This is a genomic window from Stenotrophomonas sp. HMSC10F06, assembly GCF_001807865.1.
Classification (GTDB): Bacteria; Pseudomonadota; Gammaproteobacteria; order Xanthomonadales; family Xanthomonadaceae; genus Stenotrophomonas; species Stenotrophomonas bentonitica_A.
In genome coordinates, this window is sequence record NZ_KV791250.1 from 1 (window position 1) to 47,411 (window position 47,411).

At 66.5% G+C, this 47,411-nt stretch carries 50 protein-coding genes and 1 other RNA gene; 18 read left to right on the forward strand and 33 right to left on the reverse strand.

All coding sequences use genetic code 11. The annotated features are described in order from the left end of the window. Positions 1 to 140 precede the first annotated feature (140 nt). From dnaJ to hrcA, 4 genes are all read right to left on the reverse strand, one after another. On the reverse strand, positions 141 to 1,274 hold the full coding sequence (gene dnaJ / locus HMPREF3113_RS00935) for a molecular chaperone DnaJ (protein ID WP_019183155.1): 1,134 nt from the start codon (positions 1,272 to 1,274) through the stop codon (positions 141 to 143). A gap of 164 nt (positions 1,275 to 1,438) precedes the next feature. Then, positions 1,439 to 3,367, reverse strand: coding sequence for a molecular chaperone DnaK (gene dnaK / locus HMPREF3113_RS00940; protein WP_019183156.1), 1,929 nt, complete (start codon positions 3,365 to 3,367; stop codon positions 1,439 to 1,441). A gap of 175 nt (positions 3,368 to 3,542) precedes the next feature. After that, positions 3,543 to 4,058: a nucleotide exchange factor GrpE gene (gene grpE, locus HMPREF3113_RS00945; RefSeq protein WP_019183157.1), complete on the reverse strand. Its 516-nt coding sequence runs from the start codon at positions 4,056 to 4,058 to the stop codon at positions 3,543 to 3,545. 82 nt (positions 4,059 to 4,140) lie between these two features. Continuing rightward, positions 4,141 to 5,208, reverse strand: coding sequence for a heat-inducible transcriptional repressor HrcA (gene hrcA / locus HMPREF3113_RS00950; protein WP_019183158.1), 1,068 nt, complete (start codon positions 5,206 to 5,208; stop codon positions 4,141 to 4,143). A 125-nt stretch (positions 5,209 to 5,333) separates the two neighbouring features. Here hrcA and recN point away from each other — a divergent pair, with 125 nt between their 5' ends. Next, positions 5,334 to 6,995, forward strand: a complete 1,662-nt coding sequence (recN, locus tag HMPREF3113_RS00955; protein WP_070470224.1) for a DNA repair protein RecN — start codon at positions 5,334 to 5,336, stop codon at positions 6,993 to 6,995. 125 nt (positions 6,996 to 7,120) lie between these two features. Here recN and fur read toward each other — a convergent pair whose 3' ends face one another. Continuing rightward, complete coding sequence (gene fur / locus HMPREF3113_RS00960; RefSeq protein WP_070470227.1) at positions 7,121 to 7,528, reverse strand: ferric iron uptake transcriptional regulator; 408 nt, start codon at positions 7,526 to 7,528, stop codon at positions 7,121 to 7,123. 104 nt (positions 7,529 to 7,632) lie between these two features. On the opposite strand from fur, the gene bamE reads away from it, so the two are divergent. Next, positions 7,633 to 8,025 (forward strand): outer membrane protein assembly factor BamE, encoded by a 393-nt coding sequence (gene bamE, locus HMPREF3113_RS00965; protein ID WP_019183163.1) that lies wholly within the window; start codon positions 7,633 to 7,635, stop codon positions 8,023 to 8,025. A 16-nt stretch (positions 8,026 to 8,041) separates the two neighbouring features. On the opposite strand, the gene HMPREF3113_RS00970 is transcribed toward bamE, so the two are convergent. Together HMPREF3113_RS00970 and HMPREF3113_RS00975 are read right to left on the reverse strand one after the other, a co-directional pair. Then, positions 8,042 to 8,302, reverse strand: coding sequence for an RnfH family protein (locus tag HMPREF3113_RS00970; RefSeq protein WP_070470230.1), 261 nt, complete (start codon positions 8,300 to 8,302; stop codon positions 8,042 to 8,044). A 3-nt stretch (positions 8,303 to 8,305) separates the two neighbouring features. Next, the gene (locus tag HMPREF3113_RS00975) at positions 8,306 to 8,734 is read right to left on the reverse strand and encodes a type II toxin-antitoxin system RatA family toxin (RefSeq protein ID WP_026069778.1); all 429 of its coding nucleotides are present in this window, start codon (positions 8,732 to 8,734) and stop codon (positions 8,306 to 8,308) included. A 57-nt stretch (positions 8,735 to 8,791) separates the two neighbouring features. Between HMPREF3113_RS00975 and smpB the strand changes: the two genes are divergently transcribed. From smpB to ssrA, 4 genes are all read left to right on the forward strand, one after another. Further along, positions 8,792 to 9,295, forward strand: coding sequence for an SsrA-binding protein SmpB (gene smpB, locus HMPREF3113_RS00980; RefSeq protein WP_019183166.1), 504 nt, complete (start codon positions 8,792 to 8,794; stop codon positions 9,293 to 9,295). Next, positions 9,295 to 9,723, forward strand: coding sequence for a GNAT family N-acetyltransferase (locus tag HMPREF3113_RS00985; RefSeq protein ID WP_070470233.1), 429 nt, complete (start codon positions 9,295 to 9,297; stop codon positions 9,721 to 9,723). Before smpB ends, HMPREF3113_RS00985 begins: the two co-directional genes overlap by 1 nt. 137 nt (positions 9,724 to 9,860) lie before the next feature. Further along, positions 9,861 to 10,214, forward strand: a complete 354-nt coding sequence (locus HMPREF3113_RS00990) for a hypothetical protein (RefSeq protein WP_019183168.1) — start codon at positions 9,861 to 9,863, stop codon at positions 10,212 to 10,214. A 107-nt stretch (positions 10,215 to 10,321) separates the two neighbouring features. Then, positions 10,322 to 10,724, forward strand: a transfer-messenger RNA (tmRNA) gene (gene ssrA / locus HMPREF3113_RS00995). A gap of 277 nt (positions 10,725 to 11,001) precedes the next feature. Here ssrA and HMPREF3113_RS18520 read toward each other — a convergent pair. Genes HMPREF3113_RS18520 through HMPREF3113_RS01015 form a run of 4 tightly spaced genes read right to left on the reverse strand, consistent with a single transcriptional unit; the run spans position 11,002 to position 13,994 of the window. Continuing rightward, positions 11,002 to 11,541 (reverse strand): hypothetical protein, encoded by a 540-nt coding sequence (locus HMPREF3113_RS18520; protein ID WP_139146271.1) that lies wholly within the window; start codon positions 11,539 to 11,541, stop codon positions 11,002 to 11,004. Between the two features lie 24 nt (positions 11,542 to 11,565). Then, entirely contained in the window at positions 11,566 to 11,877 is a 312-nt protein-coding gene (locus HMPREF3113_RS01005; protein ID WP_046272942.1) for a hypothetical protein, read from the reverse strand. A gap of 55 nt (positions 11,878 to 11,932) precedes the next feature. Further along, complete coding sequence (locus HMPREF3113_RS01010; protein WP_019183212.1) at positions 11,933 to 12,484, reverse strand: TetR/AcrR family transcriptional regulator; 552 nt, start codon at positions 12,482 to 12,484, stop codon at positions 11,933 to 11,935. A 4-nt stretch (positions 12,485 to 12,488) separates the two neighbouring features. Beyond that, entirely contained in the window at positions 12,489 to 13,994 is a 1,506-nt protein-coding gene (locus HMPREF3113_RS01015) for an MFS transporter (protein ID WP_070470238.1), read from the reverse strand. 210 nt (positions 13,995 to 14,204) lie between these two features. On the opposite strand from HMPREF3113_RS01015, the gene HMPREF3113_RS01020 reads away from it, so the two are divergent. After that, entirely contained in the window at positions 14,205 to 14,474 is a 270-nt protein-coding gene (locus tag HMPREF3113_RS01020; protein ID WP_070470240.1) for a hypothetical protein, read from the forward strand. A 17-nt stretch (positions 14,475 to 14,491) separates the two neighbouring features. Here the strand turns inward: HMPREF3113_RS01020 and HMPREF3113_RS01025 are convergent, their stop codons facing one another. Both HMPREF3113_RS01025 and HMPREF3113_RS18715 read right to left on the reverse strand, forming a co-directional pair. After that, positions 14,492 to 14,827 (reverse strand): hypothetical protein, encoded by a 336-nt coding sequence (locus HMPREF3113_RS01025; protein ID WP_070470243.1) that lies wholly within the window; start codon positions 14,825 to 14,827, stop codon positions 14,492 to 14,494. Between the two features lie 129 nt (positions 14,828 to 14,956). Further along, complete coding sequence (locus tag HMPREF3113_RS18715) at positions 14,957 to 15,127, reverse strand: hypothetical protein (RefSeq protein ID WP_019183216.1); 171 nt, start codon at positions 15,125 to 15,127, stop codon at positions 14,957 to 14,959. Positions 15,128 to 15,399: 272 nt separating this feature from the next. Between HMPREF3113_RS18715 and HMPREF3113_RS01030 the strand changes: the two genes are divergently transcribed. The 3 genes from HMPREF3113_RS01030 to HMPREF3113_RS01040 all read left to right on the forward strand — a co-directional run bounded on the left by HMPREF3113_RS01030 (position 15,400) and on the right by HMPREF3113_RS01040 (position 17,507). Beyond that, the gene (locus HMPREF3113_RS01030; protein ID WP_019183217.1) at positions 15,400 to 15,810 is read left to right on the forward strand and encodes a hypothetical protein; all 411 of its coding nucleotides are present in this window, start codon (positions 15,400 to 15,402) and stop codon (positions 15,808 to 15,810) included. Positions 15,811 to 15,865: 55 nt separating this feature from the next. Next, positions 15,866 to 16,534 carry a hypothetical protein gene (locus tag HMPREF3113_RS01035; RefSeq protein ID WP_070470245.1) on the forward strand — a complete coding sequence of 223 codons (669 nt, stop codon included), beginning with the start codon at positions 15,866 to 15,868 and terminating at the stop codon, positions 16,532 to 16,534. Between the two features lie 100 nt (positions 16,535 to 16,634). Then, complete coding sequence (locus HMPREF3113_RS01040) at positions 16,635 to 17,507, forward strand: endonuclease/exonuclease/phosphatase family protein (protein WP_070470248.1); 873 nt, start codon at positions 16,635 to 16,637, stop codon at positions 17,505 to 17,507. 82 nt (positions 17,508 to 17,589) lie between these two features. Here HMPREF3113_RS01040 and HMPREF3113_RS01045 read toward each other — a convergent pair whose 3' ends face one another. The 6 genes from HMPREF3113_RS01045 to HMPREF3113_RS01070 all read right to left on the reverse strand — a co-directional run bounded on the left by HMPREF3113_RS01045 (position 17,590) and on the right by HMPREF3113_RS01070 (position 25,613). Next, entirely contained in the window at positions 17,590 to 17,811 is a 222-nt protein-coding gene (locus HMPREF3113_RS01045) for a hypothetical protein (protein WP_083298671.1), read from the reverse strand. 208 nt (positions 17,812 to 18,019) lie between these two features. After that, positions 18,020 to 19,450, reverse strand: a complete 1,431-nt coding sequence (locus tag HMPREF3113_RS01050; protein ID WP_070470253.1) for an efflux transporter outer membrane subunit — start codon at positions 19,448 to 19,450, stop codon at positions 18,020 to 18,022. Beyond that, entirely contained in the window at positions 19,444 to 20,181 is a 738-nt protein-coding gene (locus HMPREF3113_RS01055) for an SDR family oxidoreductase (protein ID WP_070470256.1), read from the reverse strand. Before HMPREF3113_RS01055 ends, HMPREF3113_RS01050 begins: the two co-directional genes overlap by 7 nt. A gap of 25 nt (positions 20,182 to 20,206) precedes the next feature. After that, positions 20,207 to 23,377 (reverse strand): efflux RND transporter permease subunit, encoded by a 3,171-nt coding sequence (locus HMPREF3113_RS01060; RefSeq protein ID WP_070470259.1) that lies wholly within the window; start codon positions 23,375 to 23,377, stop codon positions 20,207 to 20,209. A 160-nt stretch (positions 23,378 to 23,537) separates the two neighbouring features. Next, on the reverse strand, positions 23,538 to 24,749 hold the full coding sequence (locus HMPREF3113_RS01065; RefSeq protein WP_070427146.1) for an efflux RND transporter periplasmic adaptor subunit: 1,212 nt from the start codon (positions 24,747 to 24,749) through the stop codon (positions 23,538 to 23,540). 90 nt (positions 24,750 to 24,839) lie between these two features. Further along, positions 24,840 to 25,613 carry an SDR family NAD(P)-dependent oxidoreductase gene (locus HMPREF3113_RS01070; protein WP_019183225.1) on the reverse strand — a complete coding sequence of 258 codons (774 nt, stop codon included), beginning with the start codon at positions 25,611 to 25,613 and terminating at the stop codon, positions 24,840 to 24,842. 367 nt (positions 25,614 to 25,980) lie between these two features. Between HMPREF3113_RS01070 and HMPREF3113_RS01075 the strand changes: the two genes are divergently transcribed. The 3 genes from HMPREF3113_RS01075 to HMPREF3113_RS01080 all read left to right on the forward strand — a co-directional run bounded on the left by HMPREF3113_RS01075 (position 25,981) and on the right by HMPREF3113_RS01080 (position 28,002). Further along, the gene (locus tag HMPREF3113_RS01075) at positions 25,981 to 27,003 is read left to right on the forward strand and encodes a LysR family transcriptional regulator (protein ID WP_070470263.1); all 1,023 of its coding nucleotides are present in this window, start codon (positions 25,981 to 25,983) and stop codon (positions 27,001 to 27,003) included. 109 nt (positions 27,004 to 27,112) lie between these two features. Further along, positions 27,113 to 27,745 carry a hypothetical protein gene (locus HMPREF3113_RS18525; protein WP_139146272.1) on the forward strand — a complete coding sequence of 211 codons (633 nt, stop codon included), beginning with the start codon at positions 27,113 to 27,115 and terminating at the stop codon, positions 27,743 to 27,745. Beyond that, positions 27,742 to 28,002: a hypothetical protein gene (locus tag HMPREF3113_RS01080; protein WP_139146273.1), complete on the forward strand. Its 261-nt coding sequence runs from the start codon at positions 27,742 to 27,744 to the stop codon at positions 28,000 to 28,002. Before HMPREF3113_RS18525 ends, HMPREF3113_RS01080 begins: the two co-directional genes overlap by 4 nt. Positions 28,003 to 28,246: 244 nt before the next feature. Here HMPREF3113_RS01080 and HMPREF3113_RS01085 read toward each other — a convergent pair whose 3' ends face one another. Both HMPREF3113_RS01085 and HMPREF3113_RS01090 read right to left on the reverse strand, forming a co-directional pair. Further along, complete coding sequence (locus HMPREF3113_RS01085) at positions 28,247 to 28,942, reverse strand: YiaD family glycine zipper/OmpA-like lipoprotein (RefSeq protein WP_019183227.1); 696 nt, start codon at positions 28,940 to 28,942, stop codon at positions 28,247 to 28,249. 151 nt (positions 28,943 to 29,093) lie between these two features. After that, complete coding sequence (locus tag HMPREF3113_RS01090; RefSeq protein WP_070470269.1) at positions 29,094 to 30,509, reverse strand: cryptochrome/photolyase family protein; 1,416 nt, start codon at positions 30,507 to 30,509, stop codon at positions 29,094 to 29,096. A 219-nt stretch (positions 30,510 to 30,728) separates the two neighbouring features. Here HMPREF3113_RS01090 and HMPREF3113_RS01095 point away from each other — a divergent pair, with 219 nt between their 5' ends. Both HMPREF3113_RS01095 and HMPREF3113_RS01100 read left to right on the forward strand, forming a co-directional pair. Continuing rightward, entirely contained in the window at positions 30,729 to 31,358 is a 630-nt protein-coding gene (locus HMPREF3113_RS01095; RefSeq protein WP_070470273.1) for a superoxide dismutase, read from the forward strand. A 112-nt stretch (positions 31,359 to 31,470) separates the two neighbouring features. After that, on the forward strand, positions 31,471 to 31,797 hold the full coding sequence (locus tag HMPREF3113_RS01100; protein ID WP_070470274.1) for a tetratricopeptide repeat protein: 327 nt from the start codon (positions 31,471 to 31,473) through the stop codon (positions 31,795 to 31,797). A 13-nt stretch (positions 31,798 to 31,810) separates the two neighbouring features. On the opposite strand, the gene HMPREF3113_RS01105 is transcribed toward HMPREF3113_RS01100, so the two are convergent. The 5 genes from HMPREF3113_RS01105 to HMPREF3113_RS01125 form a co-directional block, all read right to left on the reverse strand. Continuing rightward, a complete protein-coding gene (locus HMPREF3113_RS01105) occupies positions 31,811 to 32,050 on the reverse strand; it encodes a hypothetical protein (protein ID WP_070470277.1) in 240 nt (79 codons plus the stop codon). Between the two features lie 138 nt (positions 32,051 to 32,188). Continuing rightward, complete coding sequence (locus HMPREF3113_RS01110) at positions 32,189 to 32,824, reverse strand: inorganic diphosphatase (RefSeq protein ID WP_070470279.1); 636 nt, start codon at positions 32,822 to 32,824, stop codon at positions 32,189 to 32,191. A gap of 49 nt (positions 32,825 to 32,873) precedes the next feature. Continuing rightward, positions 32,874 to 34,223 carry a purple acid phosphatase family protein gene (locus HMPREF3113_RS01115; protein WP_070470300.1) on the reverse strand — a complete coding sequence of 450 codons (1,350 nt, stop codon included), beginning with the start codon at positions 34,221 to 34,223 and terminating at the stop codon, positions 32,874 to 32,876. 32 nt (positions 34,224 to 34,255) lie between these two features. Continuing rightward, positions 34,256 to 35,389, reverse strand: a complete 1,134-nt coding sequence (locus HMPREF3113_RS01120; RefSeq protein ID WP_070470284.1) for an NHL repeat-containing protein — start codon at positions 35,387 to 35,389, stop codon at positions 34,256 to 34,258. After that, positions 35,389 to 37,959: a TonB-dependent receptor gene (locus tag HMPREF3113_RS01125; protein WP_070470287.1), complete on the reverse strand. Its 2,571-nt coding sequence runs from the start codon at positions 37,957 to 37,959 to the stop codon at positions 35,389 to 35,391. Before HMPREF3113_RS01125 ends, HMPREF3113_RS01120 begins: the two co-directional genes overlap by 1 nt. Positions 37,960 to 38,233: 274 nt before the next feature. Between HMPREF3113_RS01125 and upp the strand changes: the two genes are divergently transcribed. Continuing rightward, positions 38,234 to 38,869, forward strand: coding sequence for a uracil phosphoribosyltransferase (upp, locus tag HMPREF3113_RS01130; RefSeq protein ID WP_070470290.1), 636 nt, complete (start codon positions 38,234 to 38,236; stop codon positions 38,867 to 38,869). A gap of 108 nt (positions 38,870 to 38,977) precedes the next feature. After that, on the forward strand, positions 38,978 to 39,262 hold the full coding sequence (locus tag HMPREF3113_RS01135; RefSeq protein WP_046272929.1) for a PsiF family protein: 285 nt from the start codon (positions 38,978 to 38,980) through the stop codon (positions 39,260 to 39,262). A 69-nt stretch (positions 39,263 to 39,331) separates the two neighbouring features. On the opposite strand, the gene HMPREF3113_RS01140 is transcribed toward HMPREF3113_RS01135, so the two are convergent. The 6 genes from HMPREF3113_RS01140 to rsmD form a co-directional block, all read right to left on the reverse strand. Then, a complete protein-coding gene (locus HMPREF3113_RS01140; protein ID WP_019183237.1) occupies positions 39,332 to 40,219 on the reverse strand; it encodes an MBL fold metallo-hydrolase in 888 nt (295 codons plus the stop codon). Between the two features lie 97 nt (positions 40,220 to 40,316). Further along, on the reverse strand, positions 40,317 to 42,053 hold the full coding sequence (gene ggt / locus HMPREF3113_RS01145) for a gamma-glutamyltransferase (protein ID WP_070470292.1): 1,737 nt from the start codon (positions 42,051 to 42,053) through the stop codon (positions 40,317 to 40,319). Next, positions 42,050 to 42,334: a YfhL family 4Fe-4S dicluster ferredoxin gene (locus HMPREF3113_RS01150; RefSeq protein ID WP_070427136.1), complete on the reverse strand. Its 285-nt coding sequence runs from the start codon at positions 42,332 to 42,334 to the stop codon at positions 42,050 to 42,052. Before HMPREF3113_RS01150 ends, ggt begins: the two co-directional genes overlap by 4 nt. A gap of 125 nt (positions 42,335 to 42,459) precedes the next feature. Next, the gene (locus HMPREF3113_RS01155; RefSeq protein WP_019183240.1) at positions 42,460 to 42,951 is read right to left on the reverse strand and encodes a hypothetical protein; all 492 of its coding nucleotides are present in this window, start codon (positions 42,949 to 42,951) and stop codon (positions 42,460 to 42,462) included. 47 nt (positions 42,952 to 42,998) lie between these two features. Beyond that, entirely contained in the window at positions 42,999 to 43,508 is a 510-nt protein-coding gene (coaD, locus tag HMPREF3113_RS01160; RefSeq protein WP_019183241.1) for a pantetheine-phosphate adenylyltransferase, read from the reverse strand. Positions 43,509 to 43,515: 7 nt separating this feature from the next. Beyond that, positions 43,516 to 44,118, reverse strand: a complete 603-nt coding sequence (gene rsmD, locus HMPREF3113_RS01165; protein ID WP_070470295.1) for a 16S rRNA (guanine(966)-N(2))-methyltransferase RsmD — start codon at positions 44,116 to 44,118, stop codon at positions 43,516 to 43,518. Between the two features lie 327 nt (positions 44,119 to 44,445). On the opposite strand from rsmD, the gene htpG reads away from it, so the two are divergent. Further along, positions 44,446 to 46,344, forward strand: a complete 1,899-nt coding sequence (htpG, locus tag HMPREF3113_RS01170) for a molecular chaperone HtpG (protein ID WP_019183243.1) — start codon at positions 44,446 to 44,448, stop codon at positions 46,342 to 46,344. 91 nt (positions 46,345 to 46,435) lie between these two features. Here htpG and HMPREF3113_RS01175 read toward each other — a convergent pair whose 3' ends face one another. After that, entirely contained in the window at positions 46,436 to 46,732 is a 297-nt protein-coding gene (locus HMPREF3113_RS01175; protein ID WP_070470297.1) for a hypothetical protein, read from the reverse strand. Positions 46,733 to 47,411 lie beyond the last annotated feature (679 nt).

Here is a 47,411-nt window from a genome sequence, read left to right on the forward strand (position 1 = left end):
AGAGCCACCCCATGGGTGGCTGTCGATCCACCCGGCACCGCGTGCAGCCACCCATGGGGTGGCTCTACCCCCGGTCTGCGCGCACAAAAAAGCCCCCTGCTTCCAGGGGGCCTTCGGTAGTTCACAGGAACCTGTGACGCTTACGACGTCATGCGATCCCAGAAGCCCTTCACGCCATCGATGAATGTCGCCGACTTGGGCGAATGCTTGCGCGCTTCCTCGCCGGTGAAGGTGGTCTCGAACTGCTCCAGCAGCTTGCGCTGCTCCGGGGTGAGGTTGACCGGGGTCTCCACCACCACGCGGCAGTACAGGTCGCCTTCGCTGCGGCTGCGCACCGAACGCACGCCCTTGCCACGCATGCGGAACAGCTTGCCGGTCTGGGTTTCGGCCGGAATGCGGATTTCCGCATAGCCGCCGAGGGTCGCCACGCGTACGGTATCGCCCAGCGCGGCCTGCGAGATGCGGATCGGCACTTCGCAGTGCAGGTCGTCGCCGTCGCGCTGGAAGATCGCGTGCTCGCGCACCCGCACTTCCACGTACAGATCGCCCGCCGGGGTGCCAGCCGGACCGGCCTCGCCTTCACCGGACAGACGGATGCGGTCGCCGGTATCGACGCCCGCAGGCACCTTGACCGACAACACCTTGTCTTCCTCGACACGGCCATTGCCGTGACAGGTCTTGCAGGGGTTCTGGATGATCTGGCCACGGCCGTTGCAGTGGTGGCAGGCCTGCTGCATCGCGAAGATGCCGCGCTGGATGCGCACCTGGCCCTGGCCACGGCAGACCGAGCAGGTCTCGACCTTGCCATCTTCCGAACCGCTGGCATTGCAGTCATCGCATTCGACCAGACTCGGAATCTCGATGCGGCGCTCCACGCCCATCACCGCCTCTTCCAGGTCCAGCTCCATCACGTAACCGATGTCGGCACCGCGACGGGCCTGGCGCGGACCACCACCGCCGGCGCCACCGCCGAAGATGTTGCCGAAGATGTCCCCGAAGATATCGCCCATGTCCGGGCCACCCGGGCCGCCACCGCCGCCCATGCCGTGCTCGAACGCGGCGTGGCCGTGGGCGTCGTACATGCGGCGCTTGTTGCTGTCGGACAGGGTTTCGTAGGCTTCCTTGCATTCCTTGAAGGACGCTTCGGCCTCGCTGTCACCCGGATTGCGGTCCGGATGGTATTTCATCGCGCAACGGCGATAGGCCTTCTTCAGTTCTTCGTCGCTGGCGGTGCGGGACACGCTCAGCACTTCGTAGTAATCGCGCTTGCTCATAACTTGAATCGGGTTCCGGAAGTCGGGATTCGTCAAAGCGGAAGAGCGGCACCAGGTCCGCTCTTTCGCCGGGCGCCCCGACAGGCCGGGAAACGGCTGTCAGGACCAGAAGGGGGATATGACAACGGGACGCTGCCTGCGCAACGTCCCGTGTCGAGTCCGGATCAGGACTTCTTGTCGTCCTTGACTTCAGTGAACTCGGCGTCGACCACATCGTCGTGCGCGCCGTTGTTGGCACCGGCATCCGGGCCCGGCGCCGCGCCGCCCTGCTCTGCCGCTGCGGAGGCAGCAAACAGCGCCTGGCCGGCTTCTTCCAGCACCTTCGACTTGGCTTCGATCTGGGCCTTGTCGTCGCTCTTCATCGCGGTTTCCAGATCGGCCAGGGCCGACTCCACCTTGCCGATCACATCGCCGCCGACCTTGCTGCCGTGCTCGGTGATCGCGGTACGGGTACCGTGGATCAGCGCGTCAGCCTGGTTGCGAGCCTGGACCAGCTCGTGGAACTTCTTGTCTTCTTCGCGGTTGGCTTCCGCGTCGGCGACCATGCGTGCGATCTCGTCCTCGGACAGGCCCGAACCGGCCTTGATCTCGACCTTCTGTTCCTTGTTGGTCTTCTTGTCCTTGGCCGACACGTGCAGGATGCCGTTGGCGTCGATGTCGAAGGACACTTCCACCTGCGGCAGGCCGCGCGGCGACGGCTCGATGCCGGAGAGGTCGAACTTGGCCAGCGACTTGTTGAAGCGGGCCTGCTCGCGCTCACCCTGCAGCACGTGCACGGTCACGGCCGACTGGTTGTCCTCGGCGGTGGAGAACACCTGCGAGGCCTTGGTCGGGATGGTGGTGTTCTTCTCGATGATCTTGGTGAACACGCCACCCAGGGTTTCGATGCCCAGCGACAGCGGGGTCACGTCCAGCAGCAGCACGTCCTTGACGTCGCCGCCCAGCACGCCGCCCTGGATCGCAGCACCCAGTGCCACGGCCTCATCCGGGTTGACGTCCTTGCGCGGTTCCTTGCCGAAGAACTCGGTCACGGCCTGCTGCACCTTCGGCATGCGGGTCTGACCGCCGACCAGGATCACTTCACCGATGTCGCTCGAACGCAGGCCGGCATCGTTCAGCGCGATGCGGCACGGCTCGATCGACTTCTTGATCAGGTCTTCCACCAGCGCTTCCAGCTTGGCGCGGGTCAGCTTGATGTTCAGGTGCTTCGGGCCCGACGCGTCAGCGGTGACGTACGGCAGGTTCACTTCGGTCTGCTGGCTGGTGGACAGCTCGATCTTGGCGCGCTCGGCGGCGTCCTTCAGCCGCTGCAGGGCAAGCGGATCCTTGCGCAGGTCGATGCCCTGGTCCTTGTTGAACTCGTCGACGAGGTACTCGATGACGCGGTTGTCGAAATCTTCGCCGCCCAGGAAAGTGTCACCGTTGGTGGCCAGCACTTCGAACTGCTTCTCACCGTCCACGTTGGCGATCTCGATGATCGACACGTCGAAGGTGCCGCCGCCCAGATCGTACACAACGATCTTGCGGTCACGGCCGTCACCCTTGTCCAGGCCATAGGCCAAGGCAGCAGCGGTCGGCTCGTTGATGATGCGCTTGACTTCCAGACCGGCGATGCGGCCTGCGTCCTTGGTGGCCTGGCGCTGGCTGTCGTTGAAGTAGGCCGGCACGGTGATCACGGCCTCGGTGACGGTCTCACCCAGGAACGCTTCGGCGGTCTTCTTCATCTTCTCCAGCACGCGGGCGGAGATTTCCTGCGGGGCCATCTTCTTGCCGTCGCTGGTCTGCACCCAGGCGTCGCCGTTGTCATGGGCCAGGATGCCGTAGGGCACGTGCGCGATGTCCTTCTGGACTTCAGCGTCGGTGAACTTGCGGCCGATCAGGCGCTTGACAGCGTAGAAGGTGTTCTTGGGGTTGGTCACGGCCTGGCGCTTGGCCGAGGCGCCGACCAGGACTTCGCCGTCCTTGGTGTAGGCGACGATGGAAGGCGTGGTGCGATCGCCTTCCGCGTTTTCGATGACGCGGGCCTTGCCGCCGTCCATGATCGCCACACACGAGTTGGTGGTGCCGAGGTCGATACCAATGATCTTGCCCATGAGGGAGACTCCTGAAAGTTCTGGGTACATCCGGCAGTTGCCGGGTTATGAATGGGATGTGTGGGACGCTGGAGACACTTTCAAGCCGTCCATCAAACACAGTGTTCGATGGCGACCCAACGCGTTCAGCGTCCGGTCGAGCAGCCGGGCAACGCCCGGCTCACCGGCCTGCGGATCAGTCGCGGGCCACCACGACCAGCGCCGGACGCAGCAGGCGGTCGTTGAGCAGGTAGCCCTTCTGGAACACCTGGACCACGCTGCCCGGCGCCGCGCCGGGCGCGTCGACCTGGCTGATGGCCTGGTGGTGGTCCGGGTTAAAGGTCTGCCCGGTCGGGTCGAGCAGGGTCAGGCCGTTGTCGGCGGCGACCTTGAGCAGCTGCTTGTAGGTCAGTTCGAGACCTTCGCGCAGCGGGCTCGGGTCACTGCCGGCGGCATTGAGGCCGGCATCGAGGCTGTCGAAGACCGGCAGCAGCTCGCCGAGCAGCTTTTCGTTGGCGAAGCGGCGCGCCTGCTCGACGTCGCGGGCCACGCGCTTGCGCTGGTTGTCCAGGTCGGCGCGCTCGCGCAGCGACTCCGAGCGCAGCAGCGCCAACTCGTTGTGCAGGCTGTCCAGCTGCTGCTGCAGGGACGGCTCCGCGGCCGGCTCGCCGGCGGGATTCTGGGATGCGATATCTGACTGATCTTGGTTCATTTCCGGATCCTTGGCGGTGACTCTCCGCCTCCACCCACCCCTATGTGGGCGCGGCTACGGGATTCAAGAGTCCAAGGCCGCTTTATGCGCGATCGCGGGACAATCCGCCGCCACCGGGCGAGCCCAGCGCAGCGCCCAGCACCTGGGCGGTGGCTTCCACCAGCGGAATCATCCGGTCGTAGGCCATCCGCTTGGGGCCGATCACCCCCAGCACGCCCAGCACCTGGCCATCGGCCGAATACGGGGCGGTGACCAGCGAGACGCTTTCCAGCGGCATCACCCCGGTCTCCTCGCCAATGAAGATGCGCACTCCCGGGGCCTGGATGGTGCGTTCGAGCAGCTGGAGGATCTCGCGCTTGCTGGCGAACACATCGAACAGCTCGCGCAGGCGCTCCAGGTCGGACAGGTCCTGCACACCCATCAGCCGGGTCTGCCCGGCCAGCACCATGTCATCGGCCGGCGGCACCATCGCCTGCTCGGCCAGCTCGATGCTGTGCGCCAGCAGCTGCTCCATCTCCGACTGCGCATCGCGCAGCTCCAGCAGCAGCCGGGCCCGGATCTCGGCCAGCGGCCGCCCGGCGCAGTTGGCGTTGAGGTAGTTGGCGACCTGCTCCAGCTCGCCCGGATCGAAGCTGCGGCGCGGCTCGATCACCCGGTTCTGCACTTCGTTGTCGGCAAACACCAGGATCGCCAGCACCCGACGCGCGTCCAGCGCCACGAAGTCGATGTGCCGGAACGCGAACTGTTCCCGGCGCGGGGCGCTGACCACCCCGACGAAATGGCTCATCGCCGAGAGCAGCTCCGAGGCACTGCCGAGCAGGGCCTGGGTGCCGGTGCCGGTGGCCAGCTCGGTGCGCAGGCGGCTGAGCTCACCCTCCCCCGGCGGCTGCATCTTGACCAGGCTGTCCACGAACACCCGGTAACCGTGCGCGGTCGGCACGCGGCCGGCCGAGGTATGCGGCGAGCTGAGCAGGCCGAGGTCTTCCAGGTCGCCCAGGATGTTGCGGATGGTGGCCGGGCTGACATCCAGGCCGGCATGCCGGGCAAGCGTCTGCGAGCCGACCGGCTCGCCATCCTGGATGTGGCGCGCGATCAGCGTCCGCAGCAGATGGCGGGCACGCGGGGCGAGATGGGACGCGGAAGGGTGCATGGAATCAGCCTGTGAGACGCCCACTTAGATAATGGCTGCACGGGGCGTTGGCAAGTCATTGGAGACGCCCCCCGCCCATGCTAGCTTGCGCGGCTTGGAGACGCCCCTCGTGTACAACGTAGACCATGCTTAGACATCTATCGATCAAGGATTTCGCGGTCGTCCGCGCCACCGAGCTGGAATTCGGCGCCGGCATGACCGTGGTCTCGGGTGAAACCGGCGCGGGCAAGTCGCTGATGGTGGACGCGCTGGGCTTCCTGTCCGGGCTGCGCGCCGACAGCGGCGTGGTCCGCCACGGCGCCGCCCGCGCCGAGCTCTCGGCCGAATTCGCGCCGCCGGCCGATGCGCCGGCCCGCCAGTGGCTGCGCGACAACGAGCTGGACGACGAAGAACAGTGCCAACTGCGACGGGTGATCCGCGCCGATGGCGGTTCGCGCGCCTTCATCAACGGCCGCCCGGTGACGCTGACCCAGCTGACCGAGCTGGCCGGCATGCTGGTGGAGATCCACGGCCAGCACGAACAGCAGGCCCTGCTCTCGCGCCCCTCGCAGCTCTCGCTGCTGGACGCCTTCGCCCGCAACGACGCCGAGCGCGCCCAGGTCCGCCAGACCGCGGCACGCTGGCAGGCGCTGGTGGACGAAGCCGAGGCGCTGTCGCGCCAGGGCGATGTCAGCGATCGGATCGGTTACCTGGAGCACCAGCTGAGCGAACTCAAGCGTGAGGATCTGGACCCGGCCTCGATCGCCACCCTGGGCAGCAGCCACCGCCGCCAGGCCCATGCCAGCGCGCTGATCGGCGCCTGCGACGTGGCCGTCAGCCGCCTCAACGGCGATGACGAGGTCTCGGTGCTGCAGCTGCTGCAGCAGACCCGGCATGATCTGGCCCGCGTGGCCGAGCACGACAGCCGGCTCGGCGAGGTCGATGCCCTGCTCGACAGCGCCGCCATCCAGCTGGACGAAGCGCTGTCCCTGCTTGATCGCGTCCACGACGACCTGGATGCCGACCCCGAGCAGTTCGAGGACATCGAGCGACGCCTGGGCCGCCTGCACGACCTCGCCCGCAAGCACCGCGTGCCGATGGAAGCGCTGGGCGAGCACCGCGATGCCATGGAGGCCGAAGTCGAGCAGCTGCGCGGTGCCGACGAGCGCCTGCAGACCCTGGCCGGCGAGATCGACCGTGCCGCCGGCCAGTGGAAGACCGTGGCCGAGGTGCTCAGCGCCAGCCGCCGGAAGGCTGCCAAGGCCCTGTCGGACACCACCACCACCCTGATCGGCGAGCTGGGCATGGGCGGCGGTCAGTTCCTGATCGATATCGAGCCGCAGAGCGTGGTCAAGCCGGACCCGAACGGGGCCGAGCGGGTCGAGTTTCTCGTTGCCGCCAACGCCGGCCAGCCGCCGCGCGCCCTGCGCAAGGTGGCCTCGGGCGGTGAACTGTCCCGCATCTCGCTGGCGATCGAAGTCGCCGCCTTGGGCCTGGATGCCGTGCCGACCATGGTCTTCGACGAAGTCGATTCAGGCATCGGCGGCGCCGTGGCCGACATCGTCGGGCAGAAGCTGCGCGCCTTGGGCGAGAAGCGTCAGGTGCTGTGCGTCACCCACCTGCCCCAGGTCGCCTCCAAGGGCCACGCCCACTACCGGGTCAGCAAGGCCCCGGTGGACGGCATGACCCAGAGTGCGGTCGAGAAGCTGGATACCAAGGCCCGCGAGGAAGAGCTGGCCAGGATGCTGGGCGGCGTGGAAGTCAGCAAGGAAGCCCGGGCTGCGGCGCGCAAGCTGCTGCAGGTCTGAGGGCCACGTGATGGGTAGTGCCGGCCGCTGGCCGGCTCCCCGCCGGATCCGGCGCCTGGCGCTGAAAGCAAAAACCCCGGGCATGCCCGGGGTTTTTTGATCGCATCCGGGCCGCCAGCGGCCCGTTACCGGCGCTTCTTGCGCACGTAGAGCACCAGCGAGTGCTCTTCCAGCTCGTAGCCATGGTCGGCCGCGATCTTGCGCTGCAGCTCTTCGATCTCGTGGCTTTCAAATTCGATGATCTTGCCGCTGTCCACATCGACCATGTGGTCGTGGTGACCACCGCGATCCAGCTCGTAGACGGCTTGGCCGCCTTCGAAATTGTGCTTCAGCACCAGGCCGGCGGCCTCGAACTGGGTCAGCACCCGGTACACCGTGGCCAGGCCGATCTCATCACCGTGCTCCAGCAGCTGGCGGTAGATGTCTTCGGCGGTCATGTGGTGGCTGGCATTGCGCTGCTCGAGCAGCGCCAGGATCCGCATACGCGGGTGGGTCACCTTGAGGCCGACTTTGCGCAGGTCGTGGGTTTCCATAGTTCTCCGTTCATTGGCGATTTAGCGCCAGCTGCCTCGGATTGGGTCGCGGCGACACGTCGGGAGTGTATCATCGACTCGATTTCCCCAAACGCCATTCCCCGATGCGCAATCTCCTGCTGGTCGCCGCCGTTGCCCTGTCCACCACGGGCTGCGGCATCATTTACAAGCAACCCATCTATCAGGGCAACCTGATCCGGGAGCAGGCCGTCGGTCAGCTGCAGGTGGGCCAGAGCAAGCAGCAGGTCAACGCCCTGCTTGGCACGCCCTCCATCCCGGACCCGTTCCATGCCCAGCGCTGGGATTACACCGCCAGCCAGCGCGTGAACCGGGTCGGCAAGACCGAAGTGAAGAACTTCACCGTCTACTTCGAAAACGACGCGGTCACCCGCTGGGACGGCGAGTACTTCGCCAGCGACGACGCCCAGCTGGCCCGCAGCACGCTGCGCCAGTTCGGCCGCAACCTGCCCAAGGACAAGAAGAAGCGCGGCCGCTGAGGCCCGCGTTCTTCACTCAGCTGCCGGCGCGGGCGCGTCGGCGGCGGTTGTCTTTCGGGTCGGCCAGCAGCGGACGCAGCAGCTCGACCCGGTCGCCCTCGCGCAGCACCTGATCCGGCTTGGCCAGCAGGCCATGCACGGCCACGGCCGGGCACTGGTCGCTGCCCTCGATGCCGGCCAGCGCGATGGCCTCGGTGACGGTGGTGCCCTCGGCGAGGGTCAGCACCTTCGAGGCGGCCCGATCGGGCCAAGCCAGCACCACCTCGACCGTGATCACGGCTCAGTCCTGGGCGTCGGCGACGCGGACGAAATCATTGACCATCCGGTCGGCCAGGCCCTGGAAGCCCAGCGCGAGAGCCGGACCGAGCAGACGTGAGGTCGGCTCGAACTCCAGCGTCAGCGTGACCTTGCAGGCATCTTCGGCCAGCGCGTGGAATTCCCAGCGACCGTGCAGGCGCTTGAACGGCCCGTCCTTGAGCTGCATATCGATGCTGTGCGGGCGTTGCAGCGTGTTCTCGGTCATGAACCAGGTGGAGAACGAACCGAAGCCCAGATCCAGGCGCGCGACCAGGCGGTCCGGGCCGGACTCCAGGATCTGCGAGGCCGAGCACCAGCGGAAGCGGCGCGGATAGGCGTCAATATCATTGACCAGGTCGAACATGCGGGCAGCCGAATGTTCGACCAGGGCACTACGGCGGATAGTTGGCATGCGATACAGATGTCTGATGAATCGACCGGGCGTGCCCGAATCGGAGACAATAGGGAAATGAGCAAGAACAGCGGCAAGGATAAAGCAAAGGGCGCGACGGCCAACAAAACCATCGCACTCAACAAGCGTGCCCGGCACGAGTACCACATCGAAGATCGCTTCGAAGCCGGCCTGGCCCTGCAGGGCTGGGAGGTCAAGTCGATCCGCGCCGGGCGCGGCAACATCATCGATGCTTACGCCTACGTGCGTGATGGCGAGATCTATCTGATCGGTGCGCAGATCACCCCGTTGATCCAGGCCTCCACCCATGTGGTGGCCAACGACCGCCGGGACCGCAAGCTGCTCCTGCATCGCAACGAGATCGACAAGCTGATCGGCAAGGTGCAGCGCGACGGCTACACGATCGTGCCCACCGCGATGTACTGGAGCAAGAACAAGATCAAGCTCGAGATCGCGCTGGCCAAGGGCAAGCAGACCCACGACAAGCGCGATGCGGAGAAGGACCGCGACTGGGCGCGCGAGAAGTCGCGCACCATGCGCCGACACAACCGCGACGCGTGATGGCCCCGGTGTCGCCGGCGCCTGCGATCACGCCAGCCAGCGCCGAAGACACCCGCGCGGTGTTCGCCGGCCTGTTGGCTTTCAACCAGGCCGCCAGTGGCGATGCGTTGGACGATCAGCCGGTCAACCGGGTGATCCACGATGCCACCGGCCGGGTAGTGGCCGGGATCGCCGCCGACGTCTGCGGTGGCTGGCTGATGGTGCATGCGTTGTGGGTGGACGCCAGCCAGCGTGGCCAGGGGTTGGGCCAGGCGCTGCTGGCCGATGCCGAGCAGCAGGCCCGCACGCTCGGCGCACACGCGGTGACGCTGGATACCTTCTCCTGGCAGGCCGAGGGCTTCTACCTCAAGCAGGGCTATGAGGTGTTCGGCCGGCTGCAGGACTTCCCGCCCGGGCACCATCGCCTGTACCTGCGCAAGCCGCTGTAACGCCCTGCCCGGGCGCTGCCAGCGCCACGTATCGCCAAGGCCGACCTGACCCCGCGGCCCCGGCAGGACAGCGATCTTTCCCCGCCAGCCCCGCGCAGCTGTCAGAATCCCCGCATTGATACGGAAAGGATCCGCGCGTGACACTTGAAACTACCCCGGCACCCGCACTGGCGGCGGACGAACTGACCACCCTGCGCGCCGACGTGGCCGCGCTGGAGTTCATCTTTGACGAACTCGCCCGCGCGATGGACCCGGCCGCGCTGCTCAAGGTGCTGACCTACCTGATCCGCAACGCCAAGCGCGTTGCCTCGGAAACGCAGAGCTACGACACCCTGGAGCACCGCCGGCTGGTCGCCCAGGTGGAATCGCTGATGGCCCGGGTCGAGCCGCAGGCCAAGAAGCAGGCGATGGCCGTGCGCAACGAGCACAACCGCCTGAAGAAGGAAAAGGCCCGCCACAAGGCCGACAGCCGCCGCCAGCTGCAGAAGTAAGCGGCAGACCGGCAAGGTGACTGTTCAGCCGGATTGGAGTAGCATCCATTCCGTCAAGTAGACGTCCGGCGCTGTTTTCCGGATGAAGTGCGGTTCTTGAAGAAACCGGGGGTGCATTGGTTTCGACGGGGGTTGTGAAGTTACTTGGTGCATGCCGAGGGGGCAGCTTTCCTCGTTAATCCAGCAGCAAACTTTTAGTTGCCAACGACGACAACTACGGTTCGAACGACTTCGCAATCGCTGCCTAAAAACAGCTTTAGCGTTTAGTTCTACAGCCGCCTTAGGCGAACCCCCGAACCTACTTGTGCCCGTGCTCGTAGATGTAGGGTCATTATCACGGAACCGGTTGTGATGGCTGCCTGTCAGTCACGACTTAACTAAAGCAGGCTGGTCCTGGGGTGCGCTTTGCACACCGTGCTGCCACAGGATGAGATCCAACGGTGAGCTAAGCATGTAGTACCGGGGATGGAGTGCCTTCGGACGGCGGTTCAATTCCGCCCACCTCCACCAATGAGGGGTTCGAAAGAATCCCAAGAAGCCCGGGAACCCTTATACAACGGGGGTTCCCGGGCTTTTTTATTTCCGGCATCGTCAGGCCCCGTGCGTTGCAGCTCGTGAGACCGTGGGGGCGATGCCCCCGCTCACCCATCTTGCCTTGCGGCGCGCCAACCCGGCCGAGAAGACCCCGAACCTGTTCGACCGCGGCGGTCTCTACCTGGAGATCTCATCCTGTTGATGGTCGGTGGTGGCACCTGACCCTTCTGGACCTCGGCCTGCGCATGAGCCTCTACGGGCTGCTGCTGGCCTCGTGGCGCTGCGGCAGTTGCCGCGCTGTTCCAGACGGATCGCGGCGTACCGCCGCCTCCTCTTCGCCCTCGGAGGGCGGGATGTACCATTTCTGGACCGTGCCCGCGGGCAGGTTATAGACCCAATATGTCCCGCCAGCCTTCGTTACCGCTTCTTCGAGGATTGCGCGCTGGCGGAAGTCCTCATCGGTCACGCAGGTGGGGCAGTGCACCGGCTGAGCCGCAAAAGCAGGCGTTGCAACCGCCGCAGCCGTTAATGCAAGCATCGCACTGAAGAGCTTCACAATAGATCCTTTATTGAGAAATTGCCGATTTTTGCTCGGCGATTTGATCCTAGCACCGTGAAGCATGTGGCTGGGTTGCTGATCCTGCCGTGACCTCGCCAACGTGACCGCGTACGCGTCCGCAGTTGGGTTTGTCATGACCTTTGAAGCGGCGCGGGACTTCTCTGATTCAGGGCGTGGCTGGCTGCCGAGCGGGATGACGCGACGGCAATGCTGCTGGCCAGCGAGTGCAGACATCGAAGGTCCCCACCTTTTTGTGCCTCACGGCAAGGTAAATTTCCGCGCCATCCGCAGTGGCCAGACCGACGTGAACTGCGCGCCACCCACCAGCCGGTATGCTGCCGAAACACTGTGCAGCACGCCCATCGCCTCCAGCACATCCTTGGTCTTCCGGAACGTCGGCCGCGGATCCGCAGTGAACATGAAAAGGTTGATCTCTTTCGCGCTGACGTCATAGCCGTCCAGCGTCGCGGCCTTGCCGAGCGCGGCGGTCAGCTCGGCCTCCAGCGTCGCCAGGAATGCCTCATCGTCCAGCGACTTGCGCCAGAACTTGATCACAAGCTGGTAATCCATCAGGCGGCCCCGTCATTCAAGAAGTGAACCGCCAAGGTTACCCGCATGACGGAAATCACGCTGTGTTTGAAGCGGCGGCAATCATCTGCGCCAGCCGGTCGGCGATGGCCTGCCCCACCTCCGGCGGCAGGCGCGAGCGCGACAGCGCTTCGAACACCCACATGCCGTCGGCGGCGAGCTTGGCGATGAACAGGTCCAGCGCGGCCGGGTCGCTCAGGTCCTGCGGGGTCGGCGGCGACCAGCGCTCGGCCACGGTCGCCCAGGGCTGCACGTTCTCGTCCGTCGCCGCCGCGTCGAACATCAGCTGGAGTTCGGCGCGCGTAGCGGTCTGCGCACAGGTCAGTGCGTAGGCCTGGTAGCGCTCGGTGGCATCGGCGGCCTCGGCCGGCTTGCCGGCCACCTCGATCAAGCTCGCCTCCCACACGCCGGCCAGGTGCTGATGGATGCCCTGGAGCAGCGCGTCGCGCGAGGGGAAGTGGTACAGCAGCCCTCCCCTGGCGATGCCGGATTCGGTGGCGACCGCCTCGAAGGTGAGCGCGGTGATGCCGTCGCGTTCGATCACGCGGACGGCGGCATCAAGGATGTTGGTTCGGTTGCTCGGGCGCATGGAGTCAGTGGGCGTGGGAGACAGTGGTGGCGCTGCCGGAGCCGTGACGGCGCAGCAGAATGCCGGTGACGACGGTGCCGACCAGGAGCACGGCGGCGATCACATACAGTACCCAAACATAGCTGGCGTCGTAGGCGCTGGCGGCAGCACCGAGCCACCCTGCATCGGCACCGGGCTGCGCGGCCAGAGCGAACGCCTGCTGGATGCTCTCACCCGCAGCGGCGTCCACGCCGTCCGGAAGCGACACGGTTGCCGAGTACAGCGCGGCAATCAGGCTGCCCAGCAGCGAGACCGCGAACAGGCTGCCGAACTCGTAGGACACCTCCTCCACCGAGGACGCCATGCCGGCGCGGTGCGGCGGCACGTTGCCGATGATGGCCGTGGAAGCGACCGAAATGGTCGCGCCCATGCCGAGCCCGGTGAGCAGCAACCCGGTAATGGTCCAGCCCAGGTCGCTACCGAAGGTCACCGCGACCAGCAGCACGCCGGCGGTACCCACGCCGAGCCCACCGGTGATCAGCGGCAACAGCCCGACGCGGTGCAGGAACGCGCCGCCGAAGATCGCGCTGGGCAGGCAGCCGAGCGCGACCACCGACACCAGCAGACCGGCCTGCAGCGGTGTGTAATCGGCGACCAGCTGGAAGCGCTGGGTGGTCAGCAGCTGCAGGCCGGCGATGGCGAACATCGCGAAGGCCGCCGAGAGCACACCGGCCAGGAACGGCGCATTGCGGAAGATCGCCACGTCAAGCATGGGATACGGCAGGCGACGCTGGCGACGCAGGAACAGCACCAGACCCACGACGAAGACCAGCGCCGCGCCCGCGGCCAGTGGCCCGTTCGGCGGCGCATGCGCGATTTCCTTGATCGCCACCACCAGGCCGGACAACGCGACCAGACTCAACAGCGAGGAAATCAGGTCCCACGGCTTGCTCGCATCGGGCGTGCCGTGCGGCGCGAACAGCACGGCGCCAACCATCGCCAGCAGCACGATCGGCACGTTGATCAGGAACACCGAACCCCACCAGAAATGGGCCAGCAGCACGCCGCCGACGATCGGGCCGATCGCGCTGCCAATGATGGAAATGCAGCCCCAGACCGCGATCGCCAGATTGCGCTCGCGCTCATCCGCGAAGGTCAGGCTGATCAGCGCCAGGGTGGCCGGCATCATCGCCGCGGCACCCACCGCGAGCAGCGCGCGGGCGCCGATGAGCAGGTTGGCGTCCGGCGCGAACGCAGCCAGCAGCGAGGCGATGCCGAAGATCACCAGGCCGATCAGGAACATACGGCGGTGCCCCAGCCGGTCGCCGAGGGTGCCTGCGCCGAGCAGCAGGCCGGCCATGACCAGCGGATAGGCGTTGATGATCCACAGCCCCTGCAGCGACGTGGCGCCGAGTTCGGCGGTCAGGGTGGGCAAGGCGGTGTACAGCACCGAGTTGTCGAGCGTGATCAGCAGCAGGCCGGCGGCCACGGTGAGCAACAGGCTCCAGCGCTGGGTCTTGGTGGGGGTCATGGGGAGCGAACGTTTCGGGCGGGCAGTAACTATACAGGACGTCCTGTTTGGTTATGACGACGCACCCCCGGTGGGTTCAGCCTGCGGCAGGCACTGCCGTGCGCAACCGCGGGCGTGGCCGGTCTGCGTGGCGACTGGCGTTGGTCACATGGCAGGGGGGCTCACCCGCGCAGGTACGCCTGCCCGGTATGCACGGTGTCGGGGATCACTATGGACGGACAGAAAGAGGCATTTCGGCAGGCACACGCCGAGTTGGAGCAGTGCTGGACGCGCGGCCGGTCGGCGGCCGAGCGATGGGCGGTGTACGACGGTATCCACGACCGGCTGGTAGCGCAGTGGCCGGGCGATGCCACCCGCATCGTCGGCATGATGGTGATGTGGGTTACCGAAATACGCGGCAGCTGCCCGTCGCCCCATGGCGTTGCCGAGCCGGGACGAAGCGAGGTCCTCCGGCTGCGTGCCTCCCGGATCGATTCCTGAGCGCCGTGCCGGCTGGGTTACGGTGCGGTCGGCTGGAAAGGCGCGTTGCGCCCGGCCACTTCCATGTTGATCGCATTGATCAGGGCCGACACGGCCGTCGCCAGGCGGCGGCTGTCGGCGATGGAGCCGAAGAACAGGATCGAGGTGCCGTCCAGTTCGACCCCGGCCAGGCCGAGCTCGCCCTTGAGCGCGGCGACGCGTTCGTCGAACAGCTTCAACCAGTGGGCATCGGGGGAGACATCCAACATCGCGACGATCGCCTCGTCCGCACCATGGTCGACGATGGTCTGCAGGGTCGGGACGTCGAATCCCAGCAGGCGTGGCACGCTGCTGTCGGGAAGAGGAATGCTCATGCGGGCATGGTAGCCGGTAAGCCGCTGCGGTGCCCGACGGCGACTGGCGATGGCTGAAGCGTTGTGATTGCCCATGACGCACAAAGGCCCGGCCAGATCGGCCGGGCCCTCGGTGCGTCATGCCTGGCCTTATTCTTCCTGGTCGCTCTGCTGGCCCGACCGCTGGCCCTGCTGATCCTGCTGTTGCTGCTGCTTCTGGGCGTCACGGTCGCGCTGATCCTGCTGATCCTGCTGGCCCTGCTGCGGGGTGTTGCGCTGCGGATCGTTCTGACCCTGCTGCGGGTTCGGGGTGTTGGCCATTGCCGTATCTCCGGTGTTCGGCATCGAAGTGGTGCCGGTGAAACCACGCTAGGCCTGCCCGCGTTACCCATGTGTGCGTGGCGGGCGGCGCGCCCTGCACGCGCCGGGCACCTGCGTAAACAATTCAGAACGCACTGGAAAACGACACCGAGAGAGCACAGTGCGTTCACTGCCCGGTAGCGCTGATCTGCAGCGCATCGACAGTCCCTTGATGGGCGCGCGCTCATGCTCGCGACGAAAGGCCCTTGCCGGGCCCCCACCGAGGATGTGCCATGACGCCGCTCCGCTCGCTGCTGTTGACCGCCCTGCTCGCCCTGACGCCGATGCTGGCCACCGCGGCGGACAAGGTCACCACCACCCCCGTGCACTTCACCAAGGGCGCCAGCAGCGCCACTCTGCGTGGGACGTTGTCCGGTTATGACACCGTCCGCTACACGATCGCCGCGCGTGCCGGCCAGACCATGGCGGTCACGATCGACGGCAGCCCCAATGCCAATTTCAATGTATTCGCGCCCGGCGTAACGCCCGGCCAGGGCGAGGCCCTGGGCAGCAACGACGAGACCCGGCGCTGGAGCGGCACCCTGCCGTCCACCGGCACCTATGTGGTGCAGGTCTACCAGATGCGTGCGCAGGCGCGCCGGGGTGAGAAGGCACCGCACAGCCTGACCGTCGCCATCCGCTGAGGCCAGCCCCGGGTATCCTCGGGGGTGTCGGTTTCGTCCACGCAAGGGGCCCGGGATGGACTTCCTCAAACTGCTGCGGTCGCTGGAAGAGTTTCTCTACGAGCTGTGCACCTGGTTTCTGTTCTTCCCGCGCACGCTGTACCGCGTGGTGGTGCATCCGCGGCGGATGGCCCAGTACGTGGATACCGAGCTGAAGGAAAAGCTGGACCGCCAGTTCGACGATGCGATCAGCCCGCCGATGTTCCTGATGCTGTCGGTGCTGGTCGCTCACGGGGTGGAGCTGATGCTGCACCAGCAGGTGGTCGGCACCGGTGCACTGTCGCGTTCGATTTTCGGCAATGAGGAAAGCCTGCTGCTGTACCGCTCGATCACCTTCGCCATCTGGCCGCTGGTGACCACCACGCACCTGCTGCGGCGCAAGCATGTGCCGATGACCCGGGAGTCGCTGCGCCGACCGTTTTTCATGCAGTGCTACCTGACCGCCCCGTTCGCGGTGACATTGTCCACCAGCATGGTGTTCGTACGGCTGCCCGGCGAGCTGTCGACCGTGCTCGGCACTGCGGTGGGGGTGATCGCCGCGCTGTGGTATGCGATGGTCCAGGCCGGGTGGCTGAAGGTCGCGCTTCAACGCTCCTGGTTGAACACGATCCTCTCCACGGTATGGGTGCTGGTGCTGGGATCGCTCATCAACCTCACGATCGGGGTGATCCTGCTGTCGAATTGATCCGACCGGCGCCCCGCCCAACCGCCATGTCGCGCATATCCTCTCCCCGCCCTTCCGTGCGACCCTTTGGGAACGTTTTCATGGAATGGAGGGATTCCACATGCTGTTTCGTTTCCACCGGCCCGCGCTGCTGGCCCTGATGATGTTTGCCGCCCCGCTGGGCAGCGCCTGGGCGCAGGCACCGGACGCGTTGAAAGTCATGTCGTTCAACGTGCGCACGCCGGCCGATACTGACCCCGGCAAGCGCTGGGAAGACCGCCGCGATGCGATGGTCACGCTGATCCGCGAACAGAAACCCGAGGTGATCGGCACCCAGGAGCTGGTGCGGAAACAGGGCGAGTACCTGGTCGCGCACCTGCCCGGCTACACCCTGTTCGGCAGGGACCGCCGCGGCGGCAACGCCGACGAACACATGGGCGTGCTGTACGACAGCGCGCGCTTGAAGGTGCTCGAATCGGGCGACTTCTGGCTCTCCGATACGCCGGATGTGCCGGGCAGCATCACCTGGGGCAACCTGTTCCCGCGCATGGTGACCTGGGCGCTGTTCCAGCGTCAGGCCGACGGCCAACGCTTCTACCTGTTCAACACCCACCTGCCCTACCGCGAGGAAGATGAGCCGCGCCGCGAGCTCGGTGCGAAGCTGATCGTCTCGCGGCTGGCGACGCTGCCCAAGGACATCCCGGTCGTGGTCACCGGCGATTTCAACAGTGAACCCGGCAGCGACACCTACAAGGCCTTCACTGCCGCGTTGGGCGATGCCCGCGAACTCGCCGGCAAGGTCGAAGGCCCGCGCCTGACCTTCCACGATTTCACCGGCAAACCGACGGTGGAACTGGACTGGATCCTGGTACGCGGTTTCAGCGTGGACCGTTTCAGCACGCTGGACCAGAAACCCGGTGGCGTGCTGCCTTCGGACCACTACCCGGTCCAGGCCGAGCTGCGGTTCCCCGCATCGACGCCGACGGTCCGGTAAGCAGATGCGCGATGGGCGGTCATAGCACCGTCCATCGGCTTGCGCATGGCCGCCCTGCGGCCCTGCGCTTTCCCGCCGCCGATCACGGCTGCCGCTCATCGATCTGCTGCAGCAGCTGGTACAGCGCCTGATGCTGCTCGCGTGCCTGGCAGATCCGCGCGCCGATGGCGATGAACATACCGGTGGCGATCAGGCCGATCTCGAACAGGCCTTCGGTCAAGCGGGCGAATCCGATGGCGACCACGATGATCGCGGCGACCAGCAGCGCGATGACACCGCGCGAAAGCCCCGCGCCGGATCCCATGCCCGGCTCCTGCACACGCGGACGGACAGGACGCCACTGATTGGGTTGCATGCGGGCCACTCCAGAGAACAACCCACGCTTGTAGCATCGTGCATTGGCACCGTGCAGAGGCAAAGCCGTCAACCGCGACGCCCTGCGCAGCGGATGTGACGGCTGTTGCCATTCTTGCAGGGACGGCGCCTTCGCCGCCCCTGCGACCTGCGGCCGGTCAGCGCTGCGTCACCGCCACCGGGGTGTTGGCTGCATCCTGCTGCTGGCCCCAGCCACCCAAGGCCTTGTACACCCCCACCACACTGACGTTGACCGTGGATTCGGCCTCGGCCAGTGCATCGTCCGCGGCCAGCTGGGTGCGTTGTGCATCGAGCAGGGTCAGGAAGTCTTCCGACCCCTCGCGGAAGCGGATCTGCGCCAGTTCCTCCGCGCGACCCGCCGCCTGGGCCTGCTCGGCGACGATCGCCAGGCGGGCCTGCTGCTTGGCGTACCGCGTCAGCGCGTTCTCGGTGTCTTCCAGCGCCAGCAGCACCGCCTTCTCATACTCGGCGGCGGCACCGTCGGCCTGCGCCTTGCTGGCGCGCAGACGGGCTTTGACCGTGCCGAAATCGAAGGCAGCCCAGCTGATCGACGGGGTCACCGACCACGCCTTGTTGTTGCCGTTGACCAACCCGCTGGCATCACCGGACAGGAAGCCGACGAACCCACTCAGGCTGATCCGCGGGAACAGGTCCGCGGTGGCAACGCCAACGCGCGCGGTGGCCGCCGCCAGCCGACGCTCGGCCACGCGCACATCGGCGCGCTGACGCAGCAGATCGGTGGTGTCACCCAACGGCAACGCCTTGGCGTACGGCCGCATCTCGCGCGGCTGCAGCAGGCTGTCCAGTGCATCCGGACGCTGCCCCAGCAGGACGGCCAGGCGATGACGCGACTGCACTTCGGCGACTTCCAGCAGCGGGATGTCGGCCTCGATCGCCTTCAGGCGCGCACGGCTGCTCTGCACGTCCAGCTCGCTGCCGGCGCCCAGTTCCCAGCGGGTCTCGGTGAGCTTCTGGGTGTCGCGCAGATTGACCAGGGTGCGCTTGGCCACCGCGATGCGCTTCTGGGTACCGCGCAGCTCGAAGTAGTTACGGGCTACTTCGGCGGCGACGGTGACCTGCGCGTCGGCGAGGTTGTCCTGCTCGGCGCCCAGGTCCGCGCGCGCCGCTTCGGCGGCACGGCGTTGGCGACCGAACAGATCCAGCTCCCAGCCGGCATCGAAGCCGAGCTGGTAGGTCTCGCTGAAGACGCGCTCATCACCCACCGTGGCATCGGGCTGCTTGCGGCGGTCATAGCTGCCGCCGCTGGTGACGTGCGGCAACTGGTCCAGGCGCTGCTCGACGAACACCGCGCGGGCCTCGCGCACCCGCGACATCGCGATGCGCAGGTCCAGGTTGGTGCCCAGTGCTTCATGCACCAGCTGCTCCAGCACCGGATCGTCGAACTGGGCCCACCAGCTCGCCACCGGCGAGGTGGTGGTGAACACCGGCGCGGCGGCGCCCTGCAGGGTCACCGGCTCGGCCGGTGGCGCCTGGTAGTTGGGGCCGACGCTGACGCAGCCGGCCAGCAGCGCGCTGGTCACGGCCACGGTCAACAGGCGGATCACCATGGCAGCACCTCGCCGAGGTAGGTGAAGCTGCCGTTGGGGCCATCGGCATCGATCAGCGCCATGCCGACGCTGGAGCGTGCGCCTTCGCTGATGTCGATCTCGCCCTCACCGCCGTTCATGTCGGTCTTGACGTAACCGGGGTGCACGGTATTGACCTTGGTGGTGCTGTCGCGCAGCTCGTAGGCGAGCTGTACGGTCCACGCATTCACCGCACTCTTGGAGGCGTTGTAGGCGGGCACCGCGAAGCCGTAGATCGGCGAGCCCGGCTGGCTGTGCAGGGTCAGCGAGCCCAGGATGCTGGAGACGTTGACGATGCGGCCAGCCGGCGAGGCGTTGAGCAGGGGCAGGAAGGCTTGGGTAACGGCGATCACGGCGAATACGTTGGTGTCGAAGGTATCGCGCCAGGTCTGCAGGGTCTGCGCCGACGGCGCCAGCTTGGGGTCGTCGAGCAGGATGCCGGCGTTGTTGACCAGGATGTCCAGGCGGCCGTGACGCTCGGTCACGGTCTGCACGGCGGCGGCGATGCTGGCGGCATCGCCTACGTCGAGCTGGATCGCTTCCACCGGCAGGCCCTCGGCCTGCAGCTTCAGCGCCTCGGCCACGGCGACGTCGCGCTTGCGCCCAGCCAGCAGCGTGTGCACGCCGGCCTGGGCCAGCTGACGGACGGTTTCCAGGCCGATGCCGCGGGTGGCACCGGTGACCAGGGCGATCTTTTGGGTAGCGGTATTCATGTGAAAAACCTCGCGGGGGAAGGAATCAGTGGTGGATGGTCGGTTCGCCGTGGGTCACCAGCTGCCCGCCGCCGTTACGGCTGACGAACTTGCGCAGGGCCACGTAGAACACCGGGGTCAGGAACAGGCCGAACAGGGTGACGCCCAGCATGCCGGCGAACACCGTGATACCGGTGACCGAGCGGACTTCCGCACCGGCGCCATGCGAGATCACCAGCGGGATGGTGCCGGCGATGAACGCGATGGAGGTCATCACGATCGGGCGCAGACGCAGGCGGCACGCTTCCAGTGCAGCCTCCACGATGCCCTTGCCGCCCATCTCCAGTTCGCGGGCGAACTCGACGATCAGGATGGCGTTCTTGCAGGCCAGGCCCATCAGCACCACCAGGCCGACCTGCACGAACACGTTGTTGTCGCCACCGGTCATCCATACGCCGAACAACGCCGACAGCAGGGTCATGGGGACAATCAGGATCACCGCCAGCGGCAACGACCAGCTTTCATACAGCGCGGCCAGCACCAGGAAGGCCAGCAGGATCGCCACCGGGAACACGATGAAGGCGGCCTTGCCCTGGGTGGCCTGCTGGTAGCTCAGGTCGGTCCATTCGGTCTGCATGCCGACCGGGAGTACCTTGCCGGCGATTTCGGTCAGCTTGGTCATGGCCTCGGCCGAGGACAGCATGCGCGGGTCGGCTTCGCCGGCCAGATCGGCCGCCGGGTAACCGTTGAAGCGCAGCACCGGGTCCGGGCCGTAGGTCTGCTTCACGGTGACCATCGAGCCGATCGGCACCATCTCGCCACGGTTGTTGCGGGTACGCAGGCGACCGATGTCTTCCACGCTGTCACGGAACTGGCCGTCGGCTTGGGCGATCACCTGCCAGGTACGACCGAACTGGTTGAAGTCGTTGACGTACGCCGAGCCCAGGTAGGTCTGCAGCGTGTCGAACAATTCGGTCAGCTCGACGCCCTGGGCCTTGGCCTTGACGCGGTCTACTTCGGCATCCAGCTGCGGCACGTTGGCCTGGTAGCTGGTGATCGGGAACGCCATGCCCGGCGTCTGCGCGACGGCACCCTGCATCGTGCTCACCGCCGTCTGCAGTGCGCCATAGCCGAGATTGCCGCGGTCCTGGATGAACATCTGGTAGCCGTTGCCGTTGCCCAGGCCGAGGATCGGCGGCGGCATCATGGAGAACGCAAAGCCCTCCTGCAGCCCGGCGATCTTGGCGTTGATCTCGGCATTGATCTGCGCGGCGGTGCGGCCCTTGCGCTCACTGAACGGCTTGAGCGGAACGAACGCGACACCGGTGTTGGGCGTGTTGGTGAACTGCAGCGCGTTCAGACCCGGGAACTGGATCGTGTGCGCCACGCCATCGGTATTGCGCGCGATCTCGGCGACCTTGGCCAGCATGGCGTCGGTACGTGCGATCGAGGAGCCTTCCGGCAGCTTCACGCCGGCAATCAGGTACAGCTTGTCCTGGGTCGGAATGAAGCCGGCCGGCACCGCCTTGAACATCAGGCCGGTGGCCAGCAGCAGGCCGGCGTAGACCACGAACACCAGGCCACGACGGCCCAGCAGGCGGCCAACCGAACCGTGGTACTTCTCCGAACTGGTCTTGAAGAAGCGGTTGAACGGACGGAAGATCCATCCGAACAGACGGTCGATCAGGCGGGTGAGGCCATCCTTCGGCGCGCCGTGCGGCTTGAGCAGGCGTGCGGCCAGGGCCGGCGACAAGGTCAACGAGTTGATCGCCGAGATCACGGTCGAAATCGCGATGGTGACGGCGAACTGCTTGTAGAACGCACCGGTCACACCGGACAGGAACGCCATCGGCACGAACACGGCACACAGCACCAGCGCGATCGCCACGATCGGGCCGGACACTTCACGCATTGCCTGGTGGGCGGCGGCCAGCGGAGTCAGGCCTTCTTCGATGTTGCGTTCGACGTTCTCCACCACCACGATCGCGTCATCGACCACGATGCCGATCGCCAGCACCAGCCCGAACAGGGTCAGGGTGTTGATCGAGAAGCCGAGTACGTACAGCGCCGCGAAGGTACCCACGATCGACACCGGCACGGCGATCAGCGGAATGATCGAGGCACGCCAGGTCTGCAGGAACAGGATCACCACCAGCACCACCAGGGCGATCGCCTCGAGCAGCGTGGAGACCACGGCCTTGACCGAATCGCGCACGAAGATGGTGGTGTCATACACCGCTTCGTACTTCACGCCCGGCGGGAACTGCTTGGTCAGCTCATCCATGGTGTGGATGACCGAGTCGCGGATTTCCAGCGCGTTCGCTCCGGGGGCCTGGAAGATACCGATACCGACCGCGTTCTTGCCGTCCAGCTGCGAGCGCAGCGTGTAGTCACCGGCGCCCAGCTCCAGGCGGGCGACATCGGACAGGCGCACCACTTCACCGTCGTCACCGGCCTTGAGCACGATATCGCGGAATTCCTGTTCGCTGCGCAGGCGACCCTGCGCATTGATCAGGGTCAGGAAGTCGCTGCTGGGCATCGGCTCGGCACCGAGCTGGCCGGCCGAGACCTGCACGTTCTGCTCGCGCATCGCACGCACCACATCGCTGGCGGTCAGGCCGCGCGCGGCGATCTTGTCCGGGTCCAGCCACGCACGCATGGCGTAGTCGCCGCCGCCGAACATCTGCGCATCGCCCACGCCCTGCAGGCGTGCCAGGGCATCCTTGACGTGCAGGCGGGCGTAGTTGCGCAGGTACAGCGAATCGTACTTGCCGTCCGGCGAGGTCAGGTGGACCACCATCAGGAAGGTCGGCGACTGCTTCTGGGTGGAGACACCCTGGCGGCGCACGTCTTCGGGCAGGCGCGCCTGCGCCTGGGCGACGCGGTTCTGCACCTTGACCGCGGCTTCGTCCGGATCGGTACCCGGGCGGAAGGTCACCGTCATCTGCAGCACGCCGTCCGAGCCGGCGACGGACTTGATGTACATCATGTCCTCGACGCCGTTGATCGCTTCTTCCAGTGGCGTGGCCACCGTTTCAGCGATCACTTTCGGGTTGGCGCCCGGGTACACCGTGCGCACCACCACCGAGGGCGGCACCACTTCGGGGTACTCGCTGATCGGCAGCATCGGGATCGCGATCAGGCCAGCGGCGAAGATCACGATCGACAGCACCGCCGCGAAGATCGGCCTGTCAATGAAAAAACGGGAAAAGTCCATGGGTGGATTCCTGGGGTTTCACCAGCGCCGGCGTGCACGACCCCGGCCGCTGTCGCAGGCGACAGCGGTGGCGGGTTCCCCTGCACGGGGCGATGGCAGTCACGGTAGAGCCGACCGTTGGTCGGCTGCTATGTAGAACCGACGGTCAGTCGGCTGCCCTTCAATTCTTTGCAACAGCCGGCGCGGCTACCGGCGCGGCAACCGGCTGCATCGCAACGGCCTTGGCCTGGACCGGCATGCCGGGCATGAAGACTTTCTGCACGCCATCGACGATCACGCGGTCACCGGCCTTCAGGCCCTGCTCGACGATGCGCAGGCCGTCGGCATTGCGGCCAAGTTCGATATCGCGGCGCTGTGCCTTGTTGTCCTTGTCGACCACGTAGACGAACTTGCGGTCCTGGTCGGTCAGCACGGCCTTTTCATCGATCAGCATGGCCTGGAACTGGCCACTGCCCAGCAGCTGCACGCGGGCGAACAGGCCCGGAGTGAACGCGCGGTCGGCGTTGTCCAGCAGCGCGCGGACGCGGATGGTGCCGGTGCTGCGGGTCACCTGGTTGTCCAGGAAGTCGACCTTGCCTTCATGCGGGAAACCATTCTCACCGGACAGGCCCACCTTCACCGGCAGTTCGCTGTCGCGTTCGCTCGGGCGTTCACCCTTGCGCGCCATCTGGGCGTAACGCAGGAAGGTGCCTTCATCGGCATCGAAGTACACATGGACCTTGTCCAGCGAGACCAGCGTGGTCAGCACGCTGGCGCTGTCGCCGGCGGTGACGAGGTTGCCTGCGGTCACCATCGCGCGACCGGCGCGGCCGTTGATCGGCGCGCGCACCTGGGTGAACTCCATGTTCAAGCGCGCCGCATCGACGGCAGCCTGAGCGGCCTGCACCTGCGCCAGGGCCTGCTCGGACACCGCACGGCGCTGTTCCCAGGTCTCGGTGGAGATGGCCTGCTGGTCGGACAGACGACGGGCACGGTCGGCTTCGCTGCGGCTCACCTGGGCCTGGGTGCGCGCGCGGTTGAGCTCGGCGGTGGCGCGGTCCAGCTCGGCGCGGTAGCTGCGTGCGTCGATGGTGAACAGCACATCGCCCTTCTTGACCTCCTGGCCTTCGACATAGTTGACCTTGTCGATGTAGCCGGAGACGCGCGGACGCAGCTCAACACTTTCGACCGCTTCGACGCGGCCACTGAAGTCGTCCCACTGGCTGACCTGCTTGACCAGAACCGGCGCGGCACTGACCGACGGCGGCGGCGGCATGCCGGCTTCTTCAGCATGGCTGCCACTGCAGGCGGTCAGCACCGCGGCGGCAAGGATCGAAACGCCGGCCATGGCCAGCCGTCGGGTGAAACGTTGCGGGGAGGAGTTGGAAGTCATGACATGCATCCGTACGTAGGGGTGGTGATACAGAATCGAAAGCGTGGGGCGACGTGGGGGCGTAGCCTGGGACCTGAACCTTGGTAGAGGTCAAGCCGTGCCGGCCGTGTTGCGCGACATCGGTGGAGGGCGGTCGAGGTGCAGCAGTCCGCGCGGCAGTTCGGCATCGCGCGCATCGCAGCGGACGATGGCGCGGTTGTCGGTGCAATTGTCGAGCAGCGAGACAACACGGCGGCCGACCAGCAGCGCGCTCGGCCACTCGATGCAGGCCTTGGCCGCATTGGCCGGGGTACACACCGGATCGCACACTTCCAGCATCTGCGCACGCACGCCCAGGGCCTGGGCTTCCTGGTGCAGCACCTGCGCGTACATGCGCGTGGCCGACATGGTGATGGAGGACTCGCCATGCCCGGCCCACGGCTTGAAGCCGGCCGGGCCGCCCACCAGCACGTAGCGCCGCGCCTGCGCGCCGCCGCGCAGCAGCGGCAGCAGATGCCGGCCGGCGTGCACGTGCGGCATCACGTCGGCCTGCAGCGCCTGCAGCAACGCGTCGCCGCTGCGGTCGGTCACCCGCCCGCGGTTGTACGGGCCGCCCATCGCATCCACCACCGCAGCCAGCGCGCGCGGGCGCCCGCCGATGCGCTCGGCCACCGTGCGCGCCGAGCCATCATCGCCAAGCGAACCGAGCAGGACTTCCAGGCCCGGCTCGTCGGCGAACTGCTCCTGCAGCGCCGCCAGCCGGCCGGGATCGCGGCCGACCACCAGCACGGGGCTGCCGGCCTCCAGCAAGGCCGCCACGATGCCCTGGCCCACGCTGCCGGTGCCACCGAGCACCAGCACCTCGGGGGCCAATGTCCCATTCATGGGACTTTCACTCCCGTCGCCGGGATAATCCCAATTCGGCCCAGTCGATCGCCACCGCGGGCGCCCAGGCGGATGCTGCCGCCACGCTGCATGTTGGCAGGCGGAGTGAATTCGCGGAAAGCCTTGCGGGAGAGGGATCCCGGGCGAGCTTCAACAGTCATCGCGAGGTCCAGCGGGGCGCTGGGGCCGCTACGCAGGCGGCCAAGAATGTTCCGCAACCACATGGTTGACGTCCTTCATATCTGGAATGGCGCCAGATTAGTCTTCAAACTCCCCCTTGATTAGTCCGGATTTAGGGGAATAATCATCCCGTGCCCGGCACAATCATTTGCGGCACTCTTCCCCTCCCCCGACTTTGGATCCCGTCATGGCCCACGATCTCAACGACACGCTGATCTTCGTCAAAGTGGTCGAGCAAGGCAGTTTCATCGCCGCCGCCACGGCACTGGGGCTACCCAAGACCACGGTCAGCCGCAAAGTGCAGGAACTTGAAACGCGCCTGGGCGCACGGCTGCTGCACCGGACCACCCGCCGCCTCGGCCTCACCGAAGCCGGCTCGGTCTATCACGAGCATTGCCAGCGCATCGCACGCGAGCTGGAGGAAGCCGAAGGCGCGGTCAACCAGCTGCAGTCCGGGCCGCGCGGCTGGCTGCGCTTCACCGTGCCCTATTCGATCGGCATCACCTGGATCGCGCCGCTGCTGGGTCAGTTCCATGCGCAGTACCCGGAAATCCAGCTGGACATGCACCTGGGCAATGAAAAGCTGGATCTGATCGCCGGTGAGGCGGATCTGGCGCTGCGCGTGGGCACTCTGCCTGACTCCAACCTGGTGGCGCGCAAGCTTGGCAGTCTGCGTACGCAGGTGTTTGCCAGCCCGGCGTATATCGAACGCTACGGCGAGCCGCTGCATCCGGAGGAGCTGCAGTTCCACCGCATCCTGGCGATGCGCAAGGCGCGCAACCTCAACAACAACCGGTTCTTCTGGCAGCTGGGCGAGAACGGCGGCGAACTGCTGGATTTCCCGGTCAACCCGCTGCTGGTGGCCAACGACCCGTCCGCCTTGAACGGTGCCTTGGTATGCGGCGAAGGCCTGCTGCTGACCGGTGACGTGATGGCCAAGCCGTTCGTCGAATCGGGCATGGTGCGCCGCGTACTGGCCGGCTGGACCGGGCCGGAAGTGGACTTCAACGCGGTGTTCGCCGGCGGCCGGCTGGTGTCGCCGAAGGTCCGCGCGTTCGTCGATTTCCTGGTGGAGAAGATGAACTTCGACGCCAACTACATGCTGGCCCAGTGCCCGGCGGCGAAGCTGGCCAAGCAGCAGCAGACCCAGGTGGAAACCGAACTTCAGGCGACCGGTAAGCGCATTCTGGAGACGGTGACCGCGGGGTGATTCTGACGGTACGCCGGGCCGGCTACCGACGCCACGCCGTCGCTTAGCGCCCTTGTCGAGTAAAAAGGGATGATTGCAATCTCGTTCCATCGTCAGATGGAAACGGACGTTGGACAAGATACCTGCTCGCAAGCTCGCGGAAACGCGACACCTCCGGCTCCGGAACGAAGCCTGTCGCGTTGTCGTCAACGAACTGAAGGCTCTTTATCCGCATCTACAACTGTCCGACATCGACAATGATGCGGTCGCCCAGGCCCGACGCTGGGCTGAGGCCCCCTGCGCGACCAGGCGCCGGCGCCTTTATGTCCCTTGGGACTGGCAGGAACTCTGGAGACGCTTCAGAAATCACGCATGCAGAGTGGATCTTGCGATACGCGATGCAGAAGTGCTGTGCGCTCTGGCCGTCGGTCGAGTCAGCAAGGGGCGGATGGTGGCGAGCATCCACTATCTTCAGTCCAATCCCGCATCACACGATCTGCAAGGCGAAGCCGGTCGTATTGCGACCGCCTATCTGCTTGCACTTGCCACCCAGCTGCGGTGTGGCGAAATCGCACTGAATCGTCCGGTACCGGAGTTGGTGGCGTACTACGAAAGGCTGGGCTTCACCCGGCATGTCCATCGCAAAGGCATGCTCTGGCGACTTGTCCAGGACATCACGGTGGGTGGCCAGGATTTGACAGTCGCCGTAGATGGCAGTAGTAGACTTTCGGCAGAACCGACCCGCTCAGGGGGCCAACAATGAAACGCTCCACTCAATTGAAGCCGGGCAAGCGAGCCGCATCCCCTGTGGACGTCGCCAAGGTCAGGCGCCACCTGTCGGGAGGCATTGGCGCGAAATCTGGCAAGACGTTGACCAAGGTCGAGCTTGAGGCCGTGTTCGATTCGGATAAGGCGATCCTGGCCCAGGCCTGCCGAAAGGCGGGGGAGGATGTACTGTTGAAGTACAACGGAGTGATGGCCGGCGCGATCAGCCCGCGAAAACGTTCCAAGCCCGTTTAGGGCGATGCCGCACTCAGCTGGCCGGTGACCGGCACCGGGTGGCGCGGTTGCGATGATCAGCCAGGCAACGGCCGGTACTGTTTTGGCGGCGTTGTCGTGGGTGTTGCGGACGTGCGCGGACGGAACTGTTCAGGGCGTACCGGCCACCGGCCGGTACCTACAAAAAATGCCGCCTGCAAGGGCGGCATTTCTGTGTTGCGAGCCTGTGGCTCGCACCACGCAATAACAGCGCGCTGGCGCGCTGTTATTGCTGCAACGGAATCACACGGATCTCGACACGGCGGTTCTGCGCGCGGCCGGCATCGGTGTTGTTGTCGGCAATCGGGTAGGCCTTGCCGGCACCCAGGGTTTCGATGCGGGCGCGCTGCACGCCCTGGCCGGCCAGGTAGGCGGCGACCGAATCGGCACGTTCCTTGGACAGGCGGTTGTTGACCGCGTCGCTGCCGATGCTGTCGGTATGGCCGACCACTTCGATCATCGTCTGGTTGTACTCGGCAAGCGTGCTGGCCACGCCATTGAGCGAGCTGTAGAACTGCGGCTTCAGGGTGGACTTGCCGAAATCGAAGGTGATGCCGTCCGGCAGGTTCAGGGTCAGGTTGTCACCATCACGGGAGACGTCGATACCGGTATTGGCGGTACGTTCGCGCAGCGCGCGTTCCTGGCGGTCCTGGTACTGGCCGACGGCCGCGCCGCTGAGTGCACCGATACCGGCGCCGATCATGGCGTGCTGGCGGCGCTCGGTGGCGCTGTTGCCGCTGAGCAGGCCGGCGGCGACGCCGACGGCAGTGCCGATCAGGGCGTTGCGGCCGGTGCGGTTCTGCTGTTCGACAGGGTTGCCGTACTGGTCACTCTGCACGTAGGAGCCACCGGTGGCGCAGGCCGTCAGGGCGGCAGCAGTCATCAGGGCCAGGGCCACGTTGCGGGTTGCGGGTCGAATCATGAGGGTTCTCCTTGGTTACCGGACGGCGCCGGCTTGCGGGCCGTGAAGAGCATAAACAGCCCAACGCGATGCCGGCATGATGAATGGCACGCTCGGCAGCTCCCTGTTCAGGTAAACGCTTACCCCAGAACCGGATGATCCGAGATGGCCATCACGCCCCGCCTGAGTGCCGATACGCGGCCAAGGCGGCGTCGCGGCCTTCGCCCAGATCCACCAGCGGCAAGGCGGGATAGGCTGGGGCGTGCTCGGCCAGCAGCTGCGGCGATTGCCAGGGCGCGAAGCGTGCCTTCAGCGGCAGCGCGGCCAGTTCCGGCACCCAGCGCGTGATGTAATGCGCCTGCGGATCGAACTTCTGCGACTGCGTCACCGGGTTGAAGATCCGGAAGTACGGCGCAGCGTCGGCCCCCGTGCCGGCCACCCACTGCCAGCCCATGGTGTTGTTGGCCAGGTCTGCATCGACCAGCGTGTCCCAGAACCAGCGCGCACCTTCGCGCCAATGCTGGCGCATGTGCTTGCACAGGTAGCTGGCGACGATCATGCGCACGCGGTTGTGCATGTAGCCGGTGGCCCACAGCTCACGCAGGCCCGCATCCACGATCGGAATGCCGGTGCGGCCCTGCTGCCATGCACGCAGCGCGTCCGCATCGGGCTTGGCCCATTGGAACTGATCGAAGCGCGGGTTGAGGTTGTGGTCCGGCGTCTGCGGGAAGTGATGCAGCAGGTGATACGAAAACTCGCGCCAGCCCAGCTCGCGGATGTAGCCGTCGATGTCGGCATCGCGGCTGGCACTGCGCTCGCCCTGCAGCCGGCGGACGATCTGCCACGGGGCGATTTCGCCGAAATGCAGGTGCGGCGACAGCAGCGAGGTGCCCACCCGGTCCGGCAGATCACGCTGCTCGCGATAGCCATTGAGGGCACCATCGATGAACACCGTCAGCGCTTCGTGCGCACCGGCCTCGCCTGGTTGCCAATGCTCCCAGAACTGCCGGTCCCACGGTATCGAGGGTGCCAGGCCAAAGGCATCGAGCGTTTCGCCGCCCGCCGTGTGCGCGGGCAGCCGGTCAGGCACGCGGGTGGGCGCCGGCAGCTGCAGGCGCGTCAACGCATTGCGCCAGAATGGCGTGAACACTTTGTACGGCCCACCCTGCTGGGTCGCCACGTCCCACGGCTCGAACATCAGGCTGCCGTTGTGGCTCTCGGCCTCGATGCCCTGCTCGCGCAGTTCGCGCTTGATCTTCGCATCGCGCGGCTGCGTGGCCGGCTCGTATTTGCGGTTCCAGTAGACCGCCACCGCCCCGGTCTGCTCGATCAAGCGCTCCAGCTCGGCTTGGCTGTCGCCCTGGCGCAGCACCAGCGAAGAACCGCGCGCACGGAGGTCAGCGTCCAGCGCCGCCAGCGAACGGTGCAGCCAGGCATTGGATGCGCCGCCGGGGGCCCAGTCGCCTTCTTCGTGCGGCGCATGGATGTAGACCGGTACCGGCACATGGCCGGCATCCAGCGCGGCCTGCAGGGCCGGGTTGTCCTGCAACCGCAGGTCACGGCGAAACCACACCAACGCTACCGACACGAGACTACCCCGGAAGATTCGAGAGGCAATGATAGCCAGTGCAGGTGAAGGACAGGCAGCGATCACGCGCGGATGGCCCGCACTGTTCCACATCGCCGTGCTTGACCTCAATCACGCTTGAGGTTCTATCGTGGCGTCCACCGAACAAACGCGGGCCTGCCCAAGCCCCTGTGCTTCGTACCTGTGCCGACCCGCCCTTTCGTTTTGCTGGAGATACCCATGGCTTACACCCTCCCCGCCCTGCCCTACGCCTACGACGCACTCGAACCGCACTTTGATGCACGCACGATGGAAATCCATCATGCCAGGCACCACCAGGCCTACGTCACCAATCTCAATGCCGCCCTCACCGATGCCGGGATCGAGAGCACGGATATCGACACGCTGATCGCCGAGATCGGCTCCCTGCCCGAAGGTGTGCGCAACGCCGTCCGCAACAACGGTGGCGGGCATGCCAACCACAGCCTGTTCTGGACGGTGCTGACCGCCAGCGGCGGCACGCCGGAAGGCGCTGTGGCGCAGGCGATCGATCGCGACCTCGGCGGCTACGCCGCGTTCAAGGAGGCCTTCACCAAGGCCGCGCAGACCCGCTTCGGCAGTGGCTGGGCGTGGTTGACGTTGAGCCGCGATGGCACGCTTCTGGTGGAGAGCAGCCCGAACCAGGACAACCCGTTGATGGGCGAGATTGCGGGCCTCTCCGGTGGCACGCCGATCCTGGGGCTGGATGTGTGGGAACACGCTTACTACCTGAACTACCAGAACCGCCGCCCGGATTACATCGCTGCGTTCTTCGAGCTGATCGACTGGGCCGAAGTCGCGCGCCGTTACCAGGCCGCCGGCGGCCGTTGATGGACACGGGCCCCGCACTCGGCCTCGGCACGCAACCCTCCGCCACGCCGTCCGAGGCTGCAGTGCTGGACCCGCCGCTTGCCCGCCTCACCGCTACCTGAGTCTGCATCGAATGGATATCTCCGCACTGCAACGTCTGCTCGAACAGGGGCGCGACAGCGCCCTGCTCCGCTTCGGCCTGGGCAAGGCCCTGCTCGACGCGGGTCACACCGCGGAGGCGGTCATCCATCTGCAGCGCTGTGTCGCAGAGGATCCACGGTACTCGGCGGGCTGGAAATGGCTGGGCAACGCCCATCTGGCGGCCGGGGATTCGGAGGCGGCGGCACAGGCATGGCAGCAAGGCAGTGCTGTCGCCGGGACCAACGGTGACAAGCAGGCGGTCAAGGAAATGGCCGTTTTCCTGCGGCGGCTGCAGAAGGCGAGCGCCGGCTCAGCGTGATCGGCCGGGAGGGCTACCAGAGCAGACCGTTGTTGTAGAGCGCGACCAGGATCCACACCAAGGCGATCACGCCGAAGCCAATGAAATAGCTCCAGTTCTGATGCGCGGCCGACCAATCGTCCTTCCCGAAGTGGCCGCCGCTGAAGGCAAACAACGTGACGCGGCCGATACCGAAGACCAGGGTCTGGACGATGAAAACGACCACGATCCAGTGGATCACGGTCAGTACGCCGCGCTTGATCTCCTCTTCCATGTGCCGTCGCCCCGTCCCTTGAATGGCCTGCCATCGGCAGTGCCCCGCCGCAGGGCATCGAGCATAGCGGACGAGCTCGGCGTCACGGAAGGTGGTGCGTGAGCGGCGGATCAGCAGCCGCTGCCGTGACCTGGGCCCTCAATCGCCTTTCGCGTGCCGCTGCTGCGCATCGAAACGCTGCATCGAGGCACGGATCAACGTCTTTGCCTCGGCGGCATTGCCCCAGCCGTTGAGCTGGACCGGGTTGCGGCCGGCCGGCAGGTCCTTGTAGACGCGGAAGAAGGCTTCGATGCGCTGCCGTTCGATCAGCGGCAGATCGTCCAGATCGCGGATGGCGGCGTATGTGGGATCGATCTTGTCGGTCGGCACGCCAATCACTTTCTCATCCTGCTCGCCATCATCGACCATCTTCAGGAAGCCGATCGGACGGAACCGCACGATCACGCCGGGGTGCAGCGGCTCGCGGGTCAGCACCAGCGCATCGAGCGGGTCGTTGTCGCCCGCCAACGTGCGCGGCATCGAGCCGTAGTTGGCCGGGTACGCCACCGGCATCGACTGGAAGCGGTCCACGTGGACCAGGCCGTCCTCCTTGATCTCGTATTTGGTGACGCTGCCAGCCGGAATTTCCACGGCCAGATTCACCTCCTCCGGGGCATTGTTCGGCTGCGCGGCAAGGAACGGGTGCAGCACCGCGTTGCCGGCCACGCCGGCGCCGGTGAGCAGCAGCAGGGACACGGCCAACACAGCCCGCCCGATGGAACGGCGATGGATCATCTCGGTCTCCACGAAGGGCCGGGCACGCCGCAGCGGCCCGGCCGGTCGGTCATTCCCAGCAACGGTCGGCGCGGCCCTTGAGGGTCTGTGCGCGCGTGCAGTCACGGGGGGCGATGCGTCCCTGCGTCAATTCGGTCTTCTGTTTGCGACCATTGGTGCCACGTGTCAACTCGAAACCGTCGTACAGGCGTCCGGTGACCGTGCGCGCCTCATACCGCAGATGGCCGGGGTCGATCTTCAGCACCTGGAACAACTGCGTGTCCTCGCCGACCGGCGCCATGGTGGCGCGGGCCTCATCGGACAGCCGGTACTGCTTCGGCCCGGCCACGGTGACCACGAACTGCGGCGTCGCGCCCTGGCCTTCACCGCGGCGGCCATAGGTATGGTCATGGCCCTGCAGCACCAGATCGACCTGGTGACGGCGCACCACCGGCAGCAGCACATCGCGCAGCTCGGTGTTCTCGCGGCCTTCGCGCGGGGAATAGAACGGCTGGTGCAGCAGCACGATGCTCCACGGGTGCGGGTTGTCGGCCAGCACCGTATCCAGCCACGCCGCCTGCGCCTTGGCCGTGCCCAGATCGAGCGCAGAGGTGCCGTCGAGCACCGCGATGCGCACGCCCTGGTAGTCGAACCAGTAGGTACTGGTGTCCGCGGCGTCCACACCATTGCGCGGCAGCGCGAACGTCACCGGCCAGTGGCGACCGAGCACGCGACGCTCCTGCGGGGTGTCTTCGAACTCCTCGAAGTACTCATGGTTGCCGATCGCCGGGGCGACCGCGGTTTCCTGCGGCAGCCAGCCGGCGGCGGCGAACCACTCGCCCCACTCGCTGTCGTCCTGCCCATCGCCCCCACTGACCAGGTCACCGGCGAACAGGCTCAGGCGCGCGTCCGGGGCGGCCTTGATGCCGGCCCGCATCACCCGGGAGACGTGGCTGAGGTTCTTGTTCTGGGTATCACCGAAATACAACAGGGTCAGCGGCTGCTCGGCACGGCCCGCGGTGCGCAGCTGGTTCCAGGCACTCCAGGTGTTCTGCCCCTGCACGCGCCACAGATACAGCGTGTCCGGCTGCAGGCCAGTCACGTCCGCACGGTGATGGTGGGACGTCCCGAGTTCGGTGCTCAGCGCCTGGGTGGTGGCGGTGATGCGGGTCGGCATGCCGACATCCGGAGAGTCGCCGGCCAGCACCCATTCCAGCACCGGTGCCTTGACCGAGGTATCGGTGCGCCAGGCGACCGAGAAGCCGCGGGCAGCGTCCTGCGCCGGGGAGGCGACCAGCCGGTCCGGGAATCCGCTCGCGGCGTAATGGCGGTTGCCGGCCGGGACCTGGGTGTTGGGTTCGGCACCGGTCTCGGTCTCCTTCTTTGCCAGGGCGCTGCCACTGCACAGCAGCAGCCCCAGTGCGAGCGCGGTCAGGGCGGCAGGAACGCGGCTCACGCGCCACACTCCAGCGGCAGCGACAACTGCTTGGCGATGCTGGCCCAATCGAAGGCCACTACGCCCTGGTCATCGTGCACGGCGTACAGCGCGCCGTTCGGGAAACGCGCGGACGGCGCCTGCATCGACCAGATGCCGTCGGTGTTGGCCACCGTGTTGCCCTGGAAGGCGCCGACGTGCTTCAAGGTGTGGCGGTCGAACAGGTGGAACACGCTGCGCTGCTTGCCCTGCTCGGTGGTGATCCACCAACCATCCTTGCCGCAGGTCCGCAGCATCACGCCTTCGGCCTGGGCCTGGAAGGCATCGCGGCCAAACGTGGTGCCGCTGAAGCGACCTTCCAGCATGTAGACCTTGAACTCGCTGGCGTAGGTCTCGTCCTCTTCGGCGATCAGCAGGCGGTCGTTGGCGGGGTCGCCCCAGATCGATTCGACCACGCGCAGCGCGCCCGCTTCGGTGGTGTCACCGATGCTCGCGGTGAGCGAGGCCTGCGCCTTGCCGCCCTGCACAGTGAGCGCATACCGGCGCACGCGCTTGTCCAGCTCGGCCAGCGGCGGCAGCACATCGTTGCCCTGCGCGTCTTCGCCAGCGTCGTAGGAATCGGTGACGTACACGTCGTAGCCGCTGCCGAGCTTGTTCACCCACACCCCGTACGGCTTGCGCAGCTCACCGGCGCCGAACACGCCCAGCGGGGTGAAGTCCGGCAGCTGCAGCACCTGTACGCGGTGGTTGTCACGCTCCACGATCAGCACCAGGTCATCGACCACGGCGATGCCGTTGGGGCGGTCGAACTGGCCCGGCGCCGTGCCGAGGCTGCCGACATCGCGCAGCTTCGCGCCGGTCTGCCCGTCATAGACCACCAGCTTGTCGGTGGCCTTGGCGGTGGCGATCAGCCAGACCTGGCCGTCGGGCGTGGTCCAGCTGGCCGGCGAGTCGATGTTGTCGTCCGGGGTCATCGGGGTCAGGAACGCCTCGGCGACCGTGGCGACCTGGCGCGCGGCGGAGGCGTCGGCAGCAGCTGTCGGCGCCCCGGCTGCGGCAGGGTCCGGCGTCGCCGCCTCGGGAGCGGCGGCAGGCCTGCAGGCGGTCAACAGCGCCAGCGCGAGCAGGCTCAGGCAATGGCAGGCGCGCATCACAGGGCCACCTTCAGGCCGAGGGCGTAGGTACGGCCATACTCCTCGTTCTGCAGGGTGCGCGAGCGCACGCCCTGGTACAGCTCCAGCGGCTTGTCGAGCAGGTTCTGCGCTTCGAAGTAGACGCTCACGTTCGAGGTAATCTTGTAGTCCATGCTGAAGTCGAGCTGGGTATTGGGCGCCACGTAGATATCGTAGGCGCGGCTGTCGCCCAGCGAGTCCAGATACTCGCTGCGGTAGACCGCTGCCACGCGGGTGCTGAAGCCGGCCTTTTCATAGCCGATGTGCGCGCTGTACACATGCTTGGAGGCACGCGGCAACATGAAGTCTTCGCGCTCGCGACCGGCCACGCCCGGGTCGAAATCGGTGTCCAGCCAGGTACCGCTGGCGCCGACCAGCAGGCCATCCCAGCCGGCCGGCAGGAAGGCGAGCTGCTGCTGCCAGTTGAACTCGGCACCCCTGACCGTGGCCTTGTTGCCGTTGATCACCCGGGTAACTTCGAAGCCGGGATACGCCGGATCCGTGTTGCTCACCGTGTTGACGATGTAGCCATCGATCGACTTGTGGAACACCCCCAGCGAGACGATGCCGGTGCTGCCGAGGTACTTCTCGAGCGACAGGTCGATGTTCTTCGATTCGTACGGGTCCAGCTGCGGGTTGCCGATCCGCACTTCCTCATCGCCCCGGCTCAGGCCGACACGCGGCGCCACATCGCCGAACGACGGGCGCGAGACGGTCTTGTTGGCGGCCGCGCGCAGCACCCAGTCATCGCCTGCGTCGTAGCGCAGGTGCAGGCCAGGCAGCACATTGATGTAACTGCGGCTCACGCTCAGCGGGGTGACCGTGAAGCTGCGGCCGTTGGGCGCCACCTCCACGCTGTTGCCGGTGGCACTGAACTGGGTGTTCTCCACGCGTACGCCGCCGATGATGCGTAGCGCGCCAACATCCCAGGTGCCCATCGCGTAGCTGGCGAAGATGTCCTCGCTGGCGGTGTAGTCCTCTTCCAGCGAGGCCAGGGCGTTGCCGCCGGCATCCTGCGGGCGGGCGCTGTACTGGCCGCCCTGCTGGGCCCAGTAGCGCCGCATGGCGTCCGAGCTCATCCCCTGGCCGAGGCTGCCGCCCCGGTGATCGGGCGTGGAGGTGGTCCAGTCCGACAACGCCACGTCCGGGCCGACCCGCAGTTCGCGCTCATCCACGTTGACGTCGCGGTCGCGCCAGCGGCCCAGCAGGCCGATCTTGTAGCTGGACGAATCCCCATCGAAGCGCACGTTGATCTGCGCGCTGCGCTCGCTGTCGTTGACCTGCTTGGGCGACACCACGAAACGATCGAAATCGTAGTTGCCGTTGTCCATCCACTGCGCGCTGGTCAGGGTGTAGCGCGGGATGCCGCTGTTCTGATCGACGCTGGCACCGAGGTCATCGCCGTTGTACTCGAAGCGCGCCTCCATCTCGTCGTTGACGCGCTCTTCGGTACGCGTGTAGCCGACCTTGTAATCGACCACCGCATTGGTCAACCGGTTCTCGCCGCCGGCGCTGGTGGTGAACGTGTTTTCCTTCTTGGTGCGGTAGCGCATGCGCTTCTGGATCGCATCGGCCGGCAGGTCATCGACGCGGTACTGGTTGTTGCCCAGCGCGGTGACCTCACCATCGCCGAAGTTGAAGAGGGTGCGCTGGCGGGTTTCGGCATCGTCGAACTGGCTGTACAGCGTGCGCAGGTAATACCGGTTGTCCTCGTCCGGGTGCCAGTCCAGGTTGAGGTTGGCGCCGATGCGCTTGCGCTCGATCTCGTACTTGCGCTGCTGCAGGCTGTTGGCGAACAGGTCGTCCTCGGCACCGCCGTCGAACTCGCCGTACTCCACTTCGGTGTTGTCCGACTCGAACTTGCGGTTCTGGTAGTTCACACCCAGCGCCACGCCGAAGGTATCGGCGAACACTTCGCTGTAGTTGATCGCGGCCTTCGGGCTGGTATTGCCGGAGAGCTGCTGGTGGCTGGCTTCGATCTTGCCGCGCAGGTTGCGGCCTTCGCGGTCGAACGCCGAGGCCGACTCGACCAGGATTGCGCCACCGATGGCGTCGCCGGGCATGTCCGGGGTGGGCGATTTGACCACGCGCAGGCGCTCGGTCGAGTCGGAGGGAATCACGTCCAGCGGTGCAGCGCGGCTGGAATCCTCCGGCGTACCAATCGCGATGCCATCGACGCTGACGCTGTTGAGGTTGGCATCCAGGCCACGGATGACCACGAAGCGCCCCTCGCCCTGGTCACGGGTGACGCTGACGCCCGGCAGGCGCTGCAGCGATTCGGCCACGTTCTGGTCCGGGTAGACGCCCATGGCATCGGAGGACACTGCATCTTCGATCGCATCGCTGCTGCGCTTGAGGTCGACCGCGCGCGTCTGCGACTCCAGCTGCGGGCGTACTTCCACCCGATCCAGATCGATGGCGGCGGCACCGGCGGCGGCACTGCCGGCCACCGTGCTGCCATCGGGCGTATCGGCGGCATGGGCCGACGGGGTGATCACCGCCAGCAACGAAAGACTGATCGCCAGGCCCAACGGACGCTTCTTCTGCACTGCATTCCCCAATCTGTGTAAAGAATGGGTCAGCACGGTATGTCCGGGAGGTTGCATGAGGATGACACGGGGGACATCGAGGGCGGAGATCGGGGTCCGGGTAGAGCCGAGCCATGCTCGGCTGCCTCGGGTTGACGGGTGCGCCGGTGATCGGCTTCTTCATTGGCGGGCCTGCCGAGCATGGCTCGGCACTACCGGGCAGGGCGGCTTCGGCTTTTGGCTTCGGTTGGGTGTTGCGGCACACTAGTGACCTCTCCTCTCCCCTGATTCCCCCATGAAAATCGTCGAAGTGCGCCATCCGCTGGTGCAGCACAAGATCGGCCTGATGCGCGATGCGTCCCTGAGCACCAAGGACTTCCGCGAGCTGGCCAATGAACTCGGGGGGCTGCTGGCCTATGAGGCCACCGCCGACCTGGAGACCGAAGCCCACACCATGGCCGGCTGGGCGGGCCCGGTGACGGTGCAGCGCATTGCCGGGGCCAAGATCACCGTGGTGCCGATCCTGCGCGCCGGCCTGGGCATGCTCAGTGGCGTGCTCTCGCTGATCCCCGCCGCGCGGGTGAGCGTGGTCGGCCTGCAGCGCGATGAGGAGACCCTGCAGCCGGTGCCCTACTTCGAGCGCCTGACCGGCCGCCTGGAAGAGCGCGATGCGCTGATCCTGGACCCGATGCTGGCCACCGGCGGCACCCTCATCGCCACCATCGACATGCTCAAACGCGCTGGCGCCCGCCGCATCAAGGGCATCTTCCTGGTCGCCGCGCCGGAAGGCATCGCCGCCGTGCAGGCCGTGCACCCGGACGTGGAGATCTTCACCGCCGCCATCGATGCCCAGCTCAACGAGAAGGGCTACATCCTGCCGGGCCTGGGCGATGCGGGCGACCGCATCTTCGGGACCCGCGTGGTCGGTTGATCCGCTCGTTCTGACCGGCGGCCAGCACCGGCCGCCGGTGCTTCACACGGCCTGGCCATGGCCGGGCAGAAGCTGCGCGCACCATCAACCCGTGCGTGGAGCTGCGTCATGAAGACCCTGTCCCTGCTGGCCTGTCTGCTGTTTCTGGGTGGCCCTGTGATCGCCAGCGCGGCGACCCCGCAGCAACAGCGGATGGCCGATTGCTCGGCCAGGAACAAAGGCAAGACCGGCGAGGACTACAAAACTGCACAGAAGGCCTGCCTGAGCGCTCCGGCGCCGACGGCGAGCACGCCGCAGGAGCGCATGAAGACCTGCAACGCCGATGCGGCCGCGAAGAAGCTGGCCGGCGATGCGCGCAAGACGTTCATGAGCGGGTGTTTGAAGGCGCATTGACGCGTTGAGCGGGTAATGCCCGCGGCCGTGGGTGCCGTGCCGACCAACGGTCGGCACCTACCGCAGGCGTTACGCGAGCGCGCGGGCCTTCAGTTCGCCCTGTTCGTGCACGGTGCCGAAGCGGCCCTTCTCATCGCGTGACACCTGCGCCAGCGCGCACTGCGGGTCGTGGGTGAAAAACAGATGGACGTTGCGGGCCAGTTTGTCTTCCAGGAAGCTGCGTTTCTCGTCGATCAGCAGTTCGGCGTTACGGTCGTAGCCCATGGTGATCGGTACGTGCACCCACGAGCGGCCGGGAATCAGGTCCGCACAGAACACCACCCCACCCCGCGCCTGGCCATCCACGCTTTCGGGGCCGATGATCTCGGCCAGCATCAGGCCCGGCGTGTGCCCGTCACTGAAACTGAAACGCACGCTGTCGCCCAGCGTCCTGGAGTGCGGGCCGTCGACGATTTCAAGCCGACCGCTTGCCTGCAGCAGGCCAGGCAGTTCGGGGATGAAGCTGGCACGGTCGCGCGGGTGCGGGTGCAGCGCGCGCGCCCAGTGCTCGGCGCCGACCAGGAAGGTCGCATTCGGGAACAGCAGTTCGGGCGTGCGCCCTTCGCTCCACGGCGCCAGCAGTCCACCGGCATGATCGAAATGCAGATGGCTCAGCACCACCACGTCGATGTCCTCGTGCTCGAAACCGGCCTCGCGCAGGGATTCGATCAGCACATGGCCGGGTTCCTGCACGCCGTAGCGGTCACGCAGCTTCGGTTCGAAGAAGGCCCCGATACCGGTTTCGAACAGCACGGTCTTGCCCGCCAGCGGGCTGGCAAGCAGTGCACGGCAGGCCAGTTCGATCCGGTTGAGATCGTCCGGTGCCGCCCACTTTTCCCATACCGCGCGCGGGGCGTTGCCGAACATCGCACCGCCGTCGAGTTTCTGGGTGTTACCGCGGATGGACCATAGTTTCATTCGCAAATTATCGTCGCGTGCCCGTTAAATATTCGCTAGCCATCGCCCATGAAAAAAACCCCGCCACTGGGACGGGGTTTCTCGTTTCTGCGGTCAGTCAGTGCGCCTGGCTGACCGCGGCGCTGCCGACCGGATTGCGCGGGTCGCTGCCGCCGCTGAGCACGTTGCTGCGACGGTCCCATTCCACGGTCTGCAGGTTGCCCCAGACGTGGCTGGAACCGCGGCCGCCAGCTGCGGTATCGCCGGGCAGGTCGATCTTGTGGCCCATCGCCTGCAGCTGCTTGATGGTGCCCACATCGAAGGTACCGTCCTCGGCCTCGATCAGGTCCGGCAGCCACTGGTGGTGGTAGCGCGGCAGCGCGGCGACCTGCTGGGCGGTCAGGCCGTCGTCGTACCCCAGGATGCCCAGCAGCACCATGGTGATGATGCGGCTGCCACCGGGCGTGCCGAGCACCACGACCTTGTCGGCGGACTCCATGAAGGTCGGGGTCATCGAGCTGAGCATGCGCTTGCCCGGCTTGGGCGCATTGGCCGCATAGCCCATCACGCCGAAGGCGTTCGGCGTGCCCGGCTTCAGCGCGAAATCGTCCATTTCGTTGTTGAGCAGCACGCCGGTGCCGGACGGAATCAGGCCCGAGCCGTACAGCAGGTTCACGGTCTGGGTCGCGCCGACGCGGTTGCCTTCGCGGTCGATGATCGAGAAATGGGTGGTCTCGTCATCTTCCAGCGGGGTCGGGTTGCCCGACAGCAGATCGCTGGGGGTGGCCTTGTCGGGGTGGATGGTGGCACGCAGCCCCTGCGCGTAATCCTTGCTGGTCAGCACCTTCTGCGGGATGTCCACGAAATCCGGATCGCCCAGGAAGAAGGTACGGTCGCGGTAGGCGCGGCGCATGGCTTCCACCACCAGATGGGTGCGGTGCGCCGGATCCATCGCTTTCAGGTCCCAGCCTTCCAGGATCTGCAGCATGGCGGCCAACGCGATGCCACCGGACGACGGCGGCGAGGCGGTGGTGATGGTCCAGTCGCGGTACTTGAAGGCGATCGGGTCGCGCAGCTTGACCCGGTAGCCGGCCAGTTCCTCGGCGGTCCAGTGTCCGCCGGCCTGCTTCACGCCCTTGAGCAGCAGCTTGCCGGTCTCGCCCCGATAGAAGCCATCGAAGCCCTGGTCGGCCAGGCGCTCCATGGTTTTGGCCAGTTCCGGCTGGCGGAACAGGTCGCCCTCGGCGATCGGCTTGCCGTTGCGCTCGTAGACCTCGCGCGTGCCGGGGTAGCGCTGCATCACCTCACGCCGGGACTGATAGCCCTTGGACATGCGCGCGTACACCGGGAAGCCATCGCGCGCGATGCGCATCGCCGGCTCCAGCGAGGTCTTCAGCGGCAGCTTGCCGTGCTTGGAGGACAGTTCCACCAGCGCGGCCGGCAGGCCCGGGATACCGGCCGACCAGGCACCGTTGACCGAACGGTCGCGGTCCAGGTCACCCTTCTTGTCGAGAAACGCCTCGGGCGTGGCGGACTGCGGCGCGGTTTCGCGCGCGTCCAGCATCACGTCCTTGCCGGTGGCCGCATCGTGCAGCAGGAAGAACCCGCCGCCGCCGAGGCCCGAGCTGATCGGCTCGACCACCGCCAGCGTGGCAGACACGGCCACGGCGGCGTCGAACGCGTTGCCGCCCTTGGCCAGGATCTCCATGCCCGCTTCCGTGGCCAGGTGATGGCCACTGGCGACGGCGGCGCCGTCCGGGTGTTTGGCCAGAACCGCCGGTGCGGATTCAGCGGCCCAGGCACTCGGGGCCACCAGCAGGACGAGCAGCAACCAACGACGCGACAGCGTTCTCATTTCGGCAGAAACTCCGTGACATACAATTCGGGATGATCGCGCTGCAGCCCGTGCAGCTTGGCCAGCAGGGCGTCCTGGGTTTCCGGAATGTCCGGATCGGGATCGATGCATTCGACCGGGCAGACGACCACGCACTGGGGTTCGTCGAAATGCCCCACGCACTCGGTGCAGCGGGCCGGATCGATCACGTAGATGGTTTCACCCATCGAAATGGCCTGATTGGGACAGGCCGGCTCACAGACGTCGCAATTGACGCAGAGCTCATTGATTTTCAGCGACATGGCGTTACTCCACGCCCGCGCCGGCGGATGAGAACCGGCCCACGCGGGCGCGCGGGCCGGTCATCGGTGACGCCCCTGCGGGCGCCACCCGGGCCGCGCACAAGGCACGGCCGCCACTGCACGGGTTACTTGGCTTCGACGAAGATGTACTCGGCGCCGGTCGGCTGGATGATCGACTGGACGCGGGCGTTGTCGGCGGCCTTGCCGATGAACACCACGCGCACACCCTTCATCGAGTCCGGCGAGACGTCCTTGAACACGGCCTGGATCATGTCGGCCATCTTGGCCGAGGCCGAGGAACCGAAGGCCAGCATGTTGCCCGGCTGCACGCCACGGCCCACAGCCTGGGTGGCGCTTTCGACCTGGCGCTCATACTTGGCCGCGAATTCCGGGTCCGATTCCGGGGCGAGGTAGTACAGGTACGGGCTGTTGCTGATGTTGCCCATGTTCTGCACGGCCACGGCCTGCAGGTACTTCTTCCAGCCGGCATCGTCATCGGCAGCCGGGGCGACAAGCGCCTGCTGGGCTTCGACGACCGGCGCGGCCTCTTCCTTCTTGCAGGCGGTGAAGGCCAGCGCGAACGACGCGATCAACATGGCACGCATGGTGTTGTTCATGGAATTCCTCCCTTGGTGATTCTTGGTATGTATGGGTCTGACAGGTACTACGCTTGGCCCGACTTCGCTTCACGGACCTTGCGCAGTGCCTCAAGCACGGCGGACGGCACGAAGCCGGACACGTCGCCGCCCAGGCGGGCGATCTCGCGGACCAGCGAAGACGAAATGAAGCTGTGTTGCTCGGCCGGGGTCAGGAACAGGGTCTCGACCTCCGGGATCAGATGGCGGTTCATGCTCGCCATCTGGAATTCGTACTCGAAATCGGAGACCGCGCGCAGCCCGCGCAGCAGCACCCCGCCCTGCACCGAGCGCACGAAATGCGCCAGCAGGGTATCGAAACCACGCACTTCCACGTTGCGGTTGTGGCCCAGCGCATCACGGGCGAGCTGGACGCGCAGCTCCAGCGGCAGCGTCGGCCCCTTGGACGGGCTCTGCGCCACGCCCACCACCACCTTCTCGAACAGGGGTGCAGCGCGGTTCACCAGATCGATGTGACCGTTGGTGATCGGATCGAAGGTGCCCGGGTAGACAGCAATGCGGCGGTTGGCCACGGTCATACGTCAGCTACGCGTGTTGGTCTGGTGAAAGTGTAGCAGTGGCGCGGCGATACAGGGCAAAACGGACCTCCCGGGTGCCCCCCTCGCGGTGCAGCAGCCACGGCGCGGGCATCTTCGGCGCCTGATCGGCCGGGGACTCCACGTACACCCAGGCATCAGGCGCCAGATGCGGGGGCAGCCCCGCCATCACGGCCTCCCACAGCCCATCGGCAAACGGCGGATCGACGAACGCGATATCCGCCAGCGGTCCGGCCGGCTGCCGCAGCCACTGCAGCGCATCGGCCTGCACCAGGGCGATCTGGTCCTGCGCCCCCAGCTTGGCGACCGACTCGCGCAGCTGCCGGGACAATGCGGGATCGCGCTCCACCAGCGTAGCCTGCGCCGCCCCGCGCGAGACCGCTTCCAGCCCCAGCGCCCCGCTGCCGGCGAACAGATCCAGCACCCGCGCCCCGCCCAGGCGCGGCATCAGCCAGTTGAACAGGGTCTCGCGCACCCGGTCACTGCTGGGCCGCAGCCCCGGCGACAGCGGCACCGGCAGCTTCGTATTGCGCCATTTGCCCCCGATGATCCGCACCTGGCCCACGGCAGCGGCCGGCTGACGCGGTTTCATGCGGGGCTCCGGAGATGGATGGCGATCGGATGGGCGAGCGGGCGGGAAAGCGTCATGGGCAGGCAGGCAGGTAGTTCAGGACGACATTCTAGGCGGTCCAGTCGCTGTCTTTGCCAGGCACCCCGATGCTGGAATGAAATGCAGCCACGCATGGCGTGGCTCTACCTGTCGCACGTCCGACCCACCTTGTAGAGGCAGGCGCCGCACTCCTGCTTGCGATTCGGCCCCGAAGGCTGCCGACACTCTTGAATTCGGGACAATCCACCCCTACCCCTTGAGCCAGCCGCCGCGCCGGGCGCGGCAATGTCCCAAGGAGCAACACGACCCATGACCGTGCAGACCCAAAAAGAAACCCTGGGCTTCCAGACCGAAGTCAAACAGCTGCTGCAGTTGATGATCCACTCGCTGTACTCCAACAAGGAAATCTTCCTTCGCGAGCTCATCTCCAACGCGGCCGATGCCTCGGACAAACTGCGCTTCGAAGCGCTGACCCAGCCGGCCCTGCTTGAGAACGACGGCGACCTGCGCATCCGCGTCAGCTTCGATGCCACCGCCAACACCCTGACCATCGACGACAACGGCATCGGCATGAGCCGTGACGAAGCGATCGCCCACCTGGGCACCATCGCCAAGTCCGGCACCGGCGACTTCCTGCGCCAGCTCTCCGGCGACCAGAAGAAGGACTCCCAGCTGATCGGCCAGTTCGGCGTCGGCTTCTACAGCGCCTTCATCGTCGCCGACCAGGTGGACGTGTACTCCCGCCGCGCCGGCCTGCCCGCCAGCGAGGGCGTGCACTGGTCCTCGCGCGGCGAAGGCGAGTTCGACGTGGAAAGCATCGACAAGCCCGAGCGCGGCACCCGCATCGTGCTGCACCTCAAGGATGACCAGCGCGACTTCGCCGATGGCTGGCGCCTGCGCGGCATCATCAAGAAGTACTCCGACCACATCGGCCTGCCGATCCAGATGGCCAAGGAACACCACGGCGAAGATGCCCCGGCCGAGGTCGAATGGGAAACCGTCAACCGTGCCAGCGCGCTGTGGACCCGCCCGCGCACCGAGATCACCGACGCCGAGTACCAGGAGTTCTACAAGCACGCCGCGCATGACCACCAGGATCCGCTGGCGTGGAGCCACAACAAGGTTGAAGGCAAGCTGGAGTACACCTCTCTGCTGTACGTGCCCGGCCATGCGCCGTTCGATCTGTACCACCGTGACGCGCCCAAGGGCCTGAAGCTGTACGTGCAGCGCGTGTTCGTGATGGACCAGGCCGAGCAGTTCCTGCCGCTGTACCTGCGCTTCATCAAGGGCGTGGTGGATTCCAACGATCTCTCGCTGAACGTTTCGCGTGAAATCCTGCAGTCCGGCCCGGTCATCGATTCGATGAAGTCGGCGCTGACCAAGCGTTCGCTGGACATGCTGGAGAAACTGGCCAAGGACAAGCCGGAGGTCTATGCCGGCTTCTGGAAGCAGTTCGGCCAGGTGCTCAAGGAAGGCCCGGCCGAGGACTACGGCAACCGCGAGAAGATCGCCGGCCTGCTGCGCTTCGCCTCCACCCATGACGACAGCGGCGAGCCCAGCGTCTCGCTGGCCGATTACGTGGGCCGCATGATCGAAGGCCAGGACAAGATCTACTTCCTGACCGGCGACAGCTACACCCAGGTCAAGGACAGCCCGCACCTGGAAGTGTTCCGCAAGAAGGGCGTGGAAGTGTTGCTGCTCACCGACCGCATCGACGAATGGTTGATGGGGTACCTGACCGAGTTCGACGGCAAGTCGTTCGTCGATGTCGCGCGTGGCGATCTGGACCTGGGCGCGCTGGAAACCGCCGAAGACAAGCAGGCCCAGGAAGCCGTGGCCAAGGACAAGCAGGCCCTGGTGGACCGTATCAAGGCCGCACTGGGCGATGACGTGGCCGACGTGCGCGTCTCGCACCGCCTGACCGACTCCCCGGCAATCCTGGCGATCGGCGAACAGGACCTGGGCCTGCAGATGCGCCAGATCCTGGAAGCCAGCGGCCAGAAGGTGCCCGACAGCAAGCCGGTGTTCGAGTTCAACCCCGGCCATCCGCTGATCGGCAAGCTGGACCAGGAAGGCGATGCCGCGCGCTTCGATGACCTCAGCCGCGTCCTGTTCGACCAGGCCGCGCTGGCCGCGGGCGACACGCTGAAGGACCCGGCGGCGTATGTGCGCCGGCTCAACAAGCTGTTGCTCGAGCTGTCGGCGTAAGTCGCTCTGCGGGTGGGTGCCGGCCAAGGGTCGGCACCTGCCGGCGTTGATGATGCGTGGCGCCGGACTGTGGCCGGCGTGCGCGATCGAGTCAGGCCCAGCGGTCGAGCAAGGTGCCCAGCATCTGGTCCTGGCGGCGGAGCACGGTCGCGTTGGCGGCGAACGCCAGCGCGGCTTCTCTGGCCGTGAGCAGGTCCGCGATCGGCGCATTGGCATCGTCGGGCGCGGTGATCACGGTGGCGGTGACGCCGCCGCCTGCCGCTGCAGTCTGCGCGACGCCCAGGCGGGTCGCATCCGGGACCGGCAACCGTGCCACGTTGGACGCGGCGCTCTGTACCCCGAGCGAGGCGGCACGCATGCCGGTACTGGCAATGGACATCACGCTCATCGGTCACCGTTTTCTGCTGTTCCGGCCGCGCCGGCATGGCGCAGCCCTTCACAACCGGTAACGGCCGCATCGGCCATTACTTGAGTCCCGCCCCACCGCACCTGCACGCCCATGGGCCTTCGGGGCGCAGTGGTAGCATACCCCTCTGATTTCAGCGTCTTTTGCCAATGCTCAGCTTCTTCCGCCGCAAAAAGCCCCAGGACGCCCCGCAAGAGGCGGCCAAAACCCAGCATTACTCCACCGAGGAGCTGGCAGCCGCGTTCCCGCAGGCCAATCCCCAGCCTGCAGAACCGCCGGCGCCTGCGCCGCTGCCGCCGGCAGCGGAAGCCCCGGTGCCTGCCGTCGCGCCGACTGCCCCCGCAGAGCGCGTGATCGCGCCGACCCCGGAGGTTCCCGCCCCGGCAGTTCCGAAGCCTGTAGTTTCGACCCCGGTCGTGCCGGCCCCCGTTGTACCTGCGCCCGTGGTCGCACCGCCTGCCGCCCCGCCGCCGGTCGCGCCGGCACCTGTAGTGACCGCACCGGTTGTCCCGGCTCCGGCTGCTCCTGCACCTGTCGTCGCGGCGCCGGCTCCAGCAGCTCCCGTGGAGGACCGCGCGGCACCGGCCGCACCGAGCCCGGCACCGGCCGCACCGGTGAGCGCACCTGCGCCGCCCGTCGTCGCGCCGCCGGTGGCTGCTCC

What these genes read in the sequence shown, in the direction of transcription:
- HMPREF3113_RS01135 (WP_046272929.1), top strand. Translation starts at nt 38,978, where the DNA reads ATGAAGACCCTGTCCCTGCTGGCCTGTCTGCTGTTTCTGGGTGGCCCT.
- dnaK (WP_019183156.1), bottom strand. Translation starts at nt 3,367, where the DNA reads ATGGGCAAGATCATTGGTATCGACCTCGGCACCACCAACTCGTGTGTG.
- HMPREF3113_RS01095 (WP_070470273.1), top strand. Translation starts at nt 30,729, where the DNA reads ATGGCTTACACCCTCCCCGCCCTGCCCTACGCCTACGACGCACTCGAA.
- hrcA (WP_019183158.1), bottom strand. Translation starts at nt 5,208, where the DNA reads ATGCACCCTTCCGCGTCCCATCTCGCCCCGCGTGCCCGCCATCTGCTG.
- bamE (WP_019183163.1), top strand. Translation starts at nt 7,633, where the DNA reads ATGCGCAATCTCCTGCTGGTCGCCGCCGTTGCCCTGTCCACCACGGGC.
- HMPREF3113_RS00975 (WP_026069778.1), bottom strand. Translation starts at nt 8,734, where the DNA reads ATGCCAACTATCCGCCGTAGTGCCCTGGTCGAACATTCGGCTGCCCGC.
- HMPREF3113_RS00985 (WP_070470233.1), top strand. Translation starts at nt 9,295, where the DNA reads ATGGCCCCGGTGTCGCCGGCGCCTGCGATCACGCCAGCCAGCGCCGAA.
- HMPREF3113_RS01140 (WP_019183237.1), bottom strand. Translation starts at nt 40,219, where the DNA reads ATGAAACTATGGTCCATCCGCGGTAACACCCAGAAACTCGACGGCGGT.
- HMPREF3113_RS18520 (WP_139146271.1), bottom strand. Translation starts at nt 11,541, where the DNA reads ATGTCTGCACTCGCTGGCCAGCAGCATTGCCGTCGCGTCATCCCGCTC.
- HMPREF3113_RS01055 (WP_070470256.1), bottom strand. Translation starts at nt 20,181, where the DNA reads ATGAATACCGCTACCCAAAAGATCGCCCTGGTCACCGGTGCCACCCGC.
- ggt (WP_070470292.1), bottom strand. Translation starts at nt 42,053, where the DNA reads ATGAGAACGCTGTCGCGTCGTTGGTTGCTGCTCGTCCTGCTGGTGGCC.
- fur (WP_070470227.1), bottom strand. Translation starts at nt 7,528, where the DNA reads ATGGAAACCCACGACCTGCGCAAAGTCGGCCTCAAGGTGACCCACCCG.
- HMPREF3113_RS01075 (WP_070470263.1), top strand. Translation starts at nt 25,981, where the DNA reads ATGGCCCACGATCTCAACGACACGCTGATCTTCGTCAAAGTGGTCGAG.
- HMPREF3113_RS01080 (WP_139146273.1), top strand. Translation starts at nt 27,742, where the DNA reads ATGAAACGCTCCACTCAATTGAAGCCGGGCAAGCGAGCCGCATCCCCT.
- HMPREF3113_RS01010 (WP_019183212.1), bottom strand. Translation starts at nt 12,484, where the DNA reads ATGCGCCCGAGCAACCGAACCAACATCCTTGATGCCGCCGTCCGCGTG.
- HMPREF3113_RS01150 (WP_070427136.1), bottom strand. Translation starts at nt 42,334, where the DNA reads ATGTCGCTGAAAATCAATGAGCTCTGCGTCAATTGCGACGTCTGTGAG.
- HMPREF3113_RS01070 (WP_019183225.1), bottom strand. Translation starts at nt 25,613, where the DNA reads ATGAATGGGACATTGGCCCCCGAGGTGCTGGTGCTCGGTGGCACCGGC.
- HMPREF3113_RS01040 (WP_070470248.1), top strand. Translation starts at nt 16,635, where the DNA reads ATGCTGTTTCGTTTCCACCGGCCCGCGCTGCTGGCCCTGATGATGTTT.
- upp (WP_070470290.1), top strand. Translation starts at nt 38,234, where the DNA reads ATGAAAATCGTCGAAGTGCGCCATCCGCTGGTGCAGCACAAGATCGGC.
- HMPREF3113_RS01065 (WP_070427146.1), bottom strand. Translation starts at nt 24,749, where the DNA reads ATGACTTCCAACTCCTCCCCGCAACGTTTCACCCGACGGCTGGCCATG.
- grpE (WP_019183157.1), bottom strand. Translation starts at nt 4,058, where the DNA reads ATGAACCAAGATCAGTCAGATATCGCATCCCAGAATCCCGCCGGCGAG.
- dnaJ (WP_019183155.1), bottom strand. Translation starts at nt 1,274, where the DNA reads ATGAGCAAGCGCGATTACTACGAAGTGCTGAGCGTGTCCCGCACCGCC.
- HMPREF3113_RS01110 (WP_070470279.1), bottom strand. Translation starts at nt 32,824, where the DNA reads ATGATCCATCGCCGTTCCATCGGGCGGGCTGTGTTGGCCGTGTCCCTG.
- rsmD (WP_070470295.1), bottom strand. Translation starts at nt 44,118, where the DNA reads ATGAAACCGCGTCAGCCGGCCGCTGCCGTGGGCCAGGTGCGGATCATC.
- HMPREF3113_RS01015 (WP_070470238.1), bottom strand. Translation starts at nt 13,994, where the DNA reads ATGACCCCCACCAAGACCCAGCGCTGGAGCCTGTTGCTCACCGTGGCC.
- HMPREF3113_RS01050 (WP_070470253.1), bottom strand. Translation starts at nt 19,450, where the DNA reads ATGGTGATCCGCCTGTTGACCGTGGCCGTGACCAGCGCGCTGCTGGCC.
- HMPREF3113_RS01030 (WP_019183217.1), top strand. Translation starts at nt 15,400, where the DNA reads ATGACGCCGCTCCGCTCGCTGCTGTTGACCGCCCTGCTCGCCCTGACG.
- HMPREF3113_RS01100 (WP_070470274.1), top strand. Translation starts at nt 31,471, where the DNA reads ATGGATATCTCCGCACTGCAACGTCTGCTCGAACAGGGGCGCGACAGC.
- HMPREF3113_RS01120 (WP_070470284.1), bottom strand. Translation starts at nt 35,389, where the DNA reads ATGCGCGCCTGCCATTGCCTGAGCCTGCTCGCGCTGGCGCTGTTGACC.
- smpB (WP_019183166.1), top strand. Translation starts at nt 8,792, where the DNA reads ATGAGCAAGAACAGCGGCAAGGATAAAGCAAAGGGCGCGACGGCCAAC.
- HMPREF3113_RS01060 (WP_070470259.1), bottom strand. Translation starts at nt 23,377, where the DNA reads ATGGACTTTTCCCGTTTTTTCATTGACAGGCCGATCTTCGCGGCGGTG.
- HMPREF3113_RS01045 (WP_083298671.1), bottom strand. Translation starts at nt 17,811, where the DNA reads ATGGGATCCGGCGCGGGGCTTTCGCGCGGTGTCATCGCGCTGCTGGTC.
- HMPREF3113_RS18715 (WP_019183216.1), bottom strand. Translation starts at nt 15,127, where the DNA reads ATGGCCAACACCCCGAACCCGCAGCAGGGTCAGAACGATCCGCAGCGC.
- htpG (WP_019183243.1), top strand. Translation starts at nt 44,446, where the DNA reads ATGACCGTGCAGACCCAAAAAGAAACCCTGGGCTTCCAGACCGAAGTC.
- HMPREF3113_RS01175 (WP_070470297.1), bottom strand. Translation starts at nt 46,732, where the DNA reads ATGAGCGTGATGTCCATTGCCAGTACCGGCATGCGTGCCGCCTCGCTC.
- HMPREF3113_RS01155 (WP_019183240.1), bottom strand. Translation starts at nt 42,951, where the DNA reads ATGAACAACACCATGCGTGCCATGTTGATCGCGTCGTTCGCGCTGGCC.
- HMPREF3113_RS01005 (WP_046272942.1), bottom strand. Translation starts at nt 11,877, where the DNA reads ATGGATTACCAGCTTGTGATCAAGTTCTGGCGCAAGTCGCTGGACGAT.
- HMPREF3113_RS01035 (WP_070470245.1), top strand. Translation starts at nt 15,866, where the DNA reads ATGGACTTCCTCAAACTGCTGCGGTCGCTGGAAGAGTTTCTCTACGAG.
- HMPREF3113_RS01105 (WP_070470277.1), bottom strand. Translation starts at nt 32,050, where the DNA reads ATGGAAGAGGAGATCAAGCGCGGCGTACTGACCGTGATCCACTGGATC.
- HMPREF3113_RS01085 (WP_019183227.1), bottom strand. Translation starts at nt 28,942, where the DNA reads ATGATTCGACCCGCAACCCGCAACGTGGCCCTGGCCCTGATGACTGCT.
- HMPREF3113_RS01025 (WP_070470243.1), bottom strand. Translation starts at nt 14,827, where the DNA reads ATGAGCATTCCTCTTCCCGACAGCAGCGTGCCACGCCTGCTGGGATTC.
- HMPREF3113_RS01020 (WP_070470240.1), top strand. Translation starts at nt 14,205, where the DNA reads ATGGACGGACAGAAAGAGGCATTTCGGCAGGCACACGCCGAGTTGGAG.
- coaD (WP_019183241.1), bottom strand. Translation starts at nt 43,508, where the DNA reads ATGACCGTGGCCAACCGCCGCATTGCTGTCTACCCGGGCACCTTCGAT.
- recN (WP_070470224.1), top strand. Translation starts at nt 5,334, where the DNA reads ATGCTTAGACATCTATCGATCAAGGATTTCGCGGTCGTCCGCGCCACC.